This is a genomic window from Micromonospora sp. BQ11 (assembly GCF_052068135.1).
In the GTDB taxonomy this organism is placed as follows: domain Bacteria; phylum Actinomycetota; class Actinomycetes; order Mycobacteriales; family Micromonosporaceae; genus Micromonospora.
The window spans coordinates 1-57671 of record NZ_JBQHDB010000018.1 but is presented as its reverse complement, the minus strand read 5'-3'; the positions used below and the strand labels follow the sequence as shown (position 1 = coordinate 57671).

46 protein-coding genes, 2 tRNA genes, 1 rRNA gene and 1 other RNA gene (1 of these 50 running past the window's edge) are annotated in these 57671 nt (G+C 72.7%); 22 read left to right on the top strand and 28 right to left on the bottom strand.

The annotated features are described in order from the left end of the window. Positions 1-106, bottom strand: the 5' end (the start) of a protein-coding gene (locus tag ACTMSW_RS28420; RefSeq protein WP_441183794.1) for a phosphodiesterase. The gene continues 674 nt to the left of window position 1, outside the view; only the first 106 of its 780 coding nucleotides appear in the window; the start codon lies at positions 104-106; its stop codon lies beyond the left edge, outside the window. Positions 107-335: 229 nt separating this feature from the next. Here ACTMSW_RS28420 and ACTMSW_RS28415 point away from each other — a divergent pair, with 229 nt between their 5' ends. Continuing rightward, the gene (locus tag ACTMSW_RS28415; protein WP_441183793.1) at positions 336-1757 is read left to right on the top strand and encodes a diguanylate cyclase; all 1422 of its coding nucleotides are present in this window, start codon (positions 336-338) and stop codon (positions 1755-1757) included. Between the two features lie 145 nt (positions 1758-1902). On the opposite strand, the gene ACTMSW_RS28410 is transcribed toward ACTMSW_RS28415, so the two are convergent. Next, positions 1903-2964: an aspartate-semialdehyde dehydrogenase gene (locus tag ACTMSW_RS28410; RefSeq protein ID WP_441183792.1), complete on the bottom strand. Its 1062-nt coding sequence runs from the start codon at positions 2962-2964 to the stop codon at positions 1903-1905. A gap of 5 nt (positions 2965-2969) precedes the next feature. Beyond that, positions 2970-4235 carry an aspartate kinase gene (locus ACTMSW_RS28405; protein WP_441183791.1) on the bottom strand — a complete coding sequence of 422 codons (1266 nt, stop codon included), beginning with the start codon at positions 4233-4235 and terminating at the stop codon, positions 2970-2972. A 221-nt stretch (positions 4236-4456) separates the two neighbouring features. On the opposite strand from ACTMSW_RS28405, the gene ACTMSW_RS28400 reads away from it, so the two are divergent. The 3 genes from ACTMSW_RS28400 (at position 4457) to leuA (ending at position 7994) form a co-directional block, all read left to right on the top strand. Then, on the top strand, positions 4457-5356 hold the full coding sequence (locus tag ACTMSW_RS28400) for a hypothetical protein (protein ID WP_441183790.1): 900 nt from the start codon (positions 4457-4459) through the stop codon (positions 5354-5356). Between the two features lie 83 nt (positions 5357-5439). Next, entirely contained in the window at positions 5440-5979 is a 540-nt protein-coding gene (locus ACTMSW_RS28395) for a nitroreductase family protein (protein WP_441183789.1), read from the top strand. Between the two features lie 257 nt (positions 5980-6236). Continuing rightward, on the top strand, positions 6237-7994 hold the full coding sequence (gene leuA, locus ACTMSW_RS28390) for a 2-isopropylmalate synthase (RefSeq protein ID WP_441183788.1): 1758 nt from the start codon (positions 6237-6239) through the stop codon (positions 7992-7994). Positions 7995-8201: 207 nt separating this feature from the next. On the opposite strand, the gene ACTMSW_RS28385 is transcribed toward leuA, so the two are convergent. Then, a complete protein-coding gene (locus ACTMSW_RS28385; RefSeq protein WP_441183787.1) occupies positions 8202-9644 on the bottom strand; it encodes an MFS transporter in 1443 nt (480 codons plus the stop codon). Between the two features lie 108 nt (positions 9645-9752). On the opposite strand from ACTMSW_RS28385, the gene ACTMSW_RS28380 reads away from it, so the two are divergent. Together ACTMSW_RS28380 and ACTMSW_RS28375 are read left to right on the top strand one after the other, a co-directional pair. Then, positions 9753-10409: an HNH endonuclease family protein gene (locus ACTMSW_RS28380; protein WP_441183786.1), complete on the top strand. Its 657-nt coding sequence runs from the start codon at positions 9753-9755 to the stop codon at positions 10407-10409. Then, positions 10391-10834, top strand: coding sequence for a hypothetical protein (locus tag ACTMSW_RS28375; RefSeq protein WP_441183785.1), 444 nt, complete (start codon positions 10391-10393; stop codon positions 10832-10834). The genes ACTMSW_RS28380 and ACTMSW_RS28375 overlap by 19 nt, the downstream gene beginning before the upstream one ends. Positions 10835-10928: 94 nt before the next feature. Here ACTMSW_RS28375 and ACTMSW_RS28370 read toward each other — a convergent pair whose 3' ends face one another. From ACTMSW_RS28370 to ACTMSW_RS28340, 7 genes are all read right to left on the bottom strand, one after another. Further along, complete coding sequence (locus ACTMSW_RS28370) at positions 10929-12029, bottom strand: ABC transporter ATP-binding protein (protein WP_441183888.1); 1101 nt, start codon at positions 12027-12029, stop codon at positions 10929-10931. A 35-nt stretch (positions 12030-12064) separates the two neighbouring features. Beyond that, a complete protein-coding gene (locus tag ACTMSW_RS28365; RefSeq protein ID WP_441183784.1) occupies positions 12065-13180 on the bottom strand; it encodes an ABC transporter ATP-binding protein in 1116 nt (371 codons plus the stop codon). Between the two features lie 8 nt (positions 13181-13188). Continuing rightward, positions 13189-14145: an ABC transporter permease gene (locus tag ACTMSW_RS28360; RefSeq protein ID WP_441183783.1), complete on the bottom strand. Its 957-nt coding sequence runs from the start codon at positions 14143-14145 to the stop codon at positions 13189-13191. Further along, entirely contained in the window at positions 14142-15146 is a 1005-nt protein-coding gene (locus ACTMSW_RS28355) for an ABC transporter permease (protein WP_441183781.1), read from the bottom strand. Before ACTMSW_RS28355 ends, ACTMSW_RS28360 begins: the two co-directional genes overlap by 4 nt. Before the next feature lie 80 nt (positions 15147-15226). Then, entirely contained in the window at positions 15227-16891 is a 1665-nt protein-coding gene (locus ACTMSW_RS28350) for an ABC transporter substrate-binding protein (protein ID WP_441183780.1), read from the bottom strand. Between the two features lie 264 nt (positions 16892-17155). Next, the gene (recR, locus tag ACTMSW_RS28345) at positions 17156-17749 is read right to left on the bottom strand and encodes a recombination mediator RecR (protein WP_441183779.1); all 594 of its coding nucleotides are present in this window, start codon (positions 17747-17749) and stop codon (positions 17156-17158) included. Between the two features lie 8 nt (positions 17750-17757). Then, positions 17758-18066 (bottom strand): YbaB/EbfC family nucleoid-associated protein, encoded by a 309-nt coding sequence (locus ACTMSW_RS28340; protein WP_357035122.1) that lies wholly within the window; start codon positions 18064-18066, stop codon positions 17758-17760. A 158-nt stretch (positions 18067-18224) separates the two neighbouring features. Between ACTMSW_RS28340 and ACTMSW_RS28335 the strand changes: the two genes are divergently transcribed. Next, positions 18225-19298, top strand: coding sequence for a DUF2332 domain-containing protein (locus ACTMSW_RS28335; protein ID WP_441183778.1), 1074 nt, complete (start codon positions 18225-18227; stop codon positions 19296-19298). A 13-nt stretch (positions 19299-19311) separates the two neighbouring features. Here the strand turns inward: ACTMSW_RS28335 and ACTMSW_RS28330 are convergent, their stop codons facing one another. Then, positions 19312-21903: a DNA polymerase III subunit gamma and tau gene (locus ACTMSW_RS28330; RefSeq protein WP_441183777.1), complete on the bottom strand. Its 2592-nt coding sequence runs from the start codon at positions 21901-21903 to the stop codon at positions 19312-19314. Between the two features lie 175 nt (positions 21904-22078). After that, positions 22079-22168: signal recognition particle sRNA small type (gene ffs / locus ACTMSW_RS28325), an RNA gene on the bottom strand. 81 nt (positions 22169-22249) lie between these two features. Here ffs and ACTMSW_RS28320 point away from each other — a divergent pair. The 4 genes from ACTMSW_RS28320 (at position 22250) to ACTMSW_RS28305 (ending at position 26322) form a co-directional block, all read left to right on the top strand. Then, positions 22250-22334, top strand: a tRNA-Ser gene (locus ACTMSW_RS28320). A 187-nt stretch (positions 22335-22521) separates the two neighbouring features. Continuing rightward, a complete protein-coding gene (locus ACTMSW_RS28315) occupies positions 22522-23136 on the top strand; it encodes a hypothetical protein (RefSeq protein WP_441183776.1) in 615 nt (204 codons plus the stop codon). A 32-nt stretch (positions 23137-23168) separates the two neighbouring features. Beyond that, entirely contained in the window at positions 23169-23663 is a 495-nt protein-coding gene (locus ACTMSW_RS28310; protein WP_441183887.1) for a hypothetical protein, read from the top strand. 130 nt (positions 23664-23793) lie between these two features. Continuing rightward, positions 23794-26322, top strand: a complete 2529-nt coding sequence (locus tag ACTMSW_RS28305) for a hypothetical protein (protein WP_441183775.1) — start codon at positions 23794-23796, stop codon at positions 26320-26322. Positions 26323-26429: 107 nt separating this feature from the next. On the opposite strand, the gene ACTMSW_RS28300 is transcribed toward ACTMSW_RS28305, so the two are convergent. Further along, positions 26430-26519, bottom strand: a tRNA-Ser gene (locus ACTMSW_RS28300). 75 nt (positions 26520-26594) lie between these two features. Between ACTMSW_RS28300 and deoD the strand changes: the two genes are divergently transcribed. Further along, a complete protein-coding gene (gene deoD, locus ACTMSW_RS28295) occupies positions 26595-27302 on the top strand; it encodes a purine-nucleoside phosphorylase (protein WP_441183773.1) in 708 nt (235 codons plus the stop codon). 76 nt (positions 27303-27378) lie between these two features. Here deoD and ACTMSW_RS28290 read toward each other — a convergent pair whose 3' ends face one another. The 4 genes from ACTMSW_RS28290 to ACTMSW_RS28275 form a co-directional block, all read right to left on the bottom strand. Further along, a complete protein-coding gene (locus tag ACTMSW_RS28290) occupies positions 27379-27825 on the bottom strand; it encodes a nucleoside deaminase (RefSeq protein ID WP_441183886.1) in 447 nt (148 codons plus the stop codon). Between the two features lie 178 nt (positions 27826-28003). Beyond that, positions 28004-28528, bottom strand: coding sequence for a tRNA adenosine deaminase-associated protein (locus ACTMSW_RS28285; RefSeq protein ID WP_441183772.1), 525 nt, complete (start codon positions 28526-28528; stop codon positions 28004-28006). A gap of 123 nt (positions 28529-28651) precedes the next feature. Next, a complete protein-coding gene (locus tag ACTMSW_RS28280; RefSeq protein WP_441183771.1) occupies positions 28652-28819 on the bottom strand; it encodes a hypothetical protein in 168 nt (55 codons plus the stop codon). A gap of 124 nt (positions 28820-28943) precedes the next feature. Continuing rightward, entirely contained in the window at positions 28944-29324 is a 381-nt protein-coding gene (locus tag ACTMSW_RS28275; RefSeq protein ID WP_441183770.1) for a hypothetical protein, read from the bottom strand. A gap of 59 nt (positions 29325-29383) precedes the next feature. On the opposite strand from ACTMSW_RS28275, the gene ACTMSW_RS28270 reads away from it, so the two are divergent. The 3 genes from ACTMSW_RS28270 to ACTMSW_RS28260 all read left to right on the top strand — a co-directional run bounded on the left by ACTMSW_RS28270 (position 29384) and on the right by ACTMSW_RS28260 (position 34390). Beyond that, complete coding sequence (locus ACTMSW_RS28270) at positions 29384-30136, top strand: M23 family metallopeptidase (RefSeq protein ID WP_441183769.1); 753 nt, start codon at positions 29384-29386, stop codon at positions 30134-30136. A 201-nt stretch (positions 30137-30337) separates the two neighbouring features. After that, positions 30338-33247, top strand: coding sequence for a glycosyl hydrolase (locus ACTMSW_RS28265; protein WP_441183768.1), 2910 nt, complete (start codon positions 30338-30340; stop codon positions 33245-33247). A gap of 72 nt (positions 33248-33319) precedes the next feature. Beyond that, positions 33320-34390, top strand: a complete 1071-nt coding sequence (locus tag ACTMSW_RS28260; RefSeq protein WP_441183767.1) for a PHP domain-containing protein — start codon at positions 33320-33322, stop codon at positions 34388-34390. A 109-nt stretch (positions 34391-34499) separates the two neighbouring features. Here ACTMSW_RS28260 and ACTMSW_RS28255 read toward each other — a convergent pair whose 3' ends face one another. After that, entirely contained in the window at positions 34500-35462 is a 963-nt protein-coding gene (locus ACTMSW_RS28255) for a DMT family transporter (protein WP_441183766.1), read from the bottom strand. Positions 35463-35583: 121 nt separating this feature from the next. Between ACTMSW_RS28255 and ACTMSW_RS28250 the strand changes: the two genes are divergently transcribed. Together ACTMSW_RS28250 and ACTMSW_RS28245 are read left to right on the top strand one after the other, a co-directional pair. After that, positions 35584-36177, top strand: a complete 594-nt coding sequence (locus tag ACTMSW_RS28250) for a Uma2 family endonuclease (RefSeq protein WP_441183765.1) — start codon at positions 35584-35586, stop codon at positions 36175-36177. Positions 36178-36229: 52 nt separating this feature from the next. After that, a complete protein-coding gene (locus tag ACTMSW_RS28245; RefSeq protein ID WP_441183764.1) occupies positions 36230-37900 on the top strand; it encodes a DUF885 domain-containing protein in 1671 nt (556 codons plus the stop codon). A 57-nt stretch (positions 37901-37957) separates the two neighbouring features. On the opposite strand, the gene ACTMSW_RS28240 is transcribed toward ACTMSW_RS28245, so the two are convergent. The 3 genes from ACTMSW_RS28240 to ACTMSW_RS28230 form a co-directional block, all read right to left on the bottom strand. Then, on the bottom strand, positions 37958-39340 hold the full coding sequence (locus tag ACTMSW_RS28240) for a DUF6114 domain-containing protein (protein ID WP_441183763.1): 1383 nt from the start codon (positions 39338-39340) through the stop codon (positions 37958-37960). 85 nt (positions 39341-39425) lie between these two features. Beyond that, positions 39426-40025 (bottom strand): DUF6230 family protein, encoded by a 600-nt coding sequence (locus ACTMSW_RS28235; protein WP_441183885.1) that lies wholly within the window; start codon positions 40023-40025, stop codon positions 39426-39428. A gap of 402 nt (positions 40026-40427) precedes the next feature. After that, on the bottom strand, positions 40428-41681 hold the full coding sequence (locus ACTMSW_RS28230) for a DUF3068 domain-containing protein (RefSeq protein WP_441183762.1): 1254 nt from the start codon (positions 41679-41681) through the stop codon (positions 40428-40430). Positions 41682-41792: 111 nt separating this feature from the next. On the opposite strand from ACTMSW_RS28230, the gene ACTMSW_RS28225 reads away from it, so the two are divergent. Further along, positions 41793-43061, top strand: a complete 1269-nt coding sequence (locus ACTMSW_RS28225; RefSeq protein WP_441183761.1) for an acyltransferase family protein — start codon at positions 41793-41795, stop codon at positions 43059-43061. Positions 43062-43148: 87 nt separating this feature from the next. Next, positions 43149-44345, top strand: coding sequence for a glycosyltransferase family 4 protein (locus tag ACTMSW_RS28220; protein WP_441183760.1), 1197 nt, complete (start codon positions 43149-43151; stop codon positions 44343-44345). On the opposite strand, the gene ACTMSW_RS28215 is transcribed toward ACTMSW_RS28220, so the two are convergent. The 3 genes from ACTMSW_RS28215 to ACTMSW_RS28205 are packed head-to-tail and all read right to left on the bottom strand — an operon-like array spanning position 44330 to position 48135. Next, positions 44330-44524: a hypothetical protein gene (locus ACTMSW_RS28215; RefSeq protein WP_441183759.1), complete on the bottom strand. Its 195-nt coding sequence runs from the start codon at positions 44522-44524 to the stop codon at positions 44330-44332. The two genes, ACTMSW_RS28220 and ACTMSW_RS28215, sit on opposite strands and share 16 nt — an antisense overlap. Before the next feature lie 35 nt (positions 44525-44559). Further along, complete coding sequence (locus tag ACTMSW_RS28210; RefSeq protein ID WP_441183758.1) at positions 44560-46257, bottom strand: hypothetical protein; 1698 nt, start codon at positions 46255-46257, stop codon at positions 44560-44562. After that, on the bottom strand, positions 46258-48135 hold the full coding sequence (locus ACTMSW_RS28205) for a hypothetical protein (RefSeq protein ID WP_441183884.1): 1878 nt from the start codon (positions 48133-48135) through the stop codon (positions 46258-46260). Between the two features lie 167 nt (positions 48136-48302). Between ACTMSW_RS28205 and ACTMSW_RS28200 the strand changes: the two genes are divergently transcribed. Beyond that, a complete protein-coding gene (locus ACTMSW_RS28200; protein ID WP_441183757.1) occupies positions 48303-52658 on the top strand; it encodes an alpha-(1->3)-arabinofuranosyltransferase in 4356 nt (1451 codons plus the stop codon). Continuing rightward, complete coding sequence (locus ACTMSW_RS28195) at positions 52655-53908, top strand: polysaccharide biosynthesis protein (RefSeq protein ID WP_441183756.1); 1254 nt, start codon at positions 52655-52657, stop codon at positions 53906-53908. Before ACTMSW_RS28200 ends, ACTMSW_RS28195 begins: the two co-directional genes overlap by 4 nt. Before the next feature lie 5 nt (positions 53909-53913). On the opposite strand, the gene nudC is transcribed toward ACTMSW_RS28195, so the two are convergent. After that, the gene (gene nudC / locus ACTMSW_RS28190; protein ID WP_441183755.1) at positions 53914-54831 is read right to left on the bottom strand and encodes an NAD(+) diphosphatase; all 918 of its coding nucleotides are present in this window, start codon (positions 54829-54831) and stop codon (positions 53914-53916) included. Between the two features lie 187 nt (positions 54832-55018). Here nudC and ACTMSW_RS28185 point away from each other — a divergent pair, with 187 nt between their 5' ends. Continuing rightward, complete coding sequence (locus tag ACTMSW_RS28185; protein ID WP_441183754.1) at positions 55019-56842, top strand: VanW family protein; 1824 nt, start codon at positions 55019-55021, stop codon at positions 56840-56842. 122 nt (positions 56843-56964) lie between these two features. Here the strand turns inward: ACTMSW_RS28185 and ACTMSW_RS28180 are convergent, their stop codons facing one another. Both ACTMSW_RS28180 and rrf read right to left on the bottom strand, forming a co-directional pair. Beyond that, a complete protein-coding gene (locus ACTMSW_RS28180) occupies positions 56965-57480 on the bottom strand; it encodes a hypothetical protein (RefSeq protein WP_441183753.1) in 516 nt (171 codons plus the stop codon). Positions 57481-57602: 122 nt separating this feature from the next. Beyond that, a 5S ribosomal RNA gene (gene rrf / locus ACTMSW_RS28175) occupies positions 57603-57671 on the bottom strand; the annotation flags it as partial.

Below are 57671 nucleotides of genomic sequence, written 5' to 3'. Positions count from 1 at the left end.
GTTCGAGCGCGAGGACCCGACCGAGGGCACGGTGCAGGCCGGCCGCCGGTTCGGCCCCGAGCACCCCGGTGGTCACGTGCGGGTCACTGAGCTGGGCGATGAGCATCGCGCCTCCACTGGCTCGGGACCTCCACGCTATCGCCGCCGACCGCGCTCCGGGGTGCCCCTGACGCAGCGCCCGCCAACCCACAGGCCCTGTCCACACCCTGTGGATGAAACATGTGTACGAACGCAGCCGTGGATCTTGGTCGGCGGCGGCGCGCGTCCGCGCTGGTTACGCTTGATCGGCGACCCGGTGCCGGCCGGGTGGCCCCCCGACCTGGAACGACGTGCCTGTGGATCATCAGCGAGTCATCCGTGACGTCACGGTCCGCCTGACGATGGCGTCGACCGCCGTCGAGGCGTGCCAGTACGCCGTCACCGCGCTCGCCCGGCACGCCCCGGCCACCATCTCCGTGCTGCTCCAGGTCCACGACCGCCTCCGCTGCGTCGCGGCGACCGGCTCCTGGCAGATCTTCTCCACGGTGCCGCCGAAGGCCGGAATCGTCGGCCGGGTGTACGCCTCGGGCGTTCCCGCTGTCGTCCCCGACGTGGCGGACGACCCCGACTACCTGCCGGTTCGCCCCGACGTGACCGCCGAGGTGTGCGTACCGGTCCTGGACCCGGCGGGCCGGCCGATCGGCGTACTCGACCTCCAGTGGTGCGAGCCGGCCGAGCTGGATGCCTGGCGCGACGTCGCCGAGCGGCTGGCCTCCCGCCTGGGCGCCCGAATCGTCGCCCTCGGCGGTCCACCCGCCGAGAGCCGCAGCGAGAAACTGCTCCGGCACGCCGCCGCGCTGACCTCCGCCCCGACGGAGTGGGACCTGATGACCGCGGCCATCGCCGCCGCCCGGGACGTGTCGACGCTCGCCGCGGCGGTGCTCGTCCTGGCCGGCCGGGGCGCACCACGGCTCGGCGGGCCGACGGCCACGCCGGGCGAGCTGGAGTCCCGGATCCGGGCCGAGCTGACCGAGGCCGGCCCGGCCGCGCTGGGCCGGATGATCAGCCGCGCCCACCGCCACGGCGCCGGCTACACCCTCGGCGAGGCGGGTCACCCGCCCACCGCCGACTACGCGCCGCTGGCCCGTGCCGGCGTACGCACACTGGTCGCCGTGCCCGTCGGCCCGCCCGACGGCGGCGGACTGCTGCTGGTCGCCGACGAGCGGCTGCTGCGCCCCGACCCGACGACGGTCAACCTGATGGAACTGCTCGCCGGCCAGGCGTGGGCCGCCCTGGACCTGCTGCGCACCGTGGCCCGGCTGCGCGAGCAGGCCAGCTCCGACCCGCTGACCGGGCTGCGGCACACCGGCCCGTTCGGCAAGCGCATCGCGGCGGCCACCCCCGGGCGTACGGCCCTGCTCGCCATCGACGTGGACGGCTTCAAGACCGTCAACGACACGTACGGGCACCAGGCCGGTGACCGGGTGCTGGTCGGCCTGGCCCGGGCCCTGGAGGGGGCGCTGCGGCACGGCGACGAGCTGTACCGGATCGGCGGCGACGAGTTCGTGGCGGTGATCGAGGTGAGCCGCCCCGAGGAGGCCGTCCGCATCGCCGAGCGGCTGGCCGAGGCCGCCCGCCGTACCGGCCGCACCATCAGCGTCGGCGTGGCACTCCCCCGCCCGGGCGAGTCACCCGAGCTGGCCCTCCGCCGCGCCGACCAGGCCCTCTACGCGGTCAAACGCCAAGGCCGCGACGGCGTCCGCCTCGCCGCCGCCTGACCCCCCCTCCCCGCCCCCACCCCACGTTCCCGCGATCTTGCACTTCTGGTCGCCGTTCTGCACCGACTGTCCCGTTCTGCGGCGGCAGGAAGTGCAAGATCGATCGCGATCGAGGGGTGGGATGGGGGTTCCTGGACCGGGTGGGTCAGGGGTGGGTCAGTTCGCGGGCGAGGAGCTCGGCGATCTGCGCGGTGTTGAGGGCGGCGCCCTTGCGCAGGTTGTCGCCGGTGACGAAGAAGTCCAGCGCGCGCGGGTCGTCCAGGGCGCGGCGGATGCGGCCGATCCAGGACGGGTCGGTGCCCACGGCGTCGATCGGCATGGGGAACTCCCCGGCCGCCGGCTCGTCGACCAGGATCACGCCGGGGGCGTTGCGCAGCACCTCGCGGGCGCCCTCGGCGTCGACCTCGGTGGCGAAGACGGCGTGCACGGCGATCGAGTGACCGGTCACCACGGGTACGCGGACGCACGTGGCGGAGACCTTCAGGTCGGGCAGGCCGAGGATCTTGCGCGACTCGTTGCGCATCTTCATCTCCTCGGACGACCAACCGCCGTCGGCGGCCGAGCCGGCCCAGGGCACCACGTTGAGCGCCAGCGGCGCCGGGAAGGGGCCCAGCTCGTCGCCGACCGCCTGGCGTACGTCGCCCGGACGGGAGCCGAGCGCCCGGTCACCGGCGATCTTGGCGAGCTGGGCGTGCAGGACGTCCACACCGGCCTGCCCCGCGCCGGACACCGCCTGGTACGACGCGAGCACCAGCTCGCGGAGGCCGTACTCACGGTGCAGCGGCGCGACCGCGACGATCATCGCGAGGGTGGTGCAGTTGGCGTTGGCGATGATCCCCTTGGGCCGGTTGCGTACCTGATCGGGGTTGATCTCCGGCACCACGAGCGGGACGTCGCGGTCCATCCGGAAGGCACCGGAGTTGTCCACCGCGACCGCCCCACGGCGGACCGCGACGGGCGCCCAGCGCGCGGAGACCTCGTCCGGCACGTCGAACATCGCGACGTCGACGCCGTCGAACGCGTCCTCGGTCAACTCCTGGACGGTCAGGTCCTCGCCCCGGCAGCGCACGGTGCGGCCCGCCGACCGGGCGGACGCGAGCAGCCGGATCTCGCCCCAGACGTTCCTGCGGGCGGTGAGCAGCTCGCACATGACGGTGCCGACGGCACCGGTCGCTCCGACCACGGCAAGGGTGGGCAGCGACGTCACGGTGGCTACCGCCCCGTCCCCGCGTACACGACCGCCTCGGTGTCGCCACCGAGGTCGAAGGCGTCGTGGATGGCGCGCACCGCCGCGTCCAGGTCGGTGTCCCGGCAGACCACCGAGACGCGGATCTCCGAGGTGGAGATCATCTCGATGTTGACGCCGGCCGCGCCGAGGGCGGCGAAGAAGCCGGCCGCGACACCGGGGTGCGAGCGCATGCCCGCGCCGATCAGCGACACCTTGCCCACGTGGTCGTCGTAGAGCAGACCCTTGAACTTGACCGACTCCTGGATCTTGCTCAGGGCGGCCATGGCGGTCGGACCGTCGGTCTTGGGCAGGGTGAAGGAGATGTCCGTACGCCCGGTGCCCTCGGTGGACACGTTCTGCACGATCATGTCTATGTTGATCTCGGCACCGGCCACGGTGTCGAAGATCTTCGCCGCGGCACCCGGCTCGTCGGGCACGCCGACGATCGTGATCTTGGCTTCGCTGCGGTCGTGGGCGACCCCGGTGATCAGCGCCTGTTCCACGGGAAGGTCCTCCATCGATCCGGTGACCATGGTGCCGGTGTTGGTCGAGTATGACGAACGGACGTGGATCGGCAACCCCGCACGTCGCGCGTACTCGACGCTGCGCAGGTGCAGCACCTTCGCGCCGCAGGCGGCCAGCTCCAACATCTCCTCGTAGGTGATGTGCTTGATGTGCCGGGCGTTGGGCACGATCCGGGGGTCGGCGCTGAAGATGCCGTCCACGTCGGTGTAGATCTCGCAGACGTCGGCGCGCAGCGCGGCGGCGAGCGCCACGGCGGTGGTGTCCGAGCCACCCCGGCCGAGGGTGGTCACGTCCTTGGTGTCCTGGGAGACGCCCTGGAAGCCGGCGACGATCACGACCGCGCCCTCGTCGAGCGCGCCCTTGAGCCGACCCGGCGTGACGTCGATGATCCGCGCCCGGCCGTGCACCGAGGTGGTGATCACGCCGGCCTGCGAGCCGGTGAACGAGCGGGCCTCGTACCCCAGGTTGTGGATCGCCATGGCCAGCAGCGCCATGGAGATCCGCTCCCCGGCGGTGAGCAGCATGTCCAGCTCACGGCCCGGCGGCAGCGGGCTCACCTGGTTGGCCAGGTCGAGCAGCTCGTCGGTGGTGTCGCCCATCGCGGAAACCACCACCACGACGTCGTCACCGGCCTTGCGCGCGGCGACGATGCGCTCCGCCACCCGCTTGATCCGCTCGGCGTTGGCGACGGAGGACCCGCCGTACTTCTGCACCACGAGTGCCACGACGGTGCACTCCCTCCCGGTGACCCTGAGCGTGCCGACGCCGCCGGATGAGAGCCCGGCGGCGCGTGTCAGACGCGTTCAGGGTATCGGGCGGGCCGAACCGGCGGGTCGGGTGATCCCACGATCCGGCCCCGGGGCGCGGCCGGGGTGGCGCGGGACACGCCGGCGAGGTCGGGCCGCGCCGCCCCCCGCCACGGCCCGGCGGTGGCGAGAATGTGCGGATGCACGCCCTCCTCCGCCCGGCCGGCTCCGCGCCCGCCCCGGCCACCCTGGCGCAGCCGGCCGTCCCGCCGCGACCCGCCACTCCGGCGCAGCCGGCCGTTCCGCCGCTGTCGACCGCCCGCACCACGACCGCGACGGCGGTCCGGCGCCTGGCTCCCGCCCTGGTCCTGCCCCTGGTCCTGGTCGCCTGCGGATCGGACCAGCCGGAGACAGCCCCGGCGACCCCGACACCGGGTACGGCGGAGGTGTCCGCCGGGACGAACGCCGCGCGGGACGAGCTGGCCGGCCTCGCGGCGGCGGCGCAGGACCGGCACCTGGTCGCCGCCTACGTCCTGCGCGCACCCGAGGTACCGGACCGGACGGTCGTGGTGACCAGCGCGAACGACGGCAGCTGGCGGGTCGACGTGCCCGGTGGGGCACTGGGAGGCACGACGGACGTGTCGTTCGCCGCCACCGCCGACGGTCTGTTCCAGTGCACGCTCCCGTCGGCGACCCGGCCGGAGCCGCCGGCCTGCGTCCGCCTCGGCGACCGGGACGACGCCGTGCCGCGTCGGCTGGACCCCCGGGTGCAGCACCCGTTCACCGACTGGCTGGACGTGCTCACCGACCGGCGCTCGCCGCTGGCGGTGTCGCCCGCGCAGCCGCCCCCGGGCGCGGCCGGCACCTGCTACTCGGTGGAGACCACCTCCGCGTCGATCACCGCGCCTCTGGACCCAGGGATCTACTGCTACGACGCGGACGGCACGCCGACCGCGGTGCGCACCGCTCTCGGCACGCTGCTCCTGACCGGTACGCCCGCGCCGGCCCCGGCGAGCGTCCAGCTTCCCGGACCGGTCGTCGAGGCCGAGCCGCTTCCCCTGGCGACACCGGAGCCGACGGTCAGCCCGGAAACGTCCTGAGTCCGCTTCCGTTACGGGTGCTCTTGCCCACATTAGGCCTACCCTGTCCGATGGATGAATCGCCCATACGGGACGCTCTTCCCATGGCTGACCTCACTCCGCTGCTCGCCTTCCGTTGGAGTCCCCGGTCCTTCGACCCCGCCGCGGAGCTGACCCCGGGCGAGGCGGGCGTCCTCCTGGAGGCAGCCCGCTGGGCACCGTCGGCGGGGAACGCGCAGCCGTGGCGGTTCGCCCTCGGGCGTCGGGACGACGAGACCTGGAAGCGGATCGTGGTCAACCTCCCGCTCCGCGACCAGCGCTGGGCGGGCCGCGCCTCCGCGTTGGTGCTCGCCGCGCACCTCGCGCCGGACGCCGACCCGACCGGCTGCGCCGCGTACGACCTGGGTCAGGCCGTGGCGCACCTCACCGTGCAGGCCACCGCGCTCGGCCTGCACGTACGCCAGCTCCGCGACCTCGACCACGACGGCCTCGCGGCTGACCTGGACCTCCCCGCCGACGTGCTGCCGGCGGTGGTGGTGGCCGTCGGCCAGCTCGGTGACCCGCTCAGCCTCCCCGCCGATCTCCTGCCTGGTGAGACCGGCCTACGGCGGCGCCGGCCGGTCAGCGACCTGCTGCTCGCCTGACCGCCTGCGAAGTCCGTCTCATCCTTCGGACCGGCCTTCCCACATCCGGTCCCACCACGTAGGGTGACTCTGTCATGTGGCAGGCGTATTTGCTTCTTGGTTGCCGCGACGAGGCCTGACGGCCGGCACCTCGTCGCGGAGTCGAACCGCGCCGCCCCGCACCGTCTCGGACCTTCTCGCGCGGCACCGACGCCGACCTCCGGCACCGACGCCGACCTTCGACGCTGACGACACATGACCCTCGGGAGCACTCCGCCATGGCCCATCCAGCCGGCACCACCGACGCCGACACCGATCCGATCGCCCGGCAGCGCCCCAGCCGGATGCCGTACCGCCGCTACCTGCCGTACCACCAGCAGTTCCGCATCGACCTGCCGAACCGCGCCTGGCCGACCCGCCGCGTCGAGGCCGCGCCCCGGTGGTGCGCGGTCGACCTGCGTGACGGCAACCAGGCGCTCATCGACCCCATGTCGCCGGAGCGCAAGCGGCGGATGTTCCAGCTGCTGGTGCAGATGGGCTACAAGGAGATCGAGGTCGGCTTCCCCTCGGCCAGCCAGACGGACTTCGACTTCGTCCGCCAACTGATCGAGCAGGACCTGATCCCGGAGGACGTCACCGTCCAGGTGCTGACCCAGTGCCGGGAGCACCTGATCGACCGGACGTTCCAGTCGCTGCGCGGGGCCCACCGGGCGATCGTGCACTTCTACAACTCCACCTCGACCCTCCAGCGTCGGGTGGTCTTCGGGCTGGACCGGGACGGCATCACCGACATCGCCACCCAGGGCGCGCGACTCTGCCAGAAGTACGCGGAGATCCACACTCCGGACACCGAGATCCACTACGAGTACTCCCCCGAGTCGTACACGGGCACCGAGCTGGAGTACGCGCTGGAGGTCTGCGCCAAGGTCATCGAGGTGGTCGACCCGACCCCGGACCGCAAGCTGATCGTCAACCTGCCGGCCACCGTCGAGATGGCCATGCCGAACGTGTACGCCGACTCGATCGAGTGGATGCACCGGCACCTGCCCCGGCGGGACAGCCTCGTGCTGAGCCTGCACCCGCACAACGACCGGGGCACCGGGGTGGCCGCCGCCGAGCTGGGCCTGCTGGCCGGCGCCGACCGGATCGAGGGCTGCCTGTTCGGCAACGGCGAGCGCACCGGCAACGTGGACCTGGTGACACTGGGCCTGAACCTGTTCTCCCAGGGCATCGACCCGATGATCGACTTCTCGAGCATCGACGAGGTCAAGCGGGCCGTCGAGTACTGTAACCAGCTGCCCGTGCACGAGCGCCACCCGTACGCGGGCGACCTCGTCTACACCGCCTTCTCCGGCTCCCACCAGGACGCGATCAAGAAGGGCTTCGACGCCCTGCACGCCGACGCCGCGGCGGCCGGGGTGCCGGTCGACGAGTTCACCTGGGCCGTTCCGTACCTGCCGATCGACCCGAAGGACCTGGGCCGCACCTACGAGGCCGTCATCCGGGTCAACTCGCAGTCCGGCAAGGGCGGCGTCGCGTACATCATGAAGACCGAGCACCAGCTCGACCTGCCGCGCCGCCTCCAGATCGAGTTCTCCGGCGTGGTGCAGCAGGTCACCGACCACGACGGCGGCGAGGTCGACCCGGGCACCATGTGGGAGATCTTCGCCTCGAACTACCTCGTCGATCACCAGGTCGACCCGTCCGTCGTGCTGGCCGGCTACACGATCGGCACCGTCGAGGGCAAGGTCGAGATCGACGCCCGCGTCGGTCGCGGCGCCGAGCCGACGTCACTGACCGCCGTCGGCAACGGCCCCATCGACGCGTACGTCAACGCGCTGCAGTCGATCGGCGTGGGCGTACGGGTGCTCGACTACCACGAGCACGCGATGTCCTCCGGCGGCGACGCCCAGGCGGCCGCGTACGTCGAGTGCGAGGTCGACGGCCGTACGGTGTGGGGCGTCGGCGTGGACGCCAACATCGTCACCGCCACCATCAAGGCGGTCACCAGCGCCGTCAACCGCGCCCACACCTGACGTGCAAGGAAGGGCCCCTTCTTAACGCCTGGCGTAGAGGAAGGGGCCCTTCTTAACACTCGTCAGCCCGTGACGACGCCCGCCGTCGCCGGCCCTTCCCGCACCACCCCGACCGGCCCACACGGTGCCTGCAGAGCGCGACGCGCGGGTCCGGTGTTAAGCGGGGGCCCTTCCTCTACCGGAGGCGTTAAGAAGGGGCCCTTCCTTTCACCGCGGTGCGCGCGGCGGGCGGTGGATGAGCACGGCCGCCATCAGCGCCCCGGCGACCAGCAGCCCGGCGCACCACAGCATCGCCGCCCGGTACGCGTCGGTCAGGTCGGCCTCCCGCTCGTACCCCGCGCCGGAGAGCCCGACCAGCAGCGGCAGCGCGGCCACCGCGAGCAGACCGCCCGCCCGGGACGCCGCGTTGTTGAAACCGCTCGCCACCCCGGCGAACCGGTCCTCCACGGCGGCCAGCACGGAGGCGGTGAGCGGCGCCACCACCAGGGTCAGCCCGGCGCCGAAGAGCAGCACCCCCGGCAGGACGTCCCGCCAGTACGCCGCCCCCGGGTCGACCCCGCGCAGCAGGACCAGCCCGAGGGCGGCGACCACCGGTCCGATGGTCAGCGGCAGCCGCGGCCCGATACGCGCCGAGAGGGCACCGGCCCGGGCGGACCCGACCAGCAGCAGCACCGTCATCGGCAGCAGCGAGATCCCGGTGAGGAACGCCGACCAGCCGACCACGTTCTGGAGGTAGACGGCGAGGAAGAAGGTGAAACCACCGAGGGCCGCGTACACGGCCACGGTGAAGATGTTCAGCACCGAGAAGAGCCGGCTGCCGAACAGCCCGGTGGGCAGCATCGCGCTGTCCCCCCGGCGCCGCTCGAGCAGCACGAAGACCACCGCACCGACCACACCGACCAGCGCCGCGACCACCACCGGGACCGAGTCGAAACCGCGCGCGGGGGCGTCGATGAGGGCGTACGTGATGCCAGCCAGGGCGACCGCGCCGAGCAGCGCCCCCGCCACGTCGAACCGGCGGCGCCGGCGACCCGGTCCCTCGGTACGCGACGCCTCCTCGTCCCGGCTCTCCGGCACCCACCGCAGGGCGGCGAGGACCACGAGTACGGCCAGCGGCACGTTGAGGAAGAAGATCCACCGCCAGGAGAGCGCGTCGATGAGCAGCCCGCCGACGAAGGGGCCGAGTGCGGTGGACACGCCGGACAGGCCGCTCCAGGCACCGATCGCCCTGGCGCGGTCGTCGGGGTGGAAGCTGGCCTGGAGCACCGACAGCGAACCGGGGGTGAGCAGCGCACCTCCCGCGCCCTGGAGGAAGCGGGCCGCGATGAGCTGGTTGGTGTCCTGGGCCAGGCCGCAGAGCAGGGAGGCGAGTGTGAACCACACCACCCCCAGCAGGAAGATCCGCCGGCGGCCGAACCGGTCACCGAGGGCCCCACCGAGCAGGACGAAGGCGGCCAGCATCAACAGGTAGCCGTTGACGGTCCACTGCAGACCCGCCACGGTCGCGCCGAGGTCGCGGCCGAGCCGGGGCAGGGCCACGTTCACCACGGTACTGTCGAGGAAGACCATCCCGGAGGCGAGGACCGCCGCCAGCAGCGTTCCCCGTCCGGAGGCGGTGCCCATGCGCAGAGCGGGCGCGGGTGCAGTCATGCGCACCAATCTGCCCTGCGCCTCATGACAGACGCCACGAAACGCCGAAACCGTGTCCGGGTACTGTGCGGGATCGCCGGGAGCCCGCAAGCTGGAAAGGTGTCGTCTGTGCGTACCAGATCAGGACCGCGTGCCGCGGTGACCGCGGCGCTCGCCGCCGCGCTCGCCCTCGGCGCGGGCGGCTGCGGCCCGGTCGAGGAGCCCGAGCCGTCGCCGACCGCCGGCGGCAACGCCGCGCAGATGCTGGAGCAGCTCACGGTCGCCAAGGCCGGGTCGATGCGTGGCTACAGCCGGGAGAAGTTCCCGCACTGGCGGGACACCGGAAAGAACTGCGACGTCCGGGACACCGTCCTCAAGCGCGACGGCGAGGACATCGAACTGTCCGGCTGCAACGTGGTCGCCGGCCGCTGGGAGAGCGTGTACGACGGGCGGGCCTTCACGGACCCGTCCGACGTGGACGTCGACCACATGGTGCCGCTGGCCAACGCGTGGCGGTCGGGGGCCGACGAGTGGGACGACGCGAAGCGGGGCGATTTCGCCAACGACCTGCAGCAGCCGCAGCTCATCGCGGTTTCCGCGACCTCGAACAGGGCAAAGGGTGACCAGGACCCGTCCCAGTGGAAACCGGCGAACCGGTCGTACTGGTGCCAGTACGCCGTGAACTGGGTCACGGTCAAGCACCACTGGCGGCTCACGGTGACCACCGCCGAGAAGGCCGCCCTGACCGAGATGTTGGAGGGCTGCACATGGGCGAGCAAGCCGTGACCGGAGCCGGGGCGACGCCCGCCCCGGAGCAGACGCCGGACGCGGGCGGCGACGACGCGGCCGCCGCGACCGGGAGCCCGCCGGCCGGGCCGAGCACCGCCGGGATGACCGCCGACGGGGCGGCCGGAGCCGCCGTGCCGGGTGCCGGCATGAGCGCGGACGCCGCAGCCGGCGGGGCGCAGAGCCGTACGGCCGACGTCGTGGCAGGACCGGGCGGGGTGATGACCGACGAGGTCGGCGTGGTGACCGGCGAGCTGACCCTGCGCACGGAGTACGCGGACGGTCAGGTCACGCTGAAGGTGCAGTACAAGGACGCCGAGGAGTGGTACGCGGTGACCGGCGGAAGGGCCACCCTGACCGACCCGGCTGCCCTGGACGCGGTGCACACCATCGCCGTCGCCCTCCTCAACCGCCCCGAGGGCTGAACCCCACCCCGCTCCGAAGGAAGGGCCCCTTCTTAACGTGAGGCGTTAAGAAGGGGCCCTTCCTCTACCGGAGGCGTTAAGCGGGGGCCCTTCCTTAAACGTATGAGCCGGGTTCGGTGGGGGCGGAGACGGTGTGCGGCTCCTCGCCCTCGCCGAGGGGCCGGGTGAGCTGGACCTCGACCTTGTGCGGGCGCAGCTCGCCGCTGGCGATCCGTTCCGCCCAGTGGCACGCGACCCGGCTGCCGCCGATGTCCCGCAGCACCGGCCGCTCGTCGGCGCAGCGGGTCGGCTGCGCCCACGGGCAGCGGGTGTGGAACCGGCAGCCCGACGGCGGGTTGGCCGGGGAGGGCAGGTCACCGGAGAGCAGGATCCGCTCCCGGCGGTCCTCCACGTCCGGGTCCGGCACCGGCACCGCCGACATCAGCGCCCGCGTGTACGGGTGCAGCGGCTCGGTGTAGAGCCGGTCGGCCGGCGCCTCCTCGACCAGCGCGCCCAGGTACATCACGCCGACCGTGTCGGAGATGTGCCGGACCACGGCCAGGTCGTGCGCGATCACCAGGTAGGTCAGGCCGAGGGTGTCCTGGAGCTCGTCCAGCAGGTTGACCACCTGGGCCTGGATCGACACGTCGAGCGCGGACACCGGCTCGTCGGCGACGATCAGCTCCGGTCCGAGCACCAGGGCGCGGGCGATGCCGATGCGCTGCCGCTGACCGCCGGAGAACTCGTGCGGGTAGCGGGACAGCGCCCAGCGCGGCAGGCCGACCTTGTCCAGCGTCTCGCCGATGATCCGCCGCCGGTCGTCGCGGTCGGTGCCGATGCCGTGGGTCTGGAGGCCCTCGGTGAGGATCGACTCGACGTTCTGCCGGGGATCCAGGCTCGACATCGGGTCCTGGAAGATCATCTGCATGCGCCGGCGCATCTCCCGGAGCTTCCCCGCCCGCAGCGTGGTCAGCTCGACGCCGTCGAAGCTCACCTCACCGCTGGTCGGCGGGGTGAGCTGGAGCAGTGCCCGCCCGAGGGTGGACTTGCCGCACCCGGACTCGCCGACCAGGCCGTACGTCTTCCCGCGCGGGATGCGCAGGTCGACACCGTCGACCGCCTTCACATGACCGACCGTCCGGTCGAAGATCACGCCCCGGCGGATCGGGAAGTGCACCTTCAGGTCGCGGACCTCGACCAGGATGTCGTCTCGCACGCTGTCACGCTCGACTGTCTGCTCGCTGCGCTCGCTCACGCTGACTCCTCCTCGCGCGGCGCGGGGCCCAGGCCGGGCACCGTGGGCGGGTCGTCCGGAACGGCCTGGGCCGGCACCGAACCCGGCTGCGCGTCCGTCGGCACCACGGCCCGGACGTCCTCGGCCGGCGTCAGCCCGGCAACCGGTGCCGGGTTGACGCAGCGGTAGCTGCGACCGTCGTGGGTGAGCACCAGGGCCGGCGGCTCGCCCACGCACGCGTCGACCCGCCGCGAGCAGCGGGGGGCGAACGCGCAGCCGTCCGGCCAGGGCAGGACGTCGCGCACCGAGCCGGGGATGGGGTTGAGCCGCTGGCCACGCCCCGCGTCCAGGCGGGGCACCGACCCGAGCAACCCCACGGTGTACGGGTGCCGCGGCTCGCGGAACAGCGGACGACGGCGGGCGGTCTCCACCACCCGGCCGGCGTACAGCACGTTGACGGTGTCGCACATGCCGGCGACCACGCCCAGGTCGTGCGTGATCATCAGCAGCGCCGTGCCGGAGTCCCGGACCAGATCCTTGAGCAGTTCCAGGATCTGCGCCTGGATGGTGACGTCCAGCGCGGTGGTCGGCTCGTCGGCGATCAGCAGCCGCGGCTGGCAGGCCACCGCCATGGCGATCAGGGCGCGCTGCCGCATGCCACCGGAGAGCTGGTGCGGGTACTCCTTGAGCCGCCGCTTCGGGTCGGGGATGCCGACCCGGTCCAGCAGCGCGGCAGCCTCCTTCTCCGCCGCCGCGCCCTTCATGCCCCGGTGCCGCGCGAGCACCTCGGTCACCTGGAGCCCGATCGGGATCACCGGGTTCAGCGAGGACAGCGGGTCCTGGAAGATCATCGCGATGTCCCGGCCCCGGATGTCACGGCGGGACCGGTCGTCCAACTGGAGCAGGTCGGTGCCGTCGAAGACGGCCTTGCCACCGACCCGCAGGCCCGGCTGCTTGGGCAGCAGGCCCATGATGGCCAGCGAGGTGACGCTCTTGCCGCAGCCGGACTCGCCGACCAGACCGACGACCTCACCGGCGTCGACGGAGAAGGAGACCTCGTCCACCGCGTGCACGGTGCGCTGACCGCGCCGGGCGAAGGTGACGGAGAGGTCGTCCACTTCGAGCAGTGCCATGGGGATGCCTACTTCCGCAGCTTCGGGTCGAGGGCCTCGCGCATCGCCTCACCGAGCAGGGTGAACCCGAGCGCGGTGATGATGATGGCCACCGCCGGCAGGATCGCCAGCCGGGGTGCGGAGTCGAGGTACGGCTGCGCGTCGGCCAGCATGACGCCCCACTCGGGGATGGAGGCGTCGTTGTTGCCGAGTCCCAGGAAGGACAGCGCCGCGGCCTCGATGATCGCGGTGGCCAGGGTGAGCGTGGCCTGGACGATGACCGGGGCGAGCGAGTTCGGCACCACGTGGGAGAGGGCGATCTTCGGCTTCTTCACGCCCAGCGAGGTCGCCGCGAGCACGTAGTCGCTGTTCGACTGGGAGATCATCGAGCCGCGCAGCAGCCGGGCGAAGACCGGCACCGACACCACACCCACCGCGATCATGACCGTGGTCAGACCGGCGCCGAGGATGGCCGCGATGCTGATCGCCAGCAGCAGGCTCGGCATGGCCAGCAGCATGTCGACGAAGCGCATGAGGACGTTGTCGACCGCCCGGCCCCAACGGCCGCCCAGGCCGGCGGCCGCACCGGCGACGCCACCGATCAGCGACCCGACGGCGAGGCCGATCAGGGTGGCGACGACGCCGACCAGCAGGGTCTGCCGGGCGCCGACGATCATGCGGCTGAACTCGTCGCGGCCGAGCTGGTCGGTGCCGAACCAGTTCTCCGACCGCGGGCCGGGGAAGTCGCCGAGACGGACCTCCCCCTTCCAGAGCTGGGCGTCCGGCGCGTGGGGCACCAGGAACGGCCCGATCAGGGCCACCAGGACGAAGAGCGCCAGGACGACGGCGCCGACGATCGCGGCCGGGTTGCGGCGCAACCGGCGGAACGCCTCCTGCCAGAGGCTGACGCCGCGCTCGTCGTCCCGCGCGGCCAGCTCGGCGAGCCGGTCGATCTTTTCCTTCTTCTTGCCGGAGGTGATCGTCATCGGACCCTCACCCTCGGGTCGATCAGGCTGTAGGAGAGGTCGACCAGGAGGTTCACCAGCACGTACACCACCGCGATGATCAGGATGAAGCCCATCAGCACCGGGTAGTCGCGCTGGCCGATGGCCTCGGCGACGAACGCTCCGATGCCACTGAAGGCGAAGACGGTCTCGGTCAACACGGCGCCGGAGAGCAGGCCGCCGGTGAGCAGTCCGATCGAGGTGACCACCGGCAGCAGGGAGTTGCGCAGCACGTGGCGGCCGCGGACGGTCCGCTCGGTCAGGCCCTTGGCCTCGGCGGTCCGCACGAAGTCCTCGTTGAGCACCTCCAGGACGCTGGCCCGGGTGATCCGCACGATGATCGCCAGCGGGATGCTGGCGAGCGCGACGGCCGGCAGCACCAGGTGCCAGATCGCGTCGGCGGCGGCGTCCCACTCCCGCGTCATGAGTCCGTCGAGGACGAAGAAGTTGGTGACCCGCGTCGCCCCGATCGTCGGGTCCTGCCGCCCACTGGAGGGGAACCAGCCCAGGTTCTCGGCGAAGACCGCCTTGAGCAGGTACGCCAGGAAGAAGACCGGGATGCAGATCCCGATCAGCGACCCGCCCACCGACAGATGGTCCAGCATCCGGCCGCGACGCCGGGCGGCCAGGTAGCCCAGCGGGATGCCGAGCCCGATCGCGATCAGCATCGCCGCGATGGACAGCTCCACCGTGCCCGGGAAGCGCTCCAGGAACTCGGTGACCACCGACCGCTTGGTCGAGGTGGACGTGCCGAGGTCGAACCGGATCAGCCGGCGGACGAAGCGGCCGTACTGCACCAGGATCGGCTCGTCCAGGCCCATGCTGCGGCGGATGGCGGCCCGCATCTCGGGCGTGCCGCGCTCGCCGAGGATCGCGGTCTCGGGACCGCCGGGTAGCCGGCGGAGCCAGATGAAGAGCAGGAGGGAGAGCCCGAACAGCGTCGGTATCAGCTGGAGCAGGCGTCTGACGATGAACCGGAACACGGTGGCCTCGAAGGGGGTACGGAGGCCCGCGGGCGGGCGCTGTGGTTCACAGCGCCCGCCCGCGGTCCTTGTGCGTCAGGTCAGGACTTGAACTCGGCGGTGGCGTACCGCTCGTCGGTGAGCGGGCTCGCCTTGATCCCGGTCACGTCCTTGCCGAACACGATCGCCGGCGGCGAGTGCGACACCGGCACACCCGGCAGGAAGTCCATGATCGCCTTGTTCAGCGCCTTGTACTTCTCGACCCGGGCCGCCGCGTCGGCGGTGCTGTCGGCGTCCTTGAACTGGGCGAAGAGCGCGGGGTTGTTGTAGCCCCACTCGTCCTTCTGCCGGTCGAAGAAGGTGCCGATGAAGTTGTACGCGTCGCCGTAGTCACCCGTCCAGCCCAGGAAGTGCAGGTCGTGCTTGTCGCCGGAGGTGGTGGCGTTCAGGTAGTCCGGGCTCCACTTCAGCGGGATCGGCTGAACGGTGATGCCGACCGCCTTGAGGTCCGCCGACAGCAGCTCGAAGATGTCCTTCGGGTTCGGCATGTACGGGCGGGTGACCTCGGTCGGGTAGTGGAACCGCAGCGTCAGGTTCGACGCGCCGGCCTCGGCCAGCAGCTGCTTGGCCTTCTCCGGGTTGTAGTCGTACTTGGTGACGTCGCCGTTCCAGCCCTCGACGGTGTCCGGCATGAAGTTCACCGCGACCTTGGCGCCCGGGGGCAGCTTCGAGTCGACCAGGGCCTGACGGTTGAGCGCGTGGGCGATCGCCTGCCGGACCTTGATGTCGGCCAGCTTCGGGTTGCCCTTCTGGTTCATCGCCACGTAGAGGACGTTGAACGCCGGACGGGTGAGGACGTTGAAGCCCTCCGTCTTCAGCGGCTCGACGTCGGCCGGGCCAACCAGGTCGTACCCCTGGATGTCACCGGAGCGCAGCGCCTGCTTGCGCGCGTTCTCGTCGGAGATGGTCTTGAAGATGAGGGTCTTCAGCTTGGCCTTGGCGCCCGCGTAGTCCTCGTTGCGCTCCAGGGTGAGCGTCTTGTTGGCGACGTCCCAGGACTTGAACTTGAACGGGCCGGTACCGGTCGGGTGCGCCGTGGCGTACTCGGGGTACTTGATGTCCTCGGCGGTGCCACCGACGTTGCTGGCGTCGTACTGCTCCAGGGCCTTCGGGCTGTGGATGGAGAACGACGGCAGCATCAGGGCCGACGGGATCTTGCTGGAGACCCGGTTGAACGCCAGGTCGACGGTGGTCGCGTCCTTGGCGGTGCAGGACTTGAAGAGGCTCGGCGGCAGCTCCGGGTCCTCGTTCTTGGCGAAGCCGCCCATGATGTCCTGCCAGTACGGGGTCACGTCCGGGCTCTGCATGAGGCCCTTGGAGTTGTACCAGCGGTTGAAGTTGACGCAGACGGCCTCGGCGTTGAAGTCCGCGCCGTCGTGGAACTTCACGCCCGAGCGGAGCTTGAAGGTCCAGGTGGTGCCGGCGGCGTCGGGCGTCCAGGACTCGGCCAGGCCGGGCGTGACCTTGGTGCCACCCTCCTCGGGGCGGACCAGGGTCTCGAAGACCTGGCGCGCCACGCGCAGCGACTCACCGTCGCTGGCGAAGCTCGGGTCGAGCACCTTCGGGTCTCCGGCTACGCCGAAGACGAGGGTGTCCTTCTTGCTGCCGCCGGAAGAATCATCGCGGTTGCTCTCGGCGCAGCCTGCTACCGCGAGGGCCGCGACCGCAACGGCCGCGAGAGCGGCCTTCGGCCTGGTTGCACGCATGGTGCTTCACCTCGTCCTTAGGGGTACGGACAACGTGGTGACAGGGGTCACCGATGGCGGTGACCATAGCTCCCGCGCCGACGCTGCGGAAACCGCCGGACGGACGGTTGGTATCGGATCGTGTCTTTGAGGAGCCGTGACCTACGAATCGAAGGCAGAACCGGCCGTACGCCGAACGATCTCGATCCGCGATGCCAAACTGTTACGTCGAGCGCGGCGCTTTGGGCACCAGGTGTCAGACGGCCCGGCCAGCTCGGCGGGCGATCAGACCGCCCGGCGGCCCTCGAAGGCGCGGCCGAGCGTGATCTCGTCGGCGTACTCCAGGTCGCCGCCGACCGGCAGGCCGCTGGCCAGCCGGGTCACCGCGATCCCCATCGGCTTGACCATCAGCGCCAGGTAGGTGGCGGTCGCCTCGCCCTCGGTGTTCGGATCGGTGGCCAGGATCAGCTCCCGCACGACACCCGTACTCAGGCGGGTCATCAGCTCACGGATGCGCAGGTTGTCCGGCCCGATGCCCTCCAGCGGATTGATCGCGCCGCCGAGCACGTGGTAGCGACCGCGGAACTCGCCGGTCCGCTCGATCGCCACCACGTCCTTGGGTTCCTCGACCACACACAGCACCTCGTCGGTGCGGCGCGGGTCACGGCAGATCCGGCACTGGTCGGACTCGGCCACGTTGTAGCAGCTCGTGCAGAACCGGACCAGCTCCTTGACCTTGCGCAGCGCACCGGCCAACCGGTTGACGTCGGCCGGGTCCGCGGACAGCACGTGGAAGGCGATCCGCTGGGCGCTCTTCGGGCCCACGCCCGGCAGGCGGCCCAGCTCGTCGATCAGGTCCTGGATGGCACCCTCGTACATCTGGTGGCTCAGAAACCGGGCAGGCCGAGGCCGCCCATGCCACCGGAGACCGGGCCCATCTTCTGCTCGGTCAGCTCCCGCGCCGCCTCGGAGGCGTTGTGCACGGCCGCGACGACCAGGTCCTCCAGCGTCTCCACGTCCTCCGGGTCGACGGCCTTCGGGTCGATCCGGATGGACTTCAGCTCACCGGTGCCGGCGACCGTCGCGGTCACCAGGCCCCCGCCGGCGGTGCCGGTCAGCTCCGCCTCGGCCAGCTCGGCCTGCGCCTTGGCGATCTGCTGCTGCATCTTCTGCGCCTGCTTCAGCATCTGCTGCATGTTCGGCTGTCCACCTGGGCGCACGGATGGCTCCTTCTCGCACTCGTCTGCTGGGCCGCCGCCCAGCCTAACCGCTGTGACCGGACTCGCCCCGCCCGGTGCTTCCGCACCGCCGGTCGTCGCCGGATGATCGACGGATCGACCGGAGGAGGCCCGGAATGTCCGTCGAACAGGCCGTCGCCGTACTGGAGAAGCAGGCCCGGTCCTGCGCGGACATGGACGCGGGCCTCTATCACGACCTGCTGGTCCGCGCCGCGGACGACATCCGGGCCGGCGGGCCGTACGCCAGCGTCATCGAGGGGTACGACGAGCTGCCCCTCGACGCCGCCGTGCCGCTCCGGATCCTCGGCGGCGTGCACGCCCTGGTGCTCACCGGACAGGCCCCCGACCTGGCCCGCTACTACCCGTCCGTCGGTGGCGCCTACACGCCGGCGGACGCGGACGGCGCCTGGGCCGCCCTCCGGGAACTCCTCGCCGACCGGCGGGACGACGTCCGGGCGTGGCTGCCCCGGCCCCCGCAGACCAACGAGGTCGGGCGCGCCAACCTGCTGCTCGCCGGGCTGCTGCACGCCGTGGCCGGGACCGGCGACCGGCCGGTACGCCTGGTCGAGCTGGGCGCGAGCGCCGGGCTCAACCTGCGCGCCGACCGCTTCCGAATGGAGGCGGACGACTTCGCCTGGGGCCCGGCCGACTCGCCGGTCCGGCTGCCGGACGCCTGGCGGACCGGCGTGCCCGACTGGCTGCGGGAGGCCGCCGGGACGCACCCGGAGCTGACCGTGGTGGAGCGGGTCGGCTGCGACGTCACTCCGCTCGACCCGGGCAGCCCGGAGGGGGAACTGGCACTGCGGGCGTACGTCTGGCCGGAGCACACCGCGCGGACCGGGCGGCTGGCCGGCGCGCTGGAGCTGGCCCGCGACGTACCGGCCCGGGTGGAGGCGGTGGGCGCGGCGGACTTCCTGGCCGGCATCGCGCCGCGCCCCGGGACGCTGACCGTGGTGTGGCACTCGGTGATGCGGCAGTACGTGCCGGCCGACGAGTGGGCCCGGGTCACCGCCGAACTCGACCGTCTGGCCTCGGCGGCGACCGCCGACGCGCCGGTGGCCCACCTGCTGTTCGAGCCGTACCCGGACCAGGGGCCGGACCACTTCCAGCTCCGCGCCCGGCTCGGCGACGCCGACGAGCGGCTGCTCGCCACGGCGCACCCGCACGGTCTGCCCGCCCGAGCCATCTGACCGGCGGCTCAGCTCAGCGGGCGTCCACCTCGTCGATCTTCTCGGCGCCGAACGCCTCCCGCAGCAACTGCACCGCCTGCTCCTCACTGGACTGGCGCGCCGTCCGCTCGTCGATCACCTCGTCGAGTGGCTCGTCGCCCGGGTCGAAGCCCTCGTAGGCGGGCGTCACCGGCGGGGCACCGCCCGGGCGTCCACCGCCGCCGCGCACCGGGCCGTCGTAGTCCGGGTCGTACGGGGGTTCGCCCGCCCACTCGGCGTCCGCGGTCTTCCGGTCCGCCTGCGTGGTACGCGGACCCTTCGCCGCCCCGGTCCCCGCCGCGGCGGCGGCCGCGCGGGCCGCCGCGATGGCGCTGCTCACCGGGGCGGCCGGCGGCGCGGCCGGTGGTGTCACAGACGGGCCCGCCGGCTTCGGTACGGCCGGCGCGGTCGCCGTCGCGGTGGCGGTCGCCCCGCCGGGACGCGCCGCCTCGGGCCAGTCGGCACCCTCGCCGGCTGCCCCCGGTCCCGGTCCGCCGGGTCGGGCCGCCTCGGGCCAGTCGTCGTCCCCACCGGCGTCGTCGGGTCGGGCCGGCTCCGGCCGGTTCCCGGTGCCACCGCTGGACGGGGCCGGGCGGGTGGCACCGCCGGCCTGGGCCGGGCCGTTGGCACCGGAGGCGGGGCCGACGGCACCGCTGGCCACGCCGCTGAGACCGGCGGGCGGACCGACGTCACCGGCGGGACCAGTGGGCGGACCGGACGGGCCACCGGAGGTGGGCTGGACCGGTGCCGGACGCGCGGGCGCGGCCTGCCGACCCGGGCCCGGCAGGGAGGCACCGCCGCGCTCGCCGGCCACCTCGCAGCGGATCTGCCAACGCCCGCCCAACTCCTCGTAGAGCGCGTCGGTCAGCACCGCGGCGTGGTCGGCCATCATCTTCGCGAGCACCGACGACTTCACCGTCACCACCAGCGTGTCGCCGTCGAGGTCGCGCACCACGGCGTCGCGCATCAGCGCGGCGATCCGCTTGTTGGTCCGGTTGACCTTGCCGACCACCTCGGGCCAGGCCCGGCGCACCGCCACCGCGTCCAGGGCGCCGGGCGCCTCGGCCCCCGGTCGGGGCGGCGCGGGGGTCGCCGGGTCCGGCATGACGGCCGAGGGCGGTACGGCACGACGGGGAGCGCCCGCCGGGCCCGTCGGCGAACCGGTCGACGTGGAGCCGGCCGCGGCCGGTGCGGGGTCGACCCGCGGGGCGGCCGGCGTGGAGGGGCCACCGGCAGCCGCGGCAGCGGGCGTGTCCCTCGTCGACGGGGGTGCCCCGGCGTCGGCACCGGCAGCCGCCGGCGTGCCGGCGGTCCCGGCCGGGATCGCGGCGGCAGCCGCGGGCGGGGCGGAAGGCTGTGGGCGTACCGCCGGGGGGTGGTCGGCGGGTGCGGGCCCGGCGGCGGCCGGCGGCGCGTCGGTGCCGGCGAGGGTGAGCCGGCGTTCCATCCGTTCCAGGCGCTGGAGCAGGCCACCCGTCGAGTCGTCGGCGCCGGGCAGGAGCATCCGGGCGCAGATCAGCTCCAGCAGCAGCCGGGGCGCGGTGGTGCCGCGCATCTCGACCAGGCCGTCGTGCACGATGTCGGCGCAGCGGGACAGGGTGCCCGGCCCCAGGCGCTGGGCCTGGGCGGCCATCCGCTCGATCTGGTCGGCCGGCCCGTCGATCAGCCCCTTGGCGGCGGCGTCCGGCACCTGCTGGAGCACGATCAGGTCGCGCAGCCGCTCCAGCAGGTCCGAGGCGAAGCGGCGGGCGTCGTGCCCGGCCTCGGCCACCCGGTCGACGGTGGCGTACGCCGCAGCGCCGTCCCCGGCGGCCAGCGCGTCGCACATCTCGTCGATCAGCGCCGAGTCGGTCACGCCGAGCAGCGCGGCGGCCCGGGCGTAGGTGACGCCCTCCGGCCCGGCACCGGCGATGAGCTGGTCGAGCACGGAGAGGCTGTCCCGGGCGCTGCCACCGCCGGCGCGCACCACCAGCGGGAACACCGCCGGCTCGACCTGCACGCCCTCGGCCTGGGTGAGCTGCTCCAGGTACGGGCGGAGGGTCTTCGGCGGGATCAGCCGGAACGGGTAGTGGTGGGTCCGCGACTTGATCGTGCCGAGGACCTTCTCCGGCTCGGTGGTCGCGAAGATGAACTTGACGTACTCCGGCGGCTCCTCGACCAGCTTCAGCAGGGCGTTGAAGCCGGCCGACGAGACCATGTGCGCCTCGTCGATGACGTAGATCTTGAAGCGGCTGTTGGCTGGCGCGAAGAACGCCTTCTCCCGCAGCTCACGGGCGTCGTCCACACCACCGTGACTGGCCGCGTCGATCTCGATGACGTCGATCGAGCCACCGCCGTCGATGGCGAGCGACCGGCACGACCCGCACTGACCGCACGGCTCCGGCGTGGGGCCCTGCTCACAGTTGAGCGAGCGGGCCAGGATCCGGGCGCTGGAGGTCTTGCCGCACCCGCGGGGGCCGGAGAAGAGGTACGCGTGGTTGAGCCGCCCGCTGCGCAATGCCTGCGACAACGGCTCGGTGACGTGCTCCTGCCCGATGACCTCGGCGAAGGTACGCGGCCGGTACTTGCGGTAGAGCGCCAGTGCCACCCGTCCCGCCTCCTCTCGACCGAGCCATTCTGCGCCGGTCCGCCCCGGCCGACCACCCACCCCGCCGCCCCCGGTGCAAGGAAGGGCCCCCGGTTAACGCCTCCGGTAGAGGAAGGGCCCCTTTTTAACACCGAAGCACCGCGTGGGATCCGGACGAAAAGGGTGCCGGAGACAGAAAGGCCTCCCGTGCACCCGGCAGAGCTCGCTTATCCTTGCTGCCTTCCGGCCCTGGGGAGGTTCACGAGGTACCGCCGCACGGGAGGTGGCTCAAGCCTACCCGACCGCACGGTGATCTCCAGGGGGTGGTGGGGTGGGCGCGGCGGCGGGGTCCTGTACCCTGTTCGACGGAGGATTCGCCTAGAGGCCTAGGGCGCACGCTTGGAAAGCGTGTTGGGTTTACACCCTCACGAGTTCGAATCTCGTATCCTCCGCTCTCTCGAGCAGCAAGGGCCGGTCCCGGCGGGGCCGGCCCTTCGTCGTACGCGGAGACGTCGGGCAGCCCCTACGCTGTAGGGGTTCGCCGGGAACCGTCCCGTCCCAGGTGACGTGCACGACACCGAAGCACGATCCCGTCGTACACATGTTCCATCCACAGTCTGTGGACGTCGGGGGCCCGGAATGAGTTACCAGCTCAGCGCAGTGATCGCGGACATCGACCTGCTCCGCGAGGAGACCACCGAGCTGGACCACGCCGTCCTGGGCGGGCTGCGCCAGGACTTCGCCCTGCTGCCCGTGACGCCGCTCCTGGTGGAGGAGCTGACCGGGTCGCCGCCGGACTTCACGGTCGAGGATCCCGGGCCGGCGCACCCGTTCACGCTGGTCCTCTCCCCGGCGTTGACCGAGGTGCTGGTCCGCTGGTCGCGACGGGGCCCGGTGGCGTACGTCGAGGCGGAGTTCTCCGGCGGGGCCGGGCACCAGGCGGCGGCGGTCTGGCTGGGCGGCACGCTGTCGTGGGGGCCGCGCTTCGACGCCGCGTTCGACGGTCCGCGCGACGACTGGCCGATCAACGCGGCGCTCGTCGAGCTGGGCGTCGAGCCTGGCAGGTGGATCGACCCCTTCGCCGAGGTGGGACTGCACGTCGAGCGGAGTACGGAGGGCTGGCTGGCCCACGGGCGTCGCCGGCTGAGCGCCGACTACTGGGACGAGCTGGCCGAGGAGTGGGAAAAGCGGCAATCTCCCGCCGGGCAGCAACCTGAGGGCACCGGTCCCGTTGGGGACTGGGGGATTCCATGAAATTGCGACAATTTGCGTTTATCGCAACACTGCTGACCGCTGCCTGGATCTCGGGCAGCGGTGCGCGTACGCCCGCCCCGCCACGCCCCGGTGAACCCATCGGGACCAGCGAGGTCGTCGACCTGAACGGCCTGCGGAACGTCGAGTTCGGTGACACCGAGGACGAACTGACCCGACGGGGCATCCTGCGGACCGACGTCGACGCGTGCGGGGCAGCGCTCGCCGGCCACGACACGGTGAGCCCGATCTTCGTCGACGACCGGCTCGTGCTGCTCTGGCTGGGCGACACGGTGGGCACGCCCGAGGGCGTCACCACCGGCACCCCGGTGACGGAGGTGCAGGCCCACTATCCGAGTGTCCAGGTACTCGACGCTCCGCAGCCCAGGTACCGGTTCGACGGACTGCTCGCCCGAGAGGGCGACCGGGCGTACCTGTTCCTGCACGACGGAGAGGTGGTCCGCAAGGTCATCGCCGGGTACGCCGACTGGGCCGAGCGTCTGTTCGCCGACGGCCACAGCCCCTGCTGACCGACCCTTCCCCCAGTCCGACCTGGACGAACGCCAGGCCGACCCGGCACGACAAGCCGATTGTCGATGATCGACGGGAGTGAGATCATCGCCCCGCCGCGCAAATCGCGCGTATCTCACGGGGGAGTCGATGTTGAGAACATCCCTGCCCGCCATCCGGCGAACCAGTGCCGGCCGGCGGATCTCGTTCCTTGCCACCGCGCTGGTCGCCACCGCCGTGGCGACAGTCCTGACCGGACCTTCCGCCGCCGCGAGCCCGACACCAGCCACCAGCCCGTCTGCCGCCGGAAGCCCGACATCGGCGATCAGCCGCCCGGCCGAGACGAAGAGGCCGGCCCCCGCGCCCGAGCCGACGGTGGCGGCGGACACACCAACCACCACGTCGGACCGGTCCGGCCCCGCCAAGGGCGGCGGGTCGGACCCGCTCACCTCGAGCAGCTGTGGTGGCAAGCTCGCACTGGGCCGCGTCGCGAGCTGCGCGTCCATCGTCGACGCCCAGCAACACCGGTTCACGGTCACCACGAGCGTCGACTCCGACGTCCTCGTCGGCCGTCTCACCCACCTGTCCGGCGATCTTGTCCAGGCACGGGTCACCGACCGCGCCGGCGGCCAGCTCTGTGTCCTGTCCAGCTACTCCCGCGAGTGCCAGCTCGGCCCGGCCGGCCGGTACACGGTCACCGTGTTCGTCTACCACGGCACCGGCACCGCGAGTTACCTGCTGTCCTTCGAGTCGAGGAAGGCACCCTCGGCCTGCGAGACGCTGTCGGAGGAGTTCTTCTCGTTCGCCTCCCCGGGCCGCAGCGGCACTCTGCCGGCCGGGCTGGCCGCCCGCTGCTTCACCTTCGTCCAGCCGACCGGCGCGGTGCTGCACCTGGCCGACCCGAGCGCCGCCGGCGACGTGCAGGGCAGCGTCGTGGACGCGGCGTACGAGCCGGCGGGGTGCGAGGTCCGGTACACCACCGAGTGCACTCTCACCGGAGCCGGGCCGTACAAGCTGTTCCTGCAGGAGTTCTACGGCAACCAGGCCGAGTACACCCTGAAGCTTCCGCGCATCTCGCGCCCGGTCGGCTGCCCGGCCCTGCCGCTGGTGACCTTCGGTGACCCCGGCTCCGGAGTCGGCAGCGGGACCGTCCCCGCCAACGAGAGCGTCACCTGTCATGGCGTGACCAGCACGGCGGCGGGCCCGGTCCTGGTCCGCCTCAACCGGTCTGCGGACCAGCACCTCAACTGGCGGGTGTACGACACCGACGGGCACCGGGTGTGCGAGGAGTGGTCCGCTGAACGCTCCTGCACCCTGCCGTCGGCGGGCTCGTACCTGCTGATGGCGGAGAACCGGAACTGGGAGCCGGTGGACTACCAGGTCGCGGTCGCGGCCCTCGACGCCACCGAGGGCTGCGCGCCGGCCACCGGCACGGCGTGGAACCAGCCTGCCCTGGTGGTGCACCAGACGTCGCCCGTGCAGACCAACTGCCAACCGTTCACCGGTGCCGCCGGCGACCGGGTGGTCGTGTACCGGGCTCCGCACGCCTGGAACGAGCTCCGCTCCTGGCTGGTCGACGACCGCGGCACCGTGCTCTGCACCGAGTGGTCGGAGGAGGACGGGTGCGTCCTGCCCGCCAACGGAACGTACCGGGTGATCTCATACCTGGCCGACTGGTACGCGGACAGCACGGACCTGACCTATCGGATGCAGGTTCGCCTGCTGAACGACGGGACCGACTGCCCGACGATCACGCCCGGCAGCTACGGCGCGTCGCCCGCGACACCCGGCGGCGTCCGCTGCCGAGTGCTGGACATCCCGGCGGCCGGGGCGTACCGGGTCCGTGCGGTGGATGCGCAGAACGCCGCCCAGTACGCGACCGTCTACGACGCGGCCGGCCTCCGCGCCTGCACCGGCGACTGGTGCGGGTTCACCGCACCGGGGCGCTACACGCTCATCCTGAGCGGCGCCCAGCAGGACACGGTGATCGACAACGACTACGTCTACACCGTCCGGCTGCTGCCGGTCGCACCGTCGAACTGCGTCGCGGTGTCCGACGACGGTCACACGGGCACCTCGTACCAGGGCAGCTTCGACGCGGCCGGCGAGATGGACTGCGTGCGGTTGCCGAGCCCGGCCGGCGCCCGGATCGTCCGCCTGGTCGCGGGCGACGCGACCGGGGCGGCCCGGCCGGAGATCACCGTGGTCGACGCCACCGGAAAGTACGTCTGCGACTACAACTCGCTGTACCAGTACAGCTGCGAGCTGACCGGTACCGCTCCCTTCCACGCCGTGCTCACCAGTCCGAACGGCGCACCGACCGGCGCGTACCGGGTGGCGTTCAGCCGGGTCGACGGGCAGCCGGCCTGCCCTGAGCTGGCCCGCGACGCGACCGGAGCCACGGTCACGACGGGAGCTGACCGCTTCGCGGCCTGCTTCACCGTTCCGGCCGACCAGCACGGCGCCCGGGAGAGCTTCACCTGGCGGCGGACCAACGGCACCGGTGACGCCAGCCTGTCCGTCTTCACCGCGGCCGGTGTCCGGTACTGCGGGCCGACGGGCCAGGCCGTCGAGCGGACGGTGACCTGTTACCTGCCCGAAGGGCCGGTGACGGTGATCCTGGAGACGGACGGCGTCGACGCGACGTACCAGATCACGCACCGGGAACCGATCGGGTAGGAACCGGGCCCGGGCCGTCCCCTCACTCGCGGGGACGGCCCGACCGGTACGACGACGAGAACGCCCGGCCGGTCCTCACGGACGGTCCGGGCGTTCTCGCATTTCACTGGCGGTGGCGGCGGGATTTGAACCCGCGGAGGGCGTAAACCCTCACACGCTTTCGAGGCGTGCTCCTTAGGCCACTCGGACACGCCACCGCCGAGTAGGGTACAGGACCGCCGGTCCGGACGCCGAACCGGTATGCCGCCGGCTGGCCTGGCAGGATCTTTGCCATGAGTACGCACATCGGCGCGAAGCCGGGAGAGATCGCTGAGCGGGTCCTGATGCCGGGCGACCCGCTGCGGGCCAAGTGGATCGCGGAGACCTACCTCGAGGACGCCCGGTGCTACTCGACGGTCCGCGGCATGTTGGGCTTCACCGGCCGCTGGAACGGCATCGAGGTCTCCGTCCAGGGCTCCGGCATGGGCATGCCCTCCGCCTCCATCTACGCCCACGAACTGGTCAACGAGTACGGCGTGAAGTCGCTGATCCGGGTGGGCTCCTGCGGAGCCCTCAGCGAGGACCTCCAGCTGCGGGACGTGGTGGCGGCGATCGGGTCGTCCACCGACTCGAACATGAACCGGATGCGCTTCGACGGGCTGATCGACTACGCGCCGGTCGCCGACTTCGGGCTGCTGCGTACGTCGGTCGAGGTGGCCGAGCGGCGCGGCATCACCATGCGGGTCGGGCCGATCCTGGCGGCGGACGCCTTCTACTCCGACCGCCCGGACCTCTACGACGCGCTCGCCGACTACGGCGTGCTGGCGGTGGAGATGGAGTCCGCGGCGCTCTACACGATCGCGGCGCGGTTCAAGGCCCGTGCGCTGACCATCCTGACGGTCAGCGACCACATCAAGACGGGCGAGAAGACCACGTCACAGGAGCGCGAGCAGACCTTCAGCCAGATGGTGGAGATCGGCCTCGACACGATCATCGCCTGACCGCTCTGTTAAGAGGGGCCCCCTGCTATGCACCAGGCGTTAACAGGGGGCCCTTCCTTACACCTTCAGCACACCTTCAGCGGAAGAAGGCGCGGAGCACCGCCGCGCTCTCGGCCTCCAGCACCCCGCCGTAGACCTCCGGGCGGTGGTTGAGGCGACGGTCGCGCAGCACGTCCCAGAGGGACCCGGCCGCGCCGGTCTTGGGTTCCCAGGCGCCGAAGACCACGGTGGAGACCCGGGCCAGCACCAGGGCGCCGGCGCACATCGTGCACGGCTCGAGGGTCACCACCAGCGTGCAGCCGTCCAGCCGCCAGCGGCCCAACCGCTCGGCGGCGCGGCGCAGCGCCAGCACCTCGGCGTGCGCGGTGGGGTCACCGGTCAGCTCGCGTTCGTTGCGCCCGATCGCGAGTTCGACACCGTCCGGGCCGTAGAGCACCGCGCCCACCGGAACGTCACCGGCGTCGGCGGGGTCCGCCGCCGGAAGGTCCGGCCCGGTGACGGCGACCTCCAGGGCACGGCGCATCCAGAGGTCGTGTCGCTGCCGGCGGCCGGTACCGGTCGGGTCGGCCAGCCCCTCGTGGGCACCGGGGCCGACCCGAGCGGGCCGGCCGGGCGTGGGCTGGCCGGGTCGGACGGTCTCCAGCGCCGGATCGGTGGCGTCGGCCGGCTCCCCGCCGCCGGTCGGGACCGGCCCGCCGGGCTCAGACCTCACGCAGCTCCTCGATCTCGTCGGCGCAGCCGAGCACGGCGCAGATCTCGGCGGTGACGTCCGCGGGCATCATGCCCTCGTGCCCGCAGAGCTTCAGCAGCTTCTGCGCCGAGATGCCCAGGTCGGCGAGGATGTCGGCGTCGCCGACCGGGTCGGCCTCCGGGTCCACGGCGGGCTGCTCGCTGTCGTCGTCGCCGGCCGCCGGGCGTGGCTCCTCGGTATCGTCGAGCCCCGTCACCGAGGTCTTGAGGTCACCGACGAGCAGGGCACCCAGTCGGGACTCCTCGGCGTACGCGGAGTCGGAACCGAAGATCCGCAGGTCCTCCCCGTCGTCGAGCCGCAGGATCACCAGGTAGGCGTCGTCCGCCTCGACGAACAGCAGCGACAGGTCGGCGTCCACGTCGACGTCGCGCAGGCGGTCGGCGACCTCCTCCAGGTCGGTCACGCCGCGCAGGCTCACTTCGGAAGCGGTCCAGCCGCTCTCGTCGCGCACCACGGCCGCCGCGAAGTACGACACGGTCCCCCCAAAATGCCTCGGCGCCAGCACGCCGATCCGTTACGCGTGCACGTTAGCCGGTCCGATCGGCAGGCGAACGGTCAACGCCCCGAAGGGCTCGTCAATCGTGGGAAAGTCGGGTGCTCAGCCCGCGACGCAGCGGCGCGTGGCGATCAACTGCCGTAGCTGCTGGGTGCGCAGGCGGCGCGGTCGTTCCCGCTGGCGTACCGCCCGCGCACCGGCCAACTCGGCGATGAGCTGCTGGCGACGACGGCTGCGGTCGGGGTCGAGCCGCGGAGTGGTCCAGGCCATACCGCCGAGGGTGCCGAGTCCGGACGGCCACGTCAAGATGGGTTTCGGGGCGCAGCCGGACCGCCACGGAACGCAGTGGCCGGGCGGCCGGAGGGGGCGTGGAACGAGGCGGTCGGGCCGGTGGTCACCAGAGCGGCCAGTCACCGCTCGTCGCCCAGCGTGCGGCCACCACCGCCGCGGCGATGCTCCACCCGCCGGCGGTCACGATGGCGATGCCGGCAGCCACCCCCCGGTCGCCGAAGCGGACCAGCAGCAGTGCGACCAGCCAGGCCAGCCCACCGGCGAGGACGGTCCACCAGGCGTACCGCGGCACGCTCGTGCCGAGCAGCCCGAACAGGAGCAGCCAGGCGGCCGCGCCGGCTCCACCGAGGGCGACGCCCGCGCCGGTCACCGGGTGCGGTTCGCGGTAGGTGGGCCGTGACGGGGGGCCGGACGGGAAGAGACCCGAGAGGGTACGCGGGCGGTAGTCGGGATGGGGGTGGGGCGTGAACGGCTGCCCGGTCACCGTCGCTCCTCCCGCCGTAGGGACCTCCTTCCACCGTACTGGTCTGTCAGGATGATCCGATGCCCCCGCCGCCGATCGGACGCCGTCGCGCGTACCCGGTCCTGCTGTTGCTCGTGCCGCTGGTGGCCGCCGCCTGCGCGACGACCCGGCCCGGGGCGGCGCCGGGCAGCCCCATCCCCGTTCCCACCCCCACGGCCCGCCCGGACGCCCCGGTCACCGCCGCCCAGCCGGGTCCGACGGCCGCCGCGACGCCGGGCCGTCCGTCGGCCGTGCCGACCCGCGCCGGGGTTCCCCACGTCTTTCCGGTACGCGCCGGCAAGGTCGCCTACCACCCGACGCACTCGGCGTACCCGGGGACGGACATCTTCGCCGACTGCGGTGAACCGGTCGTGGCGGTGACCGACGGGACGATCCTGGAGGTCAGCCGGGTCGACCGGTTCGACCCACGCGGCCCGCGGGGTCCGCACAACGGGGGTCTGTCGGTCTCGCTGCTCGGCGACGACGGGGTGCGCTACTACGGCTCGCACCTGACCGGGATCGCCGATGGCATCGACGCCGGGGTGCGGGTCCGGGCGGGGCGGCAGCTCGGGACCGTCGGCCGCACCGGCAACGCCAACAACGTGTGCCACCTGCACTTCGGCATCTCCCCGCCGTGCACGGGTCGGGACGGCTGGTGGATCCGGCGCGGCGTCGTCTGGCCGGCGCCCTACCTGGACGCGTGGCGCCGGAAGGTCAACCGGGAGCCGGCCGCCGAGGTCGCCGCCTGGCACCGCCGGCACGGCTGCCCGAAGGCACCCGCCACCGCCCGGTAGGCGGACTCCGCCGTCTCCGTCGGAGCGGAACCGGGTCACCGGGTTTTCCGACATCCGTGGTTCATCGGACGGAAACATTGACGTGAGTCTTGCTGCTCGACTAGCGTCCGGCGGCAAGAGAGCGCTCTCTGAGGCAGCTTTCCTCACAATTCCGACTCAGCGACGCGTCCGGCGCAGCCGGGCGCCCGCGAGGGAGGCACCGTGACACCTCGTGCGCCACACCGCACCTGGACCCTGGCCGCCACCACCGCCCTGGCCCTCGTCCTCGGCGCCCTGGCCGTCGTCCACACCACCCCGGCCGAGGCCGCCCCCGTCGGCGCCGGCAGCTACACCACCGACCAGGTGGGGCCGCTCCCCACCGGCTGCGGAGACCTGTCCACCAACCCCCGCCAGTTCGTCACCGCCGACGCTCCGGCCGGTCCCGTCCCCACCAACGACTGGTGGTCGTCCCTGCTCTGGAAGAGGACGAACTGCGCGTACAGCGAGCCGCTGCACGCGCACCCCCTCTCCTACCAGCCGTTCGGCGACGGCCTCGGCTTCTCGGCGACCTCCACCCCCACCGTCACCGGCACGGCGACCGGCGTCGGCGAGTACAAGTACGCCTACGCCGAGGACATCCGCGTCGGCGTGGCCGCCCTCGGCGCACCGGTCGTCAAGGTGGACGGCTGGACCGACTGGACGGTCACCCCGTACTGGAGCGACGGCGCACGCACCATGCGCGCCACCATCGGCCACGGCCTGCCGTTCACCTACTTCCGCACCAGCGGCGGCGCCGCGCAGATCAACCCCACCGGTGGCAGCCCGACCATCTGGACGAACAGCGGCTCCACCATCGGCTTCACCGTCCGGGGCCACGACTACGTCGCATACGCGCCGACGGGCGCGAGCTGGACGGTCAGCGGTGGCCGGATCACCTCCGACCTGGCCGGCAGGGGCTACTTCTCGGTCGCCCTGCTGCCCAGCCAGGGTCTGGACGCCACCGCCCGGGCGCAGCTCGCCACCACCTTCGGCACGTACGCGCACGCCCACGTGACCGGGACGCGGGTCTCCTACACGTACGACCAGGGGGCCGGGCGCGTCGACACCACGTACGCGTTCACGACGACACCGCGGGAGGGCACCACCACCCGGACGGTGGTGAGCCTCTACCCGCACCAGTGGAAGTCGTTGGCCGGCTCCACCCCGCTGGCGCCGACCTACCCGTCGGCGCGGGGCCGGATGAAGGTGCTCGCCGGCGTCGACCAGTTCCGCACGTCCATGCGGTTCCAGGGGGTGCTGCCGGAGGTGCCGGCCGTCGCCACCGGCACCGGGGCCGACCTGACCACGCTGCGCAGCCACCTGGCGGCGGCGCGGGCCAACCCGATGGACCAGCGCGGCGGTGACACCTACTGGACCGGCAAGGGCCTCGGGCGGGCCGCCCGGATCGCCGAGATCGCCGACCAGGTCGGGGACACCGAGACCCGTACGGCCGCCCTGAACGCCATCCGCGGCACGCTCAACGACTGGTTCACCGCCGCACCCGGCGAGACCGCCAAGGTCTTCTACTACGACCGGAACTGGGGCACCCTGATCGGCTACCCGGCGTCGTACGGGTCCGACCAGGAACTCAACGACCACCACTTCCACTACGGCTACTTCATCGCCGCCGCCGCGACCCTGGCCAAGTTCGACCCGGCGTGGGCGAGGCAGGAGCAGTACGGCGGCATGGTCGACCTGCTGATCCGGGACGCCAACAACTACAGCCGCGCCGACAACCGCTTCCCGTACCTGCGCGACTTCGACATCTACGCCGGCCACGACTGGGCCTCCGGCCACGGCTCCTTCGCCTCCGGCAACAACCAGGAGTCGTCGTCCGAGGGGATGAACTTCGCCAACGCCCTCATCCAGTGGGGACAGGCCACCGGCAACACGGCCGTCCGCGACGCCGGTGTCTTCATGTACACCACCCAGGCGGCGACCATCCGCGAGTACTGGTTCGACGCCGACGACGAGAACTTCCCGGCGGCGTTCGGGCACTCGACGGTCGGCATGGTGTGGGGCGACGGCGGCGCGTACGCCACCTGGTTCAGCGCCGATCCGGAGATGATCCAGGGCATCAACATGCTGCCCGTCACCGGCGGCCACCTGTACCTCGGGCAGGACCCGGCCTACAACAAGGTCAACTACGCCGAACTGGTCCGCAACAACGGCGGGGAACCGACCGTGTGGCAGGACATCCTCTGGCAGTTCCTCGCCCTCGGCGATCCGGACGCGGCGCTGGCGAAGCTGCGGGCCAATCCCGGGTACGTCCCGGAGGAGGGGGAGAGCCGGGCGCACACCTTCCACTGGATCCGCAACCTTGCCGCGCTGGGCACCGTGGACACCGGTGTCACCGCCAACCACCCGCTGGCGGCGGTCTTCACCCGCAACGGCGCACGGACGTACGTCGCCAGCAACATCACCTCCGCCCCGCTGACCGTCACGTTCTCCAACGGCACCCGGGTGGACGTGCCGGCCGGTCGTACGGTCGCCACCGGCGCGGTCACCTGGAGCGGCGGTACGGCCACCGGCGGCGTACCGCCCACCACCACCCCGCCCACGACGGCGCCGCCGACCACGGCACCACCCACCACCGCACCACCCACCACGCCGCCGCCGACGCCGGACTCGCCGACGCAGTACCTGCTGCCCGGCGGTCGCCTGGGAGCGTCGGGAAGCGCGGCGACGGTCACGGTGGCGAGTGCGGGCGGCGCCAACCGCGACGGCACGCCGACCAACGCCCAGGTGTTCACCGCCACCGGTCTCGATCTGGCGTACGCCGGCGGCCAGACGACCTTCGACCTGTTCCTCGACGCCGGCAGTGCGGTCGGCAACGGGGTCCAGGCGCGGGTCTCCTACGACCTGACCGGTGACGGGAGCTGGGAACGGGTGGAGACGTACCGCTACTTCGCCACCGACCCGGTCCCCGGGTACGAGCGCTACACGCAGAACGCGGGCCTGCTCTCCGCTTCCGGCACGCTCGGCAACCTGTCGAACGGCACGGTCAGGGTGGAGGTCTGGTCGGCCATCGGGAACCACCCGACGACCCTCGCCGTCGGCGACCGGTCCCTCGTGAAACTGCCCCACTCCTGACCCGCACCGCCACCCGTTCCGCGCCGCCGGTCGTCCCCCGACCGGCGGCGCGAGCGCGTAGGTTGGGGGGTCATGAGCGCCCGGGACCCCATCGCCGACCTGCGCCGGATCGCCTTCCTGCTGGAACGGGCGAACGAGGCGACGTACCGGGTGCGGGCCTTCCGGTCGGCGGCGACCGCGCTGGCCGCGCTGCCGGCCGCCGAACTGGCCGAGCGGGCCCGCACCGGGAAACTCACCGAGCTGTCGGGGGTCGGTGACGTCACCGCCCGTTGCGTCGCCGAGTCGCTGGCCGGCGAGGAACCGGTCTACCTGCGCCGCCTGCTCTCCACCGAGGGCACCGACCTGGACGCGGCGGCGACCGAGCTGCGTACGGCGTTGCGCGGCGACTGCCACACCCACTCCGACTGGTCCGACGGCGGCTCGCCGATCGAGGAGATGGCGCTGGCAGCGGTGGAGTTGGGCCACGAGTACGTGGTGCTGACCGACCACTCGCCGCGCCTGAAGGTCGCCCGGGGGCTGACCGCCGACCGGCTGCGCCGGCAGCTCGACCACGTGGCGCAGGTCAACGAGGCGCTGCCCGAGGGCTTCCGGATCCTCACCGGCATCGAGGTCGACATCCTCGCCGACGGTTCGCTCGACCAGGACGAGAAGCTGCTGGCCCGCCTCGACGTGGTGGTCGGCTCGGTGCACAGCGGCTTGAACGACGAACGCGGGAAGATGACCCGGCGGATGCTGGCCGCGATCGCCAACCCGCACCTGGACATCCTCGGTCACTGCACCGGGCGGATGGTGTCGTCGCGTCCGGCGGGCGTGAAGGGCCCCGGCGACCGGGCCCACCGCGCCCGGAGCCGGGCCGAGAGCGACTTCGACGCCGACGCCGTCTTCGCCGCCTGCGCGGAGCGGGGCGTCGCCGTGGAGATCAACTCCCGCCCGGAACGGCAGGACCCGCCGAAGCGGTTGATCCGCCGTGCGCTGGAGGCGGGTTGCCGGTTCGCCATCAACACCGACGCGCACGCCCCGGGCCAGCTCGACTGGCAGCGGTTCGGCTGCGAACGGGCCGCCTTGTGCGGCGTGCCCGCCGACCGTGTCGTCAACACCTGGTCCGCCGAGGACCTCACCGCCTGGACCGCTACCCACTCCTGACCCGGTCCGGTCCGGCCCCGCCGGCCCGGCGCCGTCCGGTCCGGCCCCGCCCGGCCGGTGTTAAGAGGGGCCCCTTCCTCTACCGGAGACGTTAAGAAGGGGCCCTTCCTTACACCCGGACGGCGGGCGCGGCGATGCCGGTCGGGATGGGGGTCCGGCGGCGGCCGACCAGGCCCTGGGAGACGGCCACACCGAGGAGGACGACCAGCGCGCCGACCGGCTGGTGCCACGTCATCCGCTCGTCCAGCACGACCGCGCCGACCAGCACCGCGAAGAGCGGGATCAGGTACGTGACCATGGAGGCGGTGCTCGCCCCCGCGACCCGGATGTTCCGCAGGTGGATCACGAAGGCCAGGCCGGTGCCGAGCGCGCCGAGGGCGACCACGCTGGCCAGGACCTCGGGTGACAGCGTCGTCGGCACCGGCGGGGCGCCGGCCACCAGCGGCGCGACCACGGCGAGCTGGGCCGTCGCCACCAGGAGCTGGGCCGCCGAGAGCGAGACGCCCGAGAGCGCGCGGCCCGCGATGAACTTCTTCTGGTACGGGATGGCGACGCCGTAACAGGCCGCCGCGGCGAAGCACATGAGCTGCCCGGTGAAGTGGGCCCCGCCGACGCCCTCCCACACGCCGAGCACGACCAGCACACCGGCGAAGCCGAGCGCGAGCCCGATCGCGCTGCGGGCGGTCAGCCGCTCGGTGCGGAACACCAGGACCGCCATGGGCAGCACGACCAGCGGGGTGGTCGCGTTCCAGATGCCGGCGAGCATCGACTCGACCCGCTGCTCGCCGTAACCGAAGAGGGTGAAGGGGAGCGCGACGCCGAGCGCGGCGATCACGAAGAGATGCGCCCAGATCCGGGGCTCACGGGGCAGCCGGTCCCGCAGCACGGCGAGCACCACCAGCAGCGTCACCGCACCGGCGGCGACCCGGTAGAGGGTGAGGTGCAACGGGTGCAGCTCCGCCACGCCGACCTTGATGAACAAGAAGCTGGATCCCCAGATCGCGCCCAACGCGACGAAGCCGGGCAGCCAGCTCCGCAGCGCCGACCGGTCAGGGGTGAAGTCGGTGGTCACCCCTGACACTCTGCCCCTGGGGTACGACGAAGTCCCGCGCTTTTCGGCCACCGTGTCCTGCGCCACAGAAACCGCCTACGCTGGTGACGCGTTGACCACCCGGAGGAGGTGCCCCACGGCAATGCCGCTGCCTTTCGACCCGCTCGTCGACCTCGACGGCATGTGGACGACCGAGCTCGCCGATCGATACCTCCCGTTGCCGGAGCTACCCGATGCGCGCTACGAGTGCATCGACGGGAGGTTGGTCATGACGCCCGCCGAGGTCGGCACGAACAGCTACGGCGAGATCGAGCTCGCCCATCTTCTGAAGCCAGCCGCGAAGGCGCACGGGTTCTACGTGTTCGGGCAGGTGAACCTGACCTTCTCGCAGCGGCGCTGGATCCAGCCGGACGTCACCGTCCTGCACGCACTGCCGGCGACGGACGAGGAGGACCGCTGGATCCCGGCCCGCCTCTGCACCATGGCGGTCGAGTTCGTCTCACCCGGCAGCCGCCGGCAGGACTTCGTCGACGAGCCCATGCGGTGCGCGGAGGGGCGGGTGCCGTACTTCATGCGGGTGGAGGTCTCCCGCCGGCTGCGGCACGCTGCGGTCGAGCTGTTCGCCCTCGGCGCGTTCGGCGGTTACGACACCGTCGCGAAGGTGGTCAGCGGCGAGCGACTCCGGTCCGACCTGCCGTTCCCGATCGACTTCGACCCCGCCGACCTGCTTCCCTGAACACGTAAATCAGGGTCGACAACCGGCCCGTGAAGTCCCGTAGGGTCGCAGCGTGGGACGAATCGATGACATCGCGAACCGGTACGTTGCCGACTGGGCGCCGCTGAGCCCGACCGGCGCCACCTACGTCGGCATCGCCGGCTACGACGACCAGCTCGACGACATGTCGCCGGACGGTTACGCGGCCCGCGCCGAGCTGACCCGGCGGACCGTCGCCGACCTCGACGTGACGGAGCCGGAGTCCGAGGCGGAACGGACCGCCCAGGAGGCCATGCAGGAGCGGCTCGGCCTCGAACTGGCCCGGTACGACGCGGGCGAGTCGACGAGTGAGGTCAGCGTGATCACCAGCGGGGTGCACGACCTGCGCTCGGTGTTCGACCTGATGCCGACCGAGGGCGCGGACGCCCAGGCCAACATCGCGGCCCGCCTGAACGCGTTCGCGGGCGCGGTGGAGGCGTACAAGACGACGCTGCGTGAGGAGGCGGCGGCCGGACGGGTCAGCGCGAAGGCGCAGTTGCTGGAGGTCGCCAAGCAGTGCGACATCTGGGTCGACCCGAACGGCGACAACTTCTTCCACGGGTTGGTGGAGCGGCTGGGCGCGGACGGCACCCTCGGTGCCGAGCTGCGCCGGGGGGCGGCGGCGGCCACCGCGGCGACCGCCGAGTTCGGGCAGTTCCTCCGCACCGAGCTGGCGCCGCGCGGGCGGGACAAGCAGGCCGCCGGTCGGGAGCGCTACGAGCTGGCCTCGCAGTACTTCCTCGGCGCGAAGGTCGACCTCGACGAGACGTACGCCTGGGGGTTCGAGGAGCTGGCCCGCCTGGAGGCCGACATGCGGGCGGTGGCCGCGCGGATCGTCGGCCCCGGCGCGACGGTCGACGAGGCCGTCGCGGCGCTGGACGCCGACTCGGCCCGGACCATCCAGGGCAAGGAGGCGTTCCGGGACTGGATGCAGGCCCTCGCCGACAAGGCGATCAGCGAGCTGCACGGCACCCACTTCGACATTCCGGAGCAGGTCCGCCGGATCGAGTGCTGCCTCGCGCCGACCAGCGACGGGGCCATCTACTACACCGGTCCCAGCGAGGACTTCTCCCGGCCGGGTCGCATGTGGTGGGCCGTGCCGCAGGGCATCACCGACTTCTCGACCTGGCGCGAGGTGACCACGGTCTACCACGAGGGCGTGCCGGGTCACCACCTCCAGGTCGGGCAGACCGCGGTCCGGGCCGAGAAGCTGAACCGCTGGCAGCGGCTGCTGTGCTGGGTCTCCGGGCACGGTGAGGGTTGGGCGCTCTACGCCGAGCGGCTGATGGACGAGCTGGGCTACCTGGAGGACGCGGGCGACAAGCTCGGCATGCTCGACGGGCAGGCGTTCCGGGCCGCACGGGTGATCGTCGACATCGGCATGCACCTGGAGCTGGAGATCCCGCGCGACAACCCGTTCGGGTTCCACCCGGGTGAGCGGTGGACGCCGGAGCTGGGCTGGGAGTTCATGCGGGCGCACTGCCGCGTGCCGGACGAGAACCTGCGGTTCGAGCTGAACCGGTACCTCGGCTGGCCGGGCCAGGCGCCGTCTTACAAGGTCGGCGAGCGGATCTGGTTGCAGGCCCGGGAGGACGCGAAGGCCCGCAAGGGCGCCGACTTCGACCTCAAGGATTTCCACCGGCAGGCGCTCGACCTGGGCTCGCTCGGGCTCGACCCGCTGCGCAAGGCGCTGGGCCGGCTCTAGCGCCGGACCGGTCGGTGCGGGGCCGGTGGACCAGCCGGCCCCGCAACCGGTGGTGGGTCAGTCGAGCGTCAGCTTCAGCGCCGGCCGGGCGGTGAGCACGTCGCTGGTGACGAACGCCAGGTCGATCACCGGATCGGTGAAGGTGATCGGGAACGGCACCGTGATCGGGATGCCCCCGGGCAGCGGCAGGTCCGGGGTCAGCGTGATCTTGATCCCGAGGAGCCGGCCGGCGAACCGGGTGGCGTAGAAGGCGACGTCGCCCTTCACCGTGAGCCGGTCGGTGGCGAACCGCATGGTCCGGCCGGTCGGACCGGGCGAGGACAGCAGGAAGTCGTCGGTGACCGCCCGGTCCATGCTGAACTTCAGGACCTTCAGCGTGCCGTCGGCCGTGGGCAGGTCGACGACACCGTTGAACCGGAGCGCGGTCATCGTCACCTTCGAGCCGGTCAGCCTCGACGGAACCGCCCCCACCACCGGCTGTCCCCGGTCGGCGGCGATCCGGGGCAGCGCCCTCCCCTCCGCCTCCGGGGCGGATCGGCTGGGCTCCGGTTTCGGGGTGACGCAGCCGGGGACGGGGGTGGCCGACGGACGGACGGGCCGGCCGGTGGCGCCCGGACGTGCGCTCGCCGTGGCGGACGGGGTCGGTTCCGCCTCCGGCTCGTCGGTGTTCCGCCCGCCGCCGAAGATGTCCCCGATCCCGTCGAGGATCTCCTCGATGAGGCCGCCGTCGTCGTCCCGGTCGGAGTCCGCCGACGGGGTGGGGCTCGGGGTGGGGGCGCTCGGGGTGGCGCTGGGCGTACCGCGCGGAGTCGCGGTGTCCGACGGCGGCCGGACCGGGCAGGAGGGCGCTGCGGGGGCCGCGCGTACCGGCGTCGCGTCCGGTACCGCCAGCGCCACCGTGGCGGAGAGCCCCAGCAGGGCGAGCAGGATCACGAGGAAGCGGGGTCCGCGCGAGCCGGGCAGGTCCGGCCCGGCGGCCTCCGGCACCACGCCGGGCCCCTCGTCGTACGCGGGAGGCGCCTCGGCCGCGGCGCCCGGTGTGCCGACCCCGGTGTCCGGGGCCCACGCGAAGCCGAGGGCGCTGCCCACCATGCCGAGCAGCAGGCCGATGAAGAAGCCGCCCAGGTTGACCCCGATGAGGGAGAAGAGCACGGTCACCGAGGCGACCACGGCGTAGAAGACCCGCTGCTGCGGGCTGAACCACATGAGCAGGCCGCAGGCCACCAGGATGGTGGGGATCAGCCAGGAGAGGAAGCCGGTCGGTCCCATCTGGAAGGACAGGCCACCGAGCGACATCTGGGTGGTACCGAAGATCTCCAGACCGGCCAGGGCGGTGAGCAGGCCGCCCCAGAACGGTCGGGCCCGCCGCCAGCGGCGGAACCTGCGCCACGCCTCGGGGAGCCGACCGGGCCGGGCGTGCTGCGGTTGCGCGGTTGTCACGTACGCCTCCAGGCGCCGGGTGAGGGGGGTGAGGCAGGGACGGGATCCGCGGAGCGTGCCTCTCCGCGGACCCCGACTGGTCAGCTCAGAAGCATTCCTTGGCTTCCGCGCCGACGTTGACCTTCAACTTCAGTCCGTTGAGGGTGAACGTCCCGGCGTGCGTGGAGCGGGCGACCTGGCGCAGGCCCTTGATGGAGACCGTGTCGGCCTGCTGGCCGAACGCCTTCTTCTCGCCGACGGCTCCCTGCGGACCGCCCTTGAGCGTGGAGGCGTCCTGCCCGATGTTGATGTTCTTGAACTCGGCGTCGCCCTCGAGCGAATCCATGTCGAGCAGCAGGCCGCTGGCGGTGGCGGGCTTACCGCCGCCACCGGCGTTGATGTTCAGCACGACGGGCGCGCCGGGGACCTTCACCGACTGGCACAGGTCGTAGAGCTTCGCCTCGCGGATCCCGGCCACCGCCACGGGATGCCGGGTGCCGTCGCTCTCCTCGGCGATGCCGCCGTACTGGACGAAGCCGGTGCCGCTCAGTTCGGCGGCGGAGACCTTGAACGTCTGGCCCGAGACGGCGAACGACGCCGCGATCGCGCCGTTGGACATGCCGAAGACGATCGCGCCGGCGACGGCGGTCGCGGGCACCATCATCGCGGCGAACCGCCGCCACCGGGTACGACCCGGGTTCTCCATCGGTTCCTGCACGGATTCCTCCTCGGGGTGGTGTGTGTCGCGCGGCTGGCCGGTCGTTGCGGAGGCGACGGCCCGTGCCGGACGACGTCGTCTGTTACCGGCGGGTAACGAACGTGCGATGATGGTGCACCCCTGAGGCGTACGTCACAAGTCCCGCCCCGCCGATCGGCAACGCCGGGCGCACGCCGACGGGCACGGGCGTCACATCGGATCACGCCGATCGTCCCGGCGACACCCGACCAAGAGTCCATAAGGGACGAAAGAATCCAAGATCCGCTACCCTGAGTGGTGGAATCATCGACAGATAACGATTGAGTAACGTACACTCAGGGTGTCTTTGTAAAGCACCGAGGGGTGGACCGATCCGGTCCACCCCTCGGTCGCGCCTGCCTCAACCGGCGATCAGCGCTTCTCCGCCTCGTCCGCGGCGGCCGGACGCTGGGCCGGCACCGACGACTCGTCGCCCTTCCAGTTCGTCGACGCCGGCGGGATCTCGTCGCTCAACGGGCCGCCCGCGGGCTCGGTCCTCGGCTGCTCGACGGTCTCGGCGTCGTCGCGTACCGGCTCCTGGTCCACCCGGGTCGGGGTGGGGTCGGCAGCCGGCGCGGCGGCCGGGACCGGCGCGGCGACCGCCGGCTCGGCGACCGCCGGCTCGGCGCGGTGCCGGGCCGCGGCGGCGGCAGTGCCGGCCCGCGTCACCAGCCACGCTCCCGCCACGAGGGCGATCAGGCCGAGGACAGCGGCGCCGATCGGGCCCCAGAAGCTGATCAGACCGATCTTGAAGCGGTTGTCCTTGACCGTCGCGACGCTCTTGCTGACCGTCTCGGCGGTGTAGTTGAAGTCGGCGTCCAGCAGCACGGTGGGCGCTCCGGTGTCCGGGCGCAGCTCCTTGCGCTGCTGCTCCCGCACGTTGACGTAGGAACCGGTCACCGGGTCGACCCAGAGCGTCCGCGTGTTGCTGTAGACGATCTGGCCGCTGGTGGCACCCGGGGAGAACTTGCCGAGCAGCGTCTTCAGGCTGCTCTCCGGGGTGGCCAGCACCTCGTTCTCGATCCGCTGCTCGAAGCGGTACGCCTCGACGCCCTTGATGGTCTCGGTGCCGGTGAACCTCGCCGGGACGGCGCGCTTCAGGTCACGGTCGAAGACCTGGTAGTCCCGCTTGCCGGTGCCGAACGGGAACTTGTACACCTGGCCGGCGTACTTGACGTTGCCGACCGGGGTCTCCTGCGCGCCGGTCTCGTTGAGCCACTGGTCCTTCCACGGGGCGGCGGCGCCGGACCTCCGGTAGAGAGCGAGCTCCGTGCTGTACTGGCTGACCACCTCCTCGCTGTCGATACGCCGGACCGTCTGGTAGACGTCCCAGATCACCGCATCGCCCTTGAGCTCCTTCGGCAGCCGGTCCTTGGTGTCGTCCGGCTGCGGGATGACCTCGACGTTGGACCGCAGGGTGGCCGTCGGCACATCGATGCTCACCGAGCTCCCGTTGGCGGTGATCTTCAGGAACCGGGCGTCCTTCGCTTCCGCGATGGACGTCGTCGGTTCGAGGTCATAGGGGAGCTTGGTCACGGCGGGGGCCACGTAGAACGGCAGCCCGGCCGCGAAGACCAGCAACAAGACGCCCAGCCCAAAGAGCGCGGCGCCCACGCGAAGCTTCACTCATCCTCCTGTAACCTGCCGCCCTACGACCTGTTGTCCGGGGCACCCGATCCTTAACATGGCGGGAGGTTACTCTCCGGTCACCCTCAAAGCGACCCCCTGGATGTCCAGATGTCCGCAGCCGCCGCGCCAACCGCCTCCGAGCCCTCGGTCAACGGCCGGCTCCCCGCCCTCGACGCACTGCGTGCGATCGGCGCTGTGGCGGTCGTCGGCCACCACGTCGGATTCCATACCGGTGTCAGCATGAACACCCAGTGGGGCGGCTGGCTGGCGCGCCTGGACGTCGGCGTCGCCATCTTCTTCGTACTCTCCGGGTTCCTGCTGTTCCGGCCCTGGGCCCTCAACGCCGCGACGGGCCGGCCCCGCCCCCGCCCCGGGCGGTACCTCTGGCGCCGGGCCCTGCGGATCCTGCCGGCCTACTGGATGGCGGTGGTGGTCTGCCTGGTCGTCCTGCCGCCGAACTGGCCGCCGTCGGTCGGTGACTGGATCCGGCACCTCACCTTCACCCAGATCTACGGGCCCGCCCAGTTGCGTCACGGGCTCAGCCAGACCTGGAGCCTCGCCACCGAGGTCGCGTTCTACCTGATCCTGCCGCTGATCGCCGTGCTCACCGTCGGCCGGACGTGGCGCCCCGTCCGTACCGTGGTGATCGCCGCCTCGGGAGTCCTGGTGACCGCGGCGTGGCTCGCCATGATGGCTTTCGGCTGGCTCGACGCCGCCCTGCACACCATGTGGCTCCCCTCGTATGCGGGCTGGTTCAGCGCCGGCATGGCCCTTGCGGCGGCGCACGTCGCGTTGCGGACCCGGACCGCGCCCCCGGCCTTCCGCATCCTGGACGACCTCGCGGCCGCGCCGGTCGCCTGCTGGGTCGCGGCCGCCGGCCTGCTGGCGATCGCGACGACACCCGTCGCCGGCCCCCGCGATCTCGCCGAACCGACCGCCGTCGAGTTCGCCGTCAAGCTCGCCCTGTACCTCGCGGTCGGGGCGCTGATCCTGATTCCGGTGGCGTTCGGCCAGCCGACCCGCGTCCAGGAAACCCTCGGCAGCGCTCCCGCCCGGTGGCTCGGCGCGGTCTCCTACGGCCTGTTCCTGTGGCACCCCCTGGTGCTGGAGCTCATCTACCTGGTGGACGACCGCCCGCAGTTCAGCGGGGGCCTGCTCAGCACGTTCGCCCTCACCATGGCCGGCGGCCTGACGTTGGCGGCGATCAGCTACTACGGCATCGAGCGGCCCGTCCAACTGCTCGGCTCGCAGGGTCGCCGCCGGCCGGCGGCGACGCCCGGCGGCCCCACCCTCGACGCGGCCGCCGCCACTCCGGGCCCCCCGCCGCCCGCGGTCGAGACCGGCACCGCGGCACCGGCGGTCGGCACGTCACGCTGAGCAGCGCCGTCGCGACAGACATTGCCGCCCGCGACCCGAACCCCTAGTGTGACGCCCGTCGCTAAATTACCTGAGAGTAGGGTTCGCGTGGAGCGTTGCGAGGCCATGCCGGGACACGTGCTGTTCCTCAACTGGAGGGACACCCGCAACCCGGAGGGCGGCGGTTCCGAGGTGTACGTGGAACGGATCGCCGCCGAGCTGGTGGCTCGTGGGTTCCGGGCCACCCTCTTCTGCGCCGCCCACAGCGCGGCCCCCGCCGACGAGGTCAACGAGGCCGGCGTGCGGCTGGTGCGGCGCGGTGGCCGGCACACCGTCTACCTCTGGGCGGCGCTCTGCTACGTGGCCGGTGCGCTGGGCATCGGTCCGCTGGCGGCACGGCGGGGCGGCCGACCCGACGTCCTGGTCGACGTCTGCAACGGGCTGCCGTTCCTCGCGCCCCTGTGGGCACGGCGGCCGGTGGTCAAGTTGATCCACCACGTGCACCGCGAGCAGTGGCCGGTGGTCCTGCCGGCGTGGGCCGCACGGTTCGGCTGGTGGGTCGAGTCGTCGCTCGCCATACGCATCTACCGGCGCTGCCGCTACGTCACCGTCTCCGAGGCCACCCGTCGGGAGCTGGCCACGCTCGGCGTACCGCCGGAGCAGGTCGCGGTCGTGCACAACGGCACGCCCGAACTGCCCGGCACCGACGCCGAACGGGCACCGTTCCCGCTGCTCGTCGCGCTGGGCCGACTGGTGCCGCACAAGCGGGTCGAGGTGGCGCTACGGGCCGTCGCGGCCCTCGCCGACGACCTGCCCCAGCTGCGGCTGGTCATCGCCGGCCAGGGCTGGTGGGAGCCGCACCTGCGCGAGGTCGCCGCGGACCTGGACATCACCGAGCGGGTGGACTTCCGGGGCTTCGTGACGGAGGAGGAGAAGGCCGCCCTGCTCGCCTCGGCCTGGGTCGCCCTGACCCCGTCGCTCAAGGAGGGCTGGGGGCTGACGATCGTGGAGGCGGGATCGGCGGGTACGCCCACCGTGGCGTTCCGGGACGCGGGCGGCGTCGCCGAGGCCGTCGTCGACGGACGGACCGGCCTGCTGGCCGACGACATCGACGACTACCTGGCGAAGGTCCGCACGCTGCTGCACGAGGACGAGGTGCGGCGGAGGATGGGCGCGGAGGCCCGCGAGCACGCGGCGAGCTTCACCTGGCAGGCCGCGGGTGGACGCTTCGCGGCACTGCTGGAGGGTGCGGAATCGCCCCGCCCGGTGCAGCAGCGGGGCGAGCCGTCCTACCTGTTGCCGTAGACCTCGGGGGCGTACGGGTCCTTCTGTCCGGCCCGCTTGGCCGCTTCCGAAAGGCTCCTGGCCTCGTTGACGGCCTCGGTCTCGGTGGCCGTGGCCGCAGCCGAGAGCCCGCCGAGGGCCAGGACCCCGAGCACTGCCGCCACCAGGCCGGACACGACCAGGGTCAGAGCTTTACGCATGCCAATCCTCCAATGGCGAGACGTGCGAGCGGACGTTACCACGCGGTAGGCCGTCGGCGTAGCGCCGGAAAGACGGCAATCATGACCACCAGAAGGGCGGTACCCAGCGCCGCCACCACGGCCCATCGGCCGGGCCCCGCGGCGACCGGTGCGGGCGGTGCGACCGGATTGCGGTAGAGGGTAAGGACGGGTCCGTCGTGGACGACCTCGAGACCGGTCAGGGCCGCCGGCTCCACAGCGCCGGAGACGTGGTGCTGCACCACCACCCAGCGCACACCGGTCTCCGCGACGGGCCGACCGTCGGCCAGCACCCGGCGCACCTCGCGGATCCGGGGGTTCTCGCCGGCCACCGCGACGTCACCGACCCGGAGCGTGTCGTCGGTCAGCACGGTCCCCGGCAGGTAGCGGGGCGCCGGGTCCAGGACGACCCGTCCCGGATTCCAGGGGTACGCACGGTAGGCGCTCAGCGGCAGCGCCAGGATCTCGCCCGGTTCACCGGCCACCCGCCCGGCGACCGACCGCCAGTCCGCCGGGTAGGTCACCGGACGCAGCCGACCGGCGCCGCCGAACGCGAGGTCCGGCATCACGGCCACCGGCAGGAGCAGCAGACCGACCAGGACCACCCCCGCGACCTCCCGGTCGATCCGGGCGACCAGCCGCTCGGCGCCCAGCGCGGCGCACACCACCAGCAGCAACGCGTACGGGGCCAGGAACTTCTGCCCGTCGCGGAGCAGCCCCGCCCCCGGCAGGTGCACCACCGCCCAGCGCAGCGCCGCGTCGCCGCCGGGGAGCACGCCGAGGGCGGCGAGCAGGTAGCCGGCTCCGGCGAGCACCGCCAGTCGCACCGCCGCACCCGGGAGCAGCCGCCGCCGCAGCAGGCCGAGGCCGACGCCGGCCAGGACCAGCAGCACCAGGGTCGCCAGCGGCACCAGCGACCCGGCCCGGCTGGCGGGTGTGGCCTGCGCGCTCCAGATGCCGCCGGTGCCCGCCAGCGCCACCAGCGGACCCGCCCAGTTCTCGGCGCGCGCCGCGAACGCCGCCACCCCGTCCGGGTCGGAGGAACCGCCCGCGTCGGTGACCAGGGCGGCGGTCACCCAGGGGGCGTTGAGCAGCGCGACGCCGGCCACCGCGAGCGCCGAGCCGCGCCGCCGCTTTAGGTCCGGCACCAGCACGGCCACCGTGGCGAGCGCGATCAGTCCGCCGGTCGGGGTGATCGCGGCGGGCGCCGCGGCGAGCACCACCCGGGGGAGCGCACCGTCGCGGCCCGCCCGCAGGTCCAGCGCCGCCCGCACCAACCAGGGCAGCGCGGCGTACGCGAGCAGCAGCCCCCACTGCCCGATCAGCAGCCGCTCGGCGAGGTACGGCGTCCACGCGTACGCGACGGCGGCGAGCAGCCGGACCGCCCGCCGCTCGGTCGGCACCAGCCGGCCGGCGCCGACGGCGGCCAGCAGGATCGCCCCGCCGAGCACCAGCCGCTGCACCAACCAGCCCGGGACGAGCTGGGTGACCAGGGAGACCAGCGCGTCCATCGGCACCGCCCGGGGCAGGCTCCGCGCCGGGGCGACGAGGTCCCAGCTCAGCGGCTGTCGCGGTACGAACACCATGTCGTACAGCAGCGCGTAGCCCGGTGCCGCGAGCGGGGCGAGCACCAGCACGGTGACGGCCGCCGCCGCGGCGTACAGCGGCAGCCGGTCCCGCGCCGGCCCGTCCTCGCCGGCGGGCCGCTCAACCATTCACGATGCCGGCACCACCCGGCCGACGGTGATCAGCTTGGTGCAGAGCCCCACGCCCGGGGTGCGGACGGTGACGTCGACGGCGTTCCCGGCGCCCTCCAGCGGGAAGTACACCTCGTTCAGCCCACGCTTCACGGTGATCTCCCGGGTGGCGTCCCCCAGCCGCACGATGGCCGTGGAGTCGCCCGAGCTGAGGTAGCCGAGATGCACCACGTACGGCCACTCCTCCAGGTTCCCGTCCAGCGGGATCCTGGTGGTCCGGCCGCCCTGCGCGAGGTGGCCGCAGTCCCCTGCCGGCCCGGGCAGGATCTTCCGCCCCTCGACCGCGACCGGACGGATCCGTCCGTTCTCGTCGAACGTCGACGGCCGCTCGGCCTCCGTCACGAACACGGGTCGGCGGTCCGCCGGCCGGAAGAAGTGCGACTGGAGATTGTCCGGCCAGAAGTATCCGGCGACGACACGGTCCGGGACGATGGTGTCGAAGAAGACGGTCCCCGGCGGCGCGGCGGCCAGCTCGGCCTGCGTCGTCGCGAGGTACTCCCGTCCGTGCTTGGTGGACCAGTTCTCCCCGAACCGGGCGGTGCTCCACAGCGTGCCCACCGCGATGGTGGCCAGAACGCCGATCATGGCGATCAGGCCGACCGCGAAGGCGCCCGGCTCCCGCATGACCATCGGCACCGGCCACGCCGACACGTCGTCCTCGTCGGTGTCCTTCGTCCCGAGCAGCGCCGCGCCGACGCAGATCGCGGCGACCAGCACCACGTCGGCGACGTACCGGGGCACGACACCGACCAGTGGCCCGAGCGGGCCGCCGAGCCGGGTGACGGCGAAGAGCGCGGCGACCAGCCCCAGGTAGGACGCGAGCAGCAGCCAGGCCCGCCCGGCCGACGGCCGCCGCCGGACGGTGACCACGACCAGGGTCGCCAGCACCGCCCAGGACAGCCACTTGGCGACGTCGTACGGGTCCGCCAGCGGTGGGCCGTCCCCGGCGTACGTCCAGCGCCAGGGCCCGCCGAGCAGACCGGGCACGACCGTGTTGCCGACCAGGTCGCCGAGGAAGGTGAGGACCTGACCGACCGACGTCGGCTCATCCAGCTCACGGGCGGGGCGGGTCAGGTAGAACGCCAGGTACCCCCCGGAGAGCGCGCCGAGCAGCAACCAGGCCGGCCAGTGCCGGCGGAGGGCCGTCACCAGGCTCCGCCACGCACCGCCCGACGTGAACAGGAAGACGGTCAGCAGGAACAGCAGCGGCACGATCAACAGGGCCTTGGTGTCGAAGAGCAGGCCGAACACCACCCACACGGCGACCGCCACGAGGTGCCGGAGGCGGCGGGTCCGCACGTACCGGACCTGGGCCCCCACCGCGAGGACCAGGGCCAGCTGCATCGGCAGGACGAGCAGCCCGACCAGCCACAGCGAGGACACCTCCAGCGTCAGCGGGCTGAACAGGAACAGGCACAGCGGGACGAGCAGCCCCCACCCCGGCCGCAGCAGGTCACGCAGCAGCCGGTAGAAGGCGATGCCGACCGCCGCCTGTCCGAACGCCAGCAGCAGCACCCACGGCCAGGTGACGAAACCGGCCGCCCGCACCATCAGCCACGCCACCGTCAGACCGCCCGGCATGAGGTGGTTGTTGAACGTCCGCAGGAGGAAGTCCGCGTCCAGCCGCGTGTCGAGGACCTGGGCGGCGATGACGAACTCGTCCTGCGAGAACCAGCCACGGCTGGCGAGGCCGGCGCGCCAGGCGACGGACACGACGATGAGGGCGATCGCGACCGCGCGGACACGGTCGGCCCGGAGCCACCGACCGAACGGACCCGGCCCGTCGCCACCGGAGGCGACGGTCTCGGGACGCGTGTCGGCCTCAGCTTCTGGCATTGACATGGTCGGCAGCCTGCCACACGCTTACACGCCGTGGGGACGGCCGTTCTCCCGATAACGCCACCGCAGCGCCCCAGGTCGCCCGTCCGGGCCCGGCCCGGCTAACGTCGCCCGACACAGTCCGCTGCCGCCGGCGCGTCGGGCCGGCGGAGACAGGAGCCGAAATGGGTGCAGAGGTGACCAATGGTGCCGGTCGGGGGTCCAGTCGTACCCGGCGTACGGCCCGGCGGTTCCGGCACCTGGCGATCTGCATCGCCCTCACCGCCGTCGCCTTCCAGCAGGACCCGGGGCAGATCGTCTCCGACACGAAGGTCGACCTGAACGTCAACCCGGCCGGGTGGCTGCTCCGCTCACTACACCTCTGGGACCCCACCGGCACCTTCGGCCAGCTCCAGAACCAGGCGTACGGATATCTCTGGCCGATGGGCCCGTTCTTCCTGCTCGGGTCGGAGGTCGGCCTCGCGCCGTGGGTGGTCCAGCGGCTGTGGTGGGCACTGCTCTTCTGTGTCGCGTACCTGGGCACGGTCCGACTGATCGGCCGGCTGGGCATCGGCACTCCCGCCGGCCGCATGATCGCCGGTGTCGCCTTCGCCCTGTCGCCCCGGATCCTCACCCAGCTCGGCTGGTCGTCGGTGGAGTCCTGGCCGAGCGCGATCGCGCCCTGGGTGCTGATCCCGCTGGTGGGCCTCGCCCGGGGGGCGCCCATGCGGCGAGCCGTCGCCGGGTCGGCCGTCGCCGTGGCCTGCGCGGGCGGCGTCAACGCGACGGCCGTGCTGGCGGTGGTCCCGCTCGCCCTGCTCTGGCTCGCCACCCTCCAGCCCGTACGCCGCCGCGTCACCGCCACCGCCGCCTGGTGCGGCGCGGTCGCCCTGGCCACCGCGTGGTGGCTGGTCCCGCTGCTGGTCCTCGGCCGGTACAGCCCACCGTTCCTCGACTACATCGAGAGCGCCCGGAACACCACCAGCGTCACCGACGCCGTGACCACGCTCCGCGGCGCCTCCTACTGGGTCGCCTACCTGGCCTCCCCGTCCGGGCCGACGATCCCGGCCGGCGCACGACTCGTCAACGAGCCGCTCCTGGTGATCGCCACCCTGACGGTCGCCGGTCTCGGCATCCTCGGCCTGTCCCGGCGCGGGATGCCGCACCGCCGGTTCCTCGTCACCGGCCTGGTGCTCGGTGCCGCTCTGGTCGGCCTGGGACACGTCGGCGACCTGCCGAACATCCTCGCCGGGCCGCAGCAGCAGTTCCTCGACGGTGTCGGCGCCCCGCTGCGCAACGTGCACAAGTTCGACGTCCTGCTGCGCCTGCCACTGGCGCTCGGCCTGGCGCACCTGATCGGCCTGCTCGTCCGCGCGGCACGTACCGCGTCCTCCCGGCGCCGCTTCGACACCGTCGCGCGCGCCTGGATCACCGCCGGCGTGGCCATGGCGGCGGTCGCGACGGTGGCCACACCGGCGATCGCCGGCGGCCTCGCCACACCGGGCAGCGTCCGGGAGGTGCCCGGCTACTGGCACGAGGCCACCGACTGGCTCGACGCGAACACCGGCCGGGGACGCGTCCTCGTCGTTCCCGGGGCCCGCTTCCCCTCGTACGACTGGGGCAGCACCACCGACGAGATCACCCAGCCGCTGCTGGACAGCCGGTGGGCGGTCCGCAACGCCATCCCCTTCACTCCGCCCGCCACGATCCGGCTGCTGGACGCGATCGAGGCCACGCTCGCCACCGGCGCCGGTTCGGCCGGCCTGGCCGACCTGCTCGCCCGCTCCGGGATCAGCCACGTCCTGTTCCGCGCCGACCTCGACCACGGCCGCTCCGACACGGCCCGTCCGGCGGTCGTCCGCCAGGCGTTGGAGCGCTCGCCCGGGCTGACCCTCGTCACCAGCTTCGGTCCCGTACGCGGCGGACCGTCGGCGCCCGGCGAGTTCCGCGACCAGGGCCTCGACGTGCCCGTACGCGCGCTGGAGGTCTACCGGGTCGACCGGCGCGTCGAGCCGGTGGTCGCGTACGACCGGAACGACGTGACGACCGTCGTGGGCGGCCCGGAGTCCCTCCTCGACCTCGCCGCGGCGGGCCAGTTGAACGCGGCACCCGCGGTCCTGGCCGGCGACGCCCCGGCCGGCGACGTCGACGGGCCGGTCGCGCTGACCGACGGCCTCCGGCGGCGCGACGTGTCCTTCGGCCGGCTGCGCGACAACGCCTCCCAGACCCTCAGCGCCGAGGACACCTTCGAGGTGTCGAAGCCCGCGCACGACTACCTCCCCGAGTGGGGGGCGGAGCGGTCCACCGTCGCCCGCTTCGCGGGCATCAGCACGATCCGCGCCTCGACCGCGCGCTCACAGGTGGACACCCCCGGCGGCGCACGCCCGGAGCACCAGCCGTACGCGGCGATGGACGGCGACCCCGCCACCTCCTGGCAGTCGGCGCCGAACACCGAGGGCGACCGGCAGTGGATCGAGGTGGGCCTCGCCAAGCCGACGAGGATCACCAAGGTGGACCTCCGGTTCGACCTCAAGGCCGACTCCCTGCCGACGACGGTCACCGTGACCGCCGGGTACGAGAGCCGGACCGTGGAGCAGTTCAGCGACCGGATGACCTTCGAGCTGAACGGCGTCCACGCCACCCGGGAGATCCGGATCTCCGTCGACGCCACGTACGGCATCCGCCCCCTGGGCAACGGGACGGTGGGCATCGCCGAGATCAGCATCCCCGGCGTCCGGACCAGCCGGACCCTCCAACTTCCCGCCGCACCTGCCACCGCCCGCCCCGCCACCGTCGTCGTGTCGGCGGCCCCCACCACTCCGGCCTGCTTCTTCGTGGACGGGGCACCCCGCTGCTCCACGGACGCGCAGCGCGGCTCAGAGGACGGGCGCACCCTCGACCGGACGCTGACCCTGCCCGCCGCCGGGGCGTACGCCCCCACCGTGTGGGCACGTCCGACGCCTGGGCCGTCCCTCAACGCGACCCTCGACAGGCTGGTGGCGGACGCCCAGGCGCTGCGCCTCGCGCCGGAGGTGACCGCCTCGTCGACGGCCGTCCCGGACCCGGCCGGTCGGCCCGGCGCGGTGCTCGACGGGAACCCGGCGACCAGTTGGTCGCCGGCGGTCACCGACGAGGCGCCGATCCTGCGCCTGAAGTGGCTCGAGCCACAGGTCATCAAGGGACTCCGCTTCGCCGTCGACCCGGCGACCGCCGCCACCCGGCTCGGCAGCGTCCGGGTGGTCGGCGACGACGGTTTCCGGAGCAACCTGCTGGGCGAGGGCGGCCTGCTCACCCTGGACCCGCCGATGCGGACCGACGAGATCACCATCCAGTTCCTCGACAAGCCGTCCGCGACGAGCACCGACCCGTACGGCCTCCGGTTGCCGGAGCCGCTGCCGGTCGCGGTCGGCGAGGTGACCGTGCTGCCGGGCGCGTCCCCGGTGCGGCCACGCCTCGACGCGCCGGTGGAACTGGCCTGCGGTTCGGGTCCGACGCTGAACGTCGACCGGTCCCGGGTGTCCACGGCACTCCGCGGCACGCTGCGGGACCTTCTGGAACTCCGGGAGATGCGGGCCGTGCCCTGCGGCCGGGGAACCCCCGCGCAACTCCGGCTCGACCAGGGCGGGCACCGCCTGGTCACCGCCCCGAGCACGCTGGCGTCACCCACCCGGGTCGCCCTGGTGCCGCAGACGTCCCCGCCGGGGACGACGGCGACTCCGAGCGCCGTCGAGATCGGCTCCTGGGCCGCCACCGAACGACGGGTACGGGTCACCGACCACCCCGTCGACCGGGTGCTCGCCGTGCGGGAGAACACGAACACCGGCTGGCGGGCGACCATCGGCGGACGGACGTTGGAGCCGGTCGTGGTGGACGGGTGGCAGCAGGGCTGGGTGCTGCCCGCGGGCAGCTCCGGCGAGGTGGTCCTGCGCTTCGCCCCCGACGCGACGTACCGAGCGGGCCTCCTGCTCGGCGGCGTCCTGCTGGCGGTCGTGGTCGTCCTCGCGGTGCTGCCCACGCGACAGCCCGCCGGGCCCGCCCCGTCGACCGCGGCACCACGCGCCCGGCGCCGGGCGACCCGCTCGCTGCCGCTGCTCGCCGTGGGTGCCGCCTCGCTGGTGCTGTCCAGCGGGCTGATCGGCGGCCTGCTGGTCGCGGCCGGCTTCCTGCTGGCCGTACCCGGTCCACGCCGCCTGCCCTGGACGGCGGACCCACGGCGGGCCAGGACGATCAGCCGGGCCGTGGAGACATGGCTCCCCGGCGCACTCGTGCTGCTCGCCGGGTGGCTCCACCTCGAGTCGGAGCAACGGCACACCGACGCCCTCCCGCAGCTCGCGGTCGTCGTCGCCCTGGGCGCTCTCTGGCTCTCCACGGCCGCCCGGCGACGACCCGTACGACGGATCGCGCCGACCCACGCCGAGCCGCCGGCACCCACGGACGACCGCAGCGACCACGCCGACCCGGCGGCGTCCGGGGCCCTCGGCGTGCCGCAGCAGCGGAAGCCGGCCTCGTCCGACGATCCGACGCTCTCCCCGACCGCGTGAGCACCCGGCGGCCGGCCCCCGCGCAGCGGACGGGCGGGCGGAGCAGCGGTCTGGGTACGGCGGGAGCCGCAGTCACCCTGGCCGGTGTCCTGGTCAACGGCCTTGCCTACCTGGTGCCGGTGCTGGCCGCCCGGCGGCTCGACCCGGCCGGCCTCAGCGCGCTCGCGACCGCCCTCGGCCTGGTGGCCATCGCCAGCGTGCCCGGGCTCGGCCTGCAACTGGCCGTCGCCGTGCACCACGCCCGGAACGGATCCTCCGACACCCGGCGGGTCACCGCCGTGACCGCCGCCGCGTGCGCCGGCGCGCTGGTCGTGGCGACCCCGCTGCTGGTCGCCGCCCTGGATCTTCCGGTCGAGGTACCCGCCCTGCTGGCGGTCACCACGGCGGCCGTCGTGCTCTCCTCCCGCTCCCTCGGCGAGTTGCAGGGCGGCCAGCGCTTCCTGCGGCTCGCCGCGGCGATGACCCTGCTCGCGGCGGGCCGCTACGGCGGGGTGGTCGCCGGTCTGCTGCTCGGCGTGGGCCTGACCGGTTCGCTCGTGGCCGGCGCCCTGACCGCCGCGCTCGCCCCTCCGGTGCTGGCCCGTCTCGCCCGCGCACCCGGGTCCTCGGCCGGCGCACCGGCCGCGCCACGGCTGACCGCCGCCCAGGTGGTCGCCGGCTGCGGCGCGACCCTGGCGATGCTCGTCGTCTCCTACGCGGACCTGCTGCTCGCCCGCCAACTGCTGCCACCCTCCGGGTCCGGGGCGTACGCGGTGGGCACGGTGCTGAGCAAGGGTGCCCTCTGGGCGCCCCAGGTCGCCGCCGTGCTCGCCCTGCCGCGCCTGGCCACGGGCGACCGCCGCAGCCGCACGGTGGCGCTCGCGGTGACCGGTGCGTGCGGCGTCGTGCTGGTGCTCGCGTCGACGCTCGCCGGTGGGCTGGCCTTCCGCCTCGCCGGCGGCCCCGACTACACCCACCTCGGCCGGTACGCGCCGCTCTTCGCCGCGGTCGGTGCGCTCTACGCGGTGGCGTTCGTGCTGCTCAACGACCGCGTCGCGGCCGGCGTACGGTGGGCCGCCGCACCCCTGTGGGTGGGCGCCGCCGCTCTGGTGGCCGTGGCGGCGACCGTCACGCCCCGGACCGTCCCGGGTCTGCTCCTCGCGGCCCTCGGCACGGCCACGGCCACCACGCTCGCCATGGCGGTGACCGCCCGCCGGCCACGAGCGACGCCGACCGCGGGGGAACCCGCCACCGCACGCCCGTCCGGCTGACGCCCTCAGCCCTCCGCGAGCCAGCCGTGCAGCAGGTGGTGGTCGATCGCGTCGACCCGGCCGAGGGTACGACCGGAGGCCACCCGCTCCCGCAGCTCCGCCCGGGTGAACCAGCGCGCCGCCAGCAGTTCCTCGCCGTCGACGCGTACCTCCTCGGACAGGGCGGTGGCCCGGAAGCCGAGCATGAGGCCGGCGGGGAACGGCCACGCCTGCGAACCCTGGTACGTCACGTCGGTGACGGTCACGCCGGCCTCCTCCGTCATCTCCCGCCGGACCGCGTCCTCCAGGCTCTCGCCCACCTCGACGAAGCCGGCCAGCGTCGACCACGCGTCCTCCGACGCGCCCGCGTGCCGGGCGAGCAGGCAGCGCCCGGGCGGGCCGGGCGCCTCGACCAGCACGATGATCGCCGGTTCGATCCGGGGGAACAGGAGCCGGCCGCACTCCCCGCCGGTGCAGGTCCGGACGTGCCCGCCGCCTCCGGCGACGGCCGGCGCCCCGCAGGTGCCGCAGTACCGCTGCTGCCGGTGCCAGTGCAGCAGTCCCCGCGCGTACGCCTGGACGGCCGCGTCGTCGGTGTCGAGCCGGCCCACCAGCGTCCGGACGTCGACGGCCCGCGCGGCACCGGCCATCTCGACGGCGGACCGCTCGGGCAGCGCGGAGAGGTCCACCGCGAACACGGCGGCCTCACCGTCGAGGCCCAGGAAGACGGTCTCCCCGGCGGCGGCCCGGACGAGAGACGCCCGGTCGCCGGTCAGCCGGACCGGACCGTCGGAGTCGACGAGACACCGGTCCCGCCAGAGGGGCAGCACCGTGGTGGCGGGATCCGCCAGCAGCGCCCCGATACGGGTCGGATCGGTGCGCAGCGCTCCCGCCCGGTCCAGTCGACCACCGCCGTACGCCAGGACCGCCTCGCCCATCCGCATGATCACACCCTGCCATGCGGCGACGACGATGGCGCCACCGGTACGAAAGGCCCTGACACGCCGACCGACACGCCGTGACCGCACCGGCCGGGAGCAGGCTGCCGTCACGCCCCGGCGTTGGTTACCGTAGTTGTCTTCCGGCCGGGAGGCCGCTTCCGCTCCCTCCCGTGGTACGTCTCCGATCGAGGTGCCTGTGACGCTGTACGGCGATAGACGTCCGCCCGCCGCCGACGACCGGCCCACCGTGCAGGTCGCCGCGGTCACCTGGCCCGCCGACGAGCCGGGTGGCCAGGTGCCGGCGGGTCCTCCCCCCGGTGGGGAGAAGCGCCCGCGCCGGACGAAACTGCTCGTCGCGGCCGGTGTCGCCACGGCGGTGCTGGCCTCGGTCGGAGGAGCGGGTGCCTGGGCGTACGCCGGTGACGTGCCGCGCGGCACGACGGTGCTCGGCACGGAGCTGGGCGGCCGGAGCCGCGCGGACGCCGTGCGGGAGCTGCGCGCCGAACTCGACCGGCGCAACGCCACGCTCACCGCTCCGCTGACCGTCCGCGTCGGGGAGCGCAACGCCCAGATCGACCCGGCCTCGGTCGGCCTCGCCATCGACGTGGAGGCGACCGTCGCGGCGGCGGCCGAGGCCGAGGCGCACGCGGTGGACCGACTGGTCGGGTCGCGTGAGGTCGAACCGATCGTCACCGTCGACGTGGCCCGCCTGGACGCGGCGCTGAAGGACGTGGTCGGCGACCAGGGCCGGAAGATGACCATGCCGGCGATCACCTGGAAGGGCACCACCCCGAAGGCGACGCACCCGAAGCCCAGCCTCGCGCTGGACCCGGAGCGCTCCGCCCAGGTCGTCCGCGCCGGCTGGCTCGCCGGGCAGCCGGTCGACGTGCCGCTGGTCGAATCGCACCCGGCGACGACCGCGGAGGAGGTCGACCGGCTGGTGGCCGAACTCGCGAAACCGGCGGTCGCGGCGCCGGTGAAGCTGACCACCGACCGTGGTTCGGTGAGCATCCCGCCGCAGGCCATCGCGAAGGGCCTCCGCTTCACCGTCGACAAGGCGGGGAAGCTGACCCCGGAGGTGGACGTCAAGCGTCTGCGCGCGGCCCTCGGCGACGACCTCCAGAAGGTGGAGATTCCGCCGAAGGACGCCGGCATGACGATCGCCGGCGGCAAGCCGAAGATCGTGGCGGGTAAGCCCGGCCAGCAGCTGGACACCTCGACGCTCGGCGCGGACCTCCTCGCCGTGCTGCCGAAGGCGGACGGCCGGGAGGTCACCGGCCGGCTGAAGCCCGCGGAGCCGGAACTGACCGAGGAGAAGCTCGCCGGGCTGGGCATCAAGGAGCGCGTCTCCACCTTCACCACCCGGTTCACCGGAGGGCTCTCCTCGCCACGCAGTCAGAACATCGTGACGATCGCCAAGGAGGTGGACGGCACGGTCGTCCTGCCCGGCGAGACCTTCTCCCTCAACGGACACACCGGCGAGCGGGGGTACGCCCAGGGTTACCGGGACGCGCCGGTCATCCTCGACGGCAAGCTCGTGCCCGGCGTCGGCGGAGGCACGTCCCAGTTCACCACCACGCTGTTCAACGCGACGTACTACGCAGGCCTGGAGGACGTCGAGCACAAGCCGCACTCGTACTGGTTCACCCGCTACCCGGCGGTCATCGAGTCGACGATCTTCTGGCCGGACCTGGACTTCAAGTTCCGCAACAACACGGACCACGGCCTACTGATCGACACGTCCTGGACGTCGAGCAGCATCACCGTGTCGATCTGGAGCACGAAGATCTGGGACAGCGTGAAGACCGAGTACGGCCCGCGCCGCGACGTCACCAAGCCCCGGACCGTCTACCTGAAGCCGGGCCCCACCTGCATCCCGGCCAGCGGGAGCGAGGGTTTCGCCCAGGACGCGTTCCGGGTCTTCAAGAAGGACGGCAAGGTCGTCAAGCGGGAGAAGTTCAGCTGGCGCTACGACGCCGAGCCGCGCTTCATCTGCGCCCCGGAACCCTCCTGACCGCCGTCCCTCCCACGCACGTCACAGCCCCGCCGGCACCGCGCCGGCGGGGCTTTCCTCTTCCCGTACGACCACCGCGCTCCGCCCGAGCCCGACCGGTTCCGTCGCCGCAGTGATCCGGCCTAGGTGGCCGGCAGGACAGGCCCGGTCGGTGGCTTCCAGGCTCTGATCCTCCGGTCCGGCAGATTTCTTGCGGAGGGCCACAACTGCACCCGCCAGACGTCGCCGGGTTTCGTGGACCCGGGCCAGCCTCGGTTGACGAAGCCTCGGCCACAGATGCGGACCGCGTACCGCCCGTCGGGCACCGCACAGCACATGCTCTCCAACGTCGGCGAGCTGTACCGCAGCTCTCTGCCGTCGACCGCCAGCGCGCACTCGAAGATCTCTTCCCACTGCCCGAAGTCGCGGGGTGGCCGCTCCGCCCACACCTCGATCCGCAGTGGCATCTCGAAGTTGTTCTGATGCGGGACGCAGATGAGCACCGTGTGGTCGTCGCTGGCGATGTTCGAGTCGGCCAGCGCCTCCCGTCCGAGCAGGCCCAGGTCCGACTCATCGAGCCCCGCACCGGAAAGGCTGAACTGCCCGTAGTCCAGGGCGACCGTCATGTCGTAGGCCGTGATCGGTGCCGGGGTACCCATGTCGGACAGTCTGCCGGTGCCACCGGTCAGCGCGCCGCCCCCGGACGGGGTGGCGTCGGGTGGGAAAAGGGGTGGAAACGCGTTCAGGGCCACCCTGTTGGGTGGCCCTGAACGGGAAGATTGTCCGGCGGTGTCCTACTCTCCCACACCCTCCCGGGTGCAGTACCATCGGCGCTGGAGGGCTTAGCTTC

What these genes read in the sequence shown, in the direction of transcription:
- ACTMSW_RS28375 (WP_441183785.1), top strand. Translation starts at nt 10,391, where the DNA reads ATGGGCGAGCAAGCCGTGACCGGAGCCGGGGCGACGCCCGCCCCGGAG.
- recR (WP_441183779.1), bottom strand. Translation starts at nt 17,749, where the DNA reads ATGTACGAGGGTGCCATCCAGGACCTGATCGACGAGCTGGGCCGCCTG.
- ACTMSW_RS28250 (WP_441183765.1), top strand. Translation starts at nt 35,584, where the DNA reads ATGCCGCTGCCTTTCGACCCGCTCGTCGACCTCGACGGCATGTGGACG.
- ACTMSW_RS28365 (WP_441183784.1), bottom strand. Translation starts at nt 13,180, where the DNA reads ATGGCACTGCTCGAAGTGGACGACCTCTCCGTCACCTTCGCCCGGCGC.
- nudC (WP_441183755.1), bottom strand. Translation starts at nt 54,831, where the DNA reads ATGCGGATGGGCGAGGCGGTCCTGGCGTACGGCGGTGGTCGACTGGAC.
- ACTMSW_RS28215 (WP_441183759.1), bottom strand. Translation starts at nt 44,524, where the DNA reads ATGCGTAAAGCTCTGACCCTGGTCGTGTCCGGCCTGGTGGCGGCAGTG.
- ACTMSW_RS28305 (WP_441183775.1), top strand. Translation starts at nt 23,794, where the DNA reads ATGTTGAGAACATCCCTGCCCGCCATCCGGCGAACCAGTGCCGGCCGG.
- ACTMSW_RS28235 (WP_441183885.1), bottom strand. Translation starts at nt 40,025, where the DNA reads ATGGAGAACCCGGGTCGTACCCGGTGGCGGCGGTTCGCCGCGATGATG.
- ACTMSW_RS28395 (WP_441183789.1), top strand. Translation starts at nt 5,440, where the DNA reads ATGGCTGACCTCACTCCGCTGCTCGCCTTCCGTTGGAGTCCCCGGTCC.
- ACTMSW_RS28360 (WP_441183783.1), bottom strand. Translation starts at nt 14,145, where the DNA reads ATGACGATCACCTCCGGCAAGAAGAAGGAAAAGATCGACCGGCTCGCC.
- ACTMSW_RS28260 (WP_441183767.1), top strand. Translation starts at nt 33,320, where the DNA reads ATGAGCGCCCGGGACCCCATCGCCGACCTGCGCCGGATCGCCTTCCTG.
- ACTMSW_RS28210 (WP_441183758.1), bottom strand. Translation starts at nt 46,257, where the DNA reads ATGGTTGAGCGGCCCGCCGGCGAGGACGGGCCGGCGCGGGACCGGCTG.
- ACTMSW_RS28200 (WP_441183757.1), top strand. Translation starts at nt 48,303, where the DNA reads ATGGGTGCAGAGGTGACCAATGGTGCCGGTCGGGGGTCCAGTCGTACC.
- ACTMSW_RS28315 (WP_441183776.1), top strand. Translation starts at nt 22,522, where the DNA reads ATGAGTTACCAGCTCAGCGCAGTGATCGCGGACATCGACCTGCTCCGC.
- ACTMSW_RS28340 (WP_357035122.1), bottom strand. Translation starts at nt 18,066, where the DNA reads ATGCAGCAGATGCTGAAGCAGGCGCAGAAGATGCAGCAGCAGATCGCC.
- ACTMSW_RS28385 (WP_441183787.1), bottom strand. Translation starts at nt 9,644, where the DNA reads ATGACTGCACCCGCGCCCGCTCTGCGCATGGGCACCGCCTCCGGACGG.
- ACTMSW_RS28290 (WP_441183886.1), bottom strand. Translation starts at nt 27,825, where the DNA reads ATGCGCCGTGCCCTGGAGGTCGCCGTCACCGGGCCGGACCTTCCGGCG.
- deoD (WP_441183773.1), top strand. Translation starts at nt 26,595, where the DNA reads ATGAGTACGCACATCGGCGCGAAGCCGGGAGAGATCGCTGAGCGGGTC.
- ACTMSW_RS28270 (WP_441183769.1), top strand. Translation starts at nt 29,384, where the DNA reads ATGCCCCCGCCGCCGATCGGACGCCGTCGCGCGTACCCGGTCCTGCTG.
- ACTMSW_RS28400 (WP_441183790.1), top strand. Translation starts at nt 4,457, where the DNA reads ATGCACGCCCTCCTCCGCCCGGCCGGCTCCGCGCCCGCCCCGGCCACC.
- ACTMSW_RS28180 (WP_441183753.1), bottom strand. Translation starts at nt 57,480, where the DNA reads ATGGGTACCCCGGCACCGATCACGGCCTACGACATGACGGTCGCCCTG.
- ACTMSW_RS28225 (WP_441183761.1), top strand. Translation starts at nt 41,793, where the DNA reads ATGTCCGCAGCCGCCGCGCCAACCGCCTCCGAGCCCTCGGTCAACGGC.
- ACTMSW_RS28205 (WP_441183884.1), bottom strand. Translation starts at nt 48,135, where the DNA reads ATGCCAGAAGCTGAGGCCGACACGCGTCCCGAGACCGTCGCCTCCGGT.
- ACTMSW_RS28335 (WP_441183778.1), top strand. Translation starts at nt 18,225, where the DNA reads ATGTCCGTCGAACAGGCCGTCGCCGTACTGGAGAAGCAGGCCCGGTCC.
- ACTMSW_RS28350 (WP_441183780.1), bottom strand. Translation starts at nt 16,891, where the DNA reads ATGCGTGCAACCAGGCCGAAGGCCGCTCTCGCGGCCGTTGCGGTCGCG.
- ACTMSW_RS28280 (WP_441183771.1), bottom strand. Translation starts at nt 28,819, where the DNA reads ATGGCCTGGACCACTCCGCGGCTCGACCCCGACCGCAGCCGTCGTCGC.
- leuA (WP_441183788.1), top strand. Translation starts at nt 6,237, where the DNA reads ATGGCCCATCCAGCCGGCACCACCGACGCCGACACCGATCCGATCGCC.